Source organism: Rhizobium sp. P38BS-XIX, assembly GCF_012641435.1.
GTDB lineage: Bacteria > Pseudomonadota > Alphaproteobacteria > Rhizobiales > Rhizobiaceae > Rhizobium.
Map to the genome: position 1 here is coordinate 1,473,585 of NZ_JABAIJ010000001.1, position 53,310 is coordinate 1,526,894.

Below are 53,310 nucleotides of genomic sequence, written 5' to 3' on the forward strand. Positions count from 1 at the left end.
TGGAGCGTGATTGCTCAATCCTTTATCGATCACGCCAATGGTGGCTGGCACGAAGAACTGACTGAAAACCTTATTCCAGCGCACACGCTATTTCCCGGAAAGGGCGATATCTACCACGCCCTTCAGGCCTGCCTGATCCCCCTCTTCCCGGCAACCGGCAGCTTGACGAAGGTGATCGCCGAGGCAGGCGGTAACATCTAGAAATGCATTCGGCGTCAGGCTCATTGCCTGACGCCGCTGTCTCTTCTTATGAAAGACTAAGGTTGTGAAGTTCGTGGCCAAGCGTCAGTGCCAAGGCCTCGACAACGAGATTATGGTCTTCACGCTGAGGAAGCCCGGAAACCGTAACCGCACCGATACAACCTGTTCCATTGACAAAGATCGGGAAGCTTCCGCCGGACGCGGCATAATCGGCGCTGGAAAGTCCGTTATCCTCGATCGTCTTTCCTTGCTGCTGCAGCCGCAAGGTACTGGCATAGCTGCTCCGGAAATACCGCAGAACCATGTTGCGCTTTCTGCGTATCCAGTTGGAATTATCGGGTGTGGAACCCGGCAGCGCTATATAAAATACCGGCATCGAGTGCAGCGTGATATCGATTGCAACGCCAAGATTTCGTTCGCTCGCCAAATCACGCAGCAGCTTGCCGAGGACCCAGGCGGTCGAAAGATCGAAAGCATCGAAGCGTAACGTGTCTTCTTGTTGTGCGATGCGATTGAGGTCCTGGTCGGTCGTCATGAAAAGCCTTCCTAAACATGGATTGACTTATCAAACGTGCAGAAGGGGATTTGTCCACCTATCTCTTTGGTATTTCAAAACCAAGTTGCCACTTTTGACCAATCAGGAGATCATATTCTGGTGGTTCAAAGGCTTCAAAGCCACCGCCCGGATAAAACGTCAGCTCGCCGACGCGAACCCAATCTGCCGATGCGTAAAGATCGACACGGACGAAATCGATGTCGCGCGCCACCGTTTCGGCAATGTGGATCATGTGGTCGAGTTGTGGCGGACGCGCAACATCGCCCGGATAAAGGCCGAGATAGTCACGATCATAGAACGGCAGTTTCTGCCAGTTCGGAGTATAATTGCAGGAATAACCCCGGCCGTTCTCACGTATGTCGATTTCGATATGCGAGACCTTCCCGTTGAAGGTAAATAGTCGATAGTCCCACGGCACTCGTCCCTCGACGAGCAGCATGCTCTCGATCAAAATACGAGGCTCGATCTGGCTGTAAGCCCACTCCCGGTTATAGGAAGCGTGATCGATGGCCAGCCATTCCGCCGACGGATTGTTCTTGATAAGCCGATCCACATCAGCTTCGGTATATAGAAAGCGCCCTACTCCGCTGGCATGCGTGGGCTTGACGACAACGGGGAGAGCTATCTTGGACCAATCGACATCGGCCAGGTCTGTGCCGACCCAGAGTGTCGGAATGATATGCTCGCTTCCGACCCGTTCCGCGATCAGCATCTTCGCGTCTGCTTTATCAATGAAGCGCGAAAACAGGGGATTGCGGTCATAAAGCTTTCTAGCCTGAAGCTTTTCCGTAAAACTGCGAGGCGATGCCAAATTGGGAAACTTGCCACAGATGACACGATATTTCAGTGCGCAGTAAGGTCCATCAGGAAGCGGCGATAAAATTCGCCATAAAAGATTGTGCATCCGCTCGCGCAATCCTTTTTGGAGGTATCCTGGAATGAGAAAACCATCCTGATCGGCGGTCCTATCTGTCATGGCGGCCATCTTGAACTTCAGCTTAAGCATGTCGCGCAACAGCGCTAAGCGGTTTTGCTATAACGACATGCGCAACATCAAAGACTTAAAACGCAGGAAGCGAACTTGAGGGATCGCGACGCGCTTTAGAACGCACGCGAAAATTATCAGCCGGCCTTTAACACAAGGTTATGCGGCGGCCTTCAAGATGGATTGCATGAGCGAGTCTGAATCAAATCTTCTCAAAAGCTCCCTGATCAGTCTGGCGGCAACGGCAATTTCGTTGGCGGCCGGCTTTGTAAGCAGCGTTATTGCCGCTCGCTTGCTTGGCCCGGCGGGATCCGGCAAGGTCGCCTATGCTTTATGGGTAGCAACCTCGGCAGCAACGTTGGCAGATATGGGCCTTCCTCAGACGCTGCTCCGAAACGCCGGGACGCTCTCAGGCAATGGGGAAGCATGGAAGGTACTGGTTCGTACCGCACTCCGCAGCTTCATCATTTCACTTGGTATGGTGGGCGCAGCCATCTTGGTCTTTGCCGCCATCACCTATATCCAACGCGACGCCCGCCATGCCTGGTTCTGGATCATCACCGGCCTTCTATTCGTCAGTTATGCGTTTTATGTGTTTTCTACAGCAATCGCGCGAGCGCGAAACCGCTTTGCTGAGACGGCAAGAACCACGGCCATCGGAGGGCTCTTACAGATTCCTTTCGTCTTTTTGGGCGCGTGGTTATTCGGCCCAACGGGCGCACTGATTGGGTATATCGCTCGCTATCTGCCCCAAGCACTGCGACTACGTGGTTATATCGATCGCGATACGAAATCCTCACAGCAAGCTTTGACACCGGAAATGCACCGCTATGGTCGCTACATCTGGCTCAGCGACCTTATTGAGATTCTCGTCCTTTCGCGCATCGAATTCCTCTTTCTTGGATTCTTTCTATCGCCAACGAGTATCGGATATTTTGCCGCCGGGCTCGGTCTCGCAGGATTGATCGAACAGGTGATGCTGCAGATCTCACCGGCCTTGATTGTCAGTTTCACCGAAGCGCACGCAAGAAATGATCAGCGAATGCTAAATGCCGCGTATAGCCGTGTCATTCGCATCGTCGCCCTTATTATGCTCCCCATCAGCTTTGGCGGCGCTGCCATTATGCCTGATCTCATGCCGCTCATCTTTGGCGAGGCTTTTGAGCCTGCGATACCGGCTGCGGCAACCCTGCTCGCCTTCGTCTGGATCGCCGGCTTATCCGTGATCGCTTGGGGCATCATCGGCGCGTCCGGTCGTAGCATCCTTCTGCTCCGTGTGCAGATTATATGCGGCGTCACGATGATACTGTTGCTCACCGCCTTTGTGCCCTCTATGGGCCTGGAGGGCGCCGCTCTCGCCCGTGCGGCGATTATAACGTTGACATTTATTCTGCTGAGCTTGACCGCCTGGAAACATGTCCAGGTATCGGTGCCAGTCTTACCGTTGGCGAAAACGATACTTGCGGCGGCAACTTGTGCGGCAGCGGCTGGAGGCTGCATCTACGCTCTTGATGGAGTTCCAGCAATCGCAACCGCCATTCCCGCTGGCGCGATGGCATATATGTTGGCCGTACGCCTGCTGCGCCTGATAAATTCTGAAGACGTGCAGATACTGATGGATACGGCGGGCGGACGTCTGACTGATCGTTCACGTCTTTATACGAGCAAGCTACTCGTATTTCTTGCTCCAGACTGACGTATCACAACTGACCGAAGGCGGCGGCCATCGTCCGCCGGGCGACCTCATCCCAGGTCAGGATACCATGACGAAAAGCCAACGACCGCCGCATATTCAGCGCGGCATCGACCTTTCCTCGCCACTCGCTCTCTCCATCCAGCCGATAACCAATGCCATTCGGCCGCGCAAAAGGAACGAGATCCGGCAACAAGATCGGTAAACCACAATAGCTGTATTGAGCCAACTTCAAGCTCGACTCTGCCAAGTAAACTTCATCTGCAGTTAGGCGGTATGGAGCGATGCCAAAATCGGCATGCTGCAGATAAGGAACTATGCTTTCGAAATCTCTCTCGCCATAGATCATGACATTCGGCGGCGCCCACCCGCTCCACGCTGCCCCGAAAACATGGAAGTTTACCTCCGGTGCCGCAGTCGCCATAGCGTGGACGGCACCCTGGTCAAAAAGCATATTACCGATCGAAATGGCATTCTTGCTGCCGGCTTCATAAGGAGAGGGCTGCTTGCGATCGAACAATAAAGCGTCGACACCCTGCGGAACTACTTTTACGTCTCCACCGGGAGGAAGAAGAACTCCGAGCCGTTCTGAGGGGACACACACGGCATCAAAGCGGTTGATTTCAGTCGCCTGTATGTTCTGCAGGACTGGGGCAGCCCCGACGCTTTTTAGCAGGTCGCGACAAAAATAGAGGGTCCTTGCTTTGGGATTGAGCTTTTTGATCTGGCCGAAAAACGCCAGAGCAGACCCGCTTTCCACCAGGACAAGATCTGCATCCGCAATCACATCGCGCGCAAACCGTGGGATGTAACGACCATAGAGACGAAACAGGATCGTATTCGCCGCATTGAGAAAACGGTTGCTCGAGCTGAATGCATGCAGCGGGGGAAGATAAGCGCCTGCACTTAAATTAGCACCGTCAACTGCTTGAAATCGATTTGCCTGAACTTTCGATAACGAGCGAAAGCGCGCGCGATCCTTAAGCATCGTCAGCCAGCTGTGACCGATCGTCAGAAAATGAACGTCATGCCCCTGCCCGGCCCAACAGGACGCAACAAAATGGATCGACGCCTTGCGATATCCGCGCAGGAACACATGCGATGTTAAGATAACGATCTTTCGCCGTGGCTGGGCCACATCAAAGGCCAACGTTGCTTCCTGATTTGCCAAAGGCGTTCCTCAACAGCGCCCCTCTGCCGGTTTCCGCATGGCCGACATCAAAACGTCGAAAGGCTGCAACAGCGGACCGTCATGTCCGGGGCACTGATAGCCGCAACCGAGACCCAATCTTTGGGGGATAAGAACCGGAAAGCGTCTAACGCGCGGTTAAAATGAGCCGCCGAGGATGCATAAATTGAGTAAAAAACTCAAAGTAGCGGCCATAGCTCTTGTTTACGATAAGGCATGACAACGCTATGTGCCCATCGCTTGCCTGTAAGAGGCGAAAAGGTCATTGATAGTATCATGTATCCCGCCGAAGGAATGTTCCCAGCATGAATGCAAAATACGCGCTGCCTGCTATCTTGGCCTGCACTTGCGCCGCCACGCCAGCCATGGCTGACGATCCCGCTCAATTGGTTTTACATGATGGATTTGACGGCCAGGACTTTGCACCCTCGGGCCATCTTTATTATCGCGAAAATTTCGAACAGAAAGCGGGAACTGTCGAATTCCAATCAGATGTGAAGCGTTCTGGCACAGGCGCTTTGAAGCTCAGCGTCAAGCCTTTGTGCCCGCCCGACAAGAAGAACTGCAGCGAGCGAGCCGAGATATGGGAGCGCACAAAGTATCGCGTTCCGTACAATGAGGGCGTTTGGTATGGCTTCGCCGTAAAGTTCGCCGATCCCATTCCATCAGGTGATCACCGCTATCTCATCGCACAATGGAAACGAGAAATTGGTCCTGAGGCCAAGGGGGATTTCAGCCCCTTCCTCGCGTTGAGGCTGAACAACGGAAAGCTGTTTGCAACAGTGGAGACCAACTATGTTGCTCCAACTGCCGAGGCGGGCAAATCCAAGCGTGATGACGAATCTTGCAACGAAAACGAAACGCCAGTTTGGTTCCGCCCGGACACGAACCAGATGCGTGCCCTGGTCGCAACTGATGGCAATTGGAATGCGGGAGACGGTGCGGAGTTCAAAAGCTGCACCAGTGCCATCAAAGTCGTAGATCGCGGCAATAAAATGCCGACACCGGACTCTGGATGGATAGACTTTGCCATCTATAGCAAACCCGGACCCGACGGTTCCGGACATATTGAGATATTTGCCAACAATAAATGGATTGTCTCAGTGACAGGTCATATCGGTCATGCAGATCACGGACTTGGAAAAAATCAATACTTCAAATTCGGACCATATCGCGCCGCCGATACTACCGTATGGACGCTATACTATGACGATTTTCGTCGTTCACCCCGATGCGCCGATGTATTGGGCGACCCCAAACTTTGCCCAATGAAATGAAATCGCAGGACACGTACCCATGCATAAGAGGTCAAATGTGGCCTTGCTTAAATGCCGGGCGACTTTTTAATGAAACGTGAATGAACTTTTTTGTGCTTCCGAGGTTATTTCTTCTCCTGAAGGAGGCCACCGAAATGCTTACTACCCATCGCGACTGCAAGCATCACGTAAAGAGAAATGCGATTCCCTCGCTCGGTGAGATAGAGGGGCGCGTAGCGGTTCTGGAAATTGTTGCCCAGTCCGCACTTACACATGTCTTTGACGAAGGCGAAGTTGACGTCGACGCAGCCTTTTTGTCTCAAATTCGCAAGGCCATGCATCGCAAATGTAAAGAACTCAAGCTTGACGGCGAAGATACTGCATCTGCGCTTTCATATGCAGAAGAATTGATCGATGCCGCGGTGAATTCGTCACACCATCCGACGCATCAATAAGACTGATTCTATGCACCGAGCTATGACGGCGCTGAAGTTGAAGTTCAGCGCCCTTTGACTCGCGCAGAAATTAAATAAATCCCAGAATGCGTCCATACCGATGTGTCAAAGTGTTTCATATTGAGAACGTGTCACATTAAGAGACATGATCTGTCCCGTCTCAGCTGCGTATTAACGTCAAGAGATGGACATGATTGCAAATTTTCAAAATCAAAGCAGTCTTCACCACATCGCCCCGGCTCCAGCCCTAACCATGAATGGTGTAGTGAATGTCTATGATGGTCAACGCGGCCTTGTATTCTGATGATATCGACGTCCTTGCGAGTGCCCTTTTCGCCTGGTGTGCCGAGCGTAGTATTCGACTGCATAGTCAAGAAGGCTTATCGGCGGCAAACATCGCTATAAATCTCTACGATGCCGGCTACCAAACGCAGGACCAGCTGCTTGGCGCACTGCATGAGTATGAATTTCACTAAGTATTGCGGCGTGGCCGGCGCGGATTTATGCACCGGCCAGCCTTTTCAACTCTCCTGCGATGCAGTCACGCTCCTCGAGGATTCCTTGCCATTCGTCCTGGTAATAGGTGGAGTCATAAATGAGCGTGAAAGGCCCGCGATAGCCGGCAACAACGGAAAGCTCAACGCAGCGGGTGTAATCTGCACGGTCCAGCCCGTCCCCTGAGTAGCGACCCTTTGCGTGGCAAAGTTCAGCACGACTCATGATTTTTGCGAGATCCTCGTATTTTCCAGCCCGATCCCAATTACCGAAATCGCCATTGAGACCGACCTTACCCTCCAGCGCGTCGAGCAACCAGTTCACCTCGGCCGGTCCCGGCAACAAATCGAACCAGTTTTCCACGACAAGACGGATGCCGGCCGCAGACGTTGCATCCGCAAGCTTACGCAAATGCTTTTCTGCCAAGGCGAGGGCCTTATCGCTTGATCGAGCCTTCCCGGCGATGACCCGAATGTTTTGAGCGCCAAGAGCTGCGCCAACGTCAATCCAACCCGCCATCCAATCGGCGTCACGCTGAGCAGTGTCCGGGTTGCTCAGGTCTCCATCTTCGACCAGCAATGTTTGCACTGTCACACCGGCACTCTCCGTCGCACCGCGGAGATCCGCGAGATAGCCAGCCGAAAGACTGGGCAAATGGAAGGAGCATATCTCCAATCGATGAATGCCTCGCTCGGCACTTTGCTGAGGCAAGTCGATCAGTGTGACGACTCCCTCCCCGTATTTCGCTTCACGAGCCGGTTGGGCGTGATCAGCTGGCGTATACGGATAAGTGCCTCCCAATGCGCGATGCAGCGACCACGTTGAAACAGCGAAACGATCAGCGAACTCAATAGCGTGGTTCATTTGGACGCCTCCTCCTTACGCACCGCACTCATAAGGATGGAAAAATCCAAGGGATCGCAAGTGCTATAATTTGAAAGCAGGGCATCGGGCACTTTGCTGCATCGAATGGTCGCGCGCATTAAGAGTGTCAGGATATGCCACGCCCACCTTTGACCCAGCGAGAAATGGCGTCGAAAACCAGGTCCGCGATCCACATGGCACAGACGCCGACAACAAAGGCGGTAGCGTTCATGGCTGCGACATTCTCTTCAGGTAGAGGCCAATTGATAGCTCGCAAATATACGAGCGCCGGCTCCGTTAGATAAGTTGCGGCCAATGCACCGCAGATCGGTGAGGCAATAATTTCTCGCGTTGTGTAACGGCGCCTCGAAAGACCGCGCAGAATGCCGCCGGAAAGGCCGGCAATGACGACTCCGACCTTGATGCCTAAAGCATCCAAAAACTCGTGCATCGTCATTGTTTGTCTTCACCAATTCTTTTGAGGTATCGAAAACCCTGTGTCTCCATCGCTGCGGAAAATCCGCAAGCGCAGGAGCGTTAATTGCCCACGGGTGGCTGGGGCTTTATCAACCCGGACACACCATCCCGCATGATATTGACGGCGATCTTGACGGCACTCAAAACCGCAACCGCAGCGGCGGTGTAACTGGGTGCTACGAAAGATTGTGAGCACTCAAGGGCGCCATTAACGGACTGTGTACAACCAGTCGCCAGGAGAATTGCGACCACCAGCGCAGAAAGCGTGATCAGCACATTGAGAACATTGTGTAGTGTATTGGTATTGAACATTGATTTTCCTTCGAGTGTAGGATTTTTAATCGCTGCGACTGTGCGTCTCTCATGCTCTAAAAAGGCAGCAGGGAGAGCAAATTAGCGTCGAGAGACCGCCGGCAACTGTGGCTTCAGGACTGAGTGCAAACAGTACGAACTGCCCGGCGAACTAACGAGCAGCCTCGATCGCGGCAGCGAACTTCTTGGCATATTCGGCGATCACAGCGGCCCGATCGGTGCCATTGATGATTTTTCGAGCGCCGATCCAATCGGTCACCGTCGCGCTGAAATAATCGGCGAGCTTTTTACCGGTGAAGCTGCCATTGATCATGCCATCAAACAGAATCTGAACGGCCTTCACGGGATCAAGCGCCATATCCGGATCATCGGCGACACCGTATTTCACGTAGTTGTCACGCCCGGTTATCTGCACCAGGCCCCGACCGCGATAACGCCATCCATCGCCGCTCTTTTCGTCCCGATTGCCCATCCTGTTCGCATAAGCCCGCTCGGCTATTTTCTGCGCCTGCCGAGCGTAAACCGTCGCCTTTGCACCGGAAAAATATTTCGGGAACGTCTCGAGCAATCCGGCTGCCGAGTAGTTCAGGTTCTCCGAAACTGCGCACATGCTTCCATCGGTTTCATGATAGGTCGTGGCAAGCATGTAAGCCAACCAACGCACGTCGAACGGCTGCGCCGCCCAAGAGTGTAGGATTGCCTCCATGCCATTGACTTGATTAGTCGAAAGCCGCCCTGCAAATAGCGTCAGACGCACCGACGCGAAGAACTTTGCGTGGTCCATTCCGTTTCCTTTTGAATTGAAATTTAAGCCGCTGCCTCAGGCGTTACTCGCCGCCATTTGCTTCAATCCTGCATCGGATCTGCACTAACGCGAGGTATGGGAAAGCGTGCTGTGATCACAGACGTTGCGCCGGGCACTATCGAGAGTAAAGCTGGGATCGGGATCGAACTTGAGAGAGATTTAGATCGAAGAGTTGGACGGCCAATCGAAAGCATCGATCTCGGGCACAGTTGTAATCTCGCCGGCAATGATGCGGCTGGAGACTTCGCCTTCGGCGGTAAAGGCCGCCTGAACATGCACGCCGACAGCATCGGCAATTGCCGTCATCTGTGCAGCGGTCAGATCGACGAAACCCGCCGCCGTCTTGAATTTGACGGTTACATTGGGATTCGCCTGTACATAGTTATATGCGCCGGTGATCAGCGACTGGCTGCCACGATCGGTCATGACACGCATGTCATTTATTACGATGCCACCGGTCTCCACTGCGTAGCGCTTGGAGGCCGCATAGGCATACAGATCGACAGGAGCCGGCTCCGGAGACCAGCCGTCTACGACTGCCAGAAGGCTTGCCGGTGTTTCCGGCCAATCGGCCGTTGCGCTGACCTGCGCAGCTTCCTTGCTGCTCAGCTGGTCGAGGATGGCGCTCTTGTCGGCGTCAGGCAGCCCCGACGTGATCTTGGCCGCCAGGGCGAACCAGTAATCAGGGACATTGTAAATCTGCTGTCGGCCGAGCCAGAAGGCAACGCAGGCCATCCAGCGATCGGCCTTGTTTTCCGATCGGGCGGCGAGCAGCGCCTCGACCATCGGTTCATACATACTGTCTATACGGTACATGGGCAGTTCCTTTCCGTTAGGTGCGGGCGAACTGGCAGACTTCACGCCAGTCGATGTCGTAGGCGGCGCGGATCTCGGGAGCGGTTTGGGCAGTCTTGAGGGTAGTCGTCGCCGATCGGCGAATAGCTTCGATCATCTGTGATCCGACCTTCCAGCGCTGATCACGCGTTAGAATTTCAACGGCTTTTTCAAAGCGGCTAACGCCGTGCTCGGCCGCCTCGGCTGTGATATGTGGCGTCTCGCCATTTGGCACCTTGTCACCGCGATCGCGATCGGCAGCAATCAGCTGCGCTTCTGTGAGCTTCAGCGCGTAGACAGCCTCTTGGCCGGGTACGAGCGTGATGAATAGCGAGCGAGCATCGCCGATCTGTTTGTCGATACTGGTCTGCGCCTCGATGCGCGCGCGGATGAGATCCGCGGGAATGTTAAACAGCATGGATGGTGACCTCGAAGTTGCGGAAGGCTGCGGGTGCGATGAAGGAAAACCGATGCTCGCCCACGACATCAGTCGTAAACTCGAAGACGTTGTCGTCGATGGCGACGATCGTGCCGGCGTGAACAACCGACGTGCCGGCCGGCAGAGGCAGGCTTACGCGATCGACGCCATCCGCCTTGATGGTGAGTTCGGTGTCACAGATGAACACACCCTTTGGCCAGATCGCACCGTCATGCACAAAGGCGATCGCGTCGATATCGCGGTGAAACTGCCCCTCTGGCACCTCCATGGTGGCGAAGCCTTCCCCGAAGTGGGCCGCATGAGCATCAAGCAGGCTGCGGGCGCACGCGCCACTTTGCCTGATCCGTCCGCTTACGTCGAACACGACGCAATGAACGATCGGATCAGCGTTTACATGTTGCTGCTCGGACAAAGGATCACGTTCCATGTCTTACCTCTTGTAGGCCGTGGCCGTAATGTTGCTCTCGACCCAATTAACGGTGTTTCGCGGGTTGTTGATCTGCATGACGTAGGTATGTGCGCCTGGACCCGGTTGGTCGAAGAAGCCTGAAATCATGATATGGCCAGCGGTATAGGCCGTTTGAGTGGTTGAGCCATTGCTGCCGCCGTTCGAGGTCACCACCGTCAGTATGTTCGGAAGATAAAATACCTGCTGGAAGATGAGGTTGCCGTCGCGGAGAATATTGACGCCGACGTCCTGTGCGTTTGCAGGGCTACCATTCTGGTTCTTTTGCGCGATCGCCATGGCGTCGAGGGTGACACGGCCGTCCCCGTCGACCACAACCGAGCAGGCCACCAGATTGACGATGGCATTCGGCCCGACCGCCTGAGCCCATGTGACCTTGCCCCAGCCCACTGCCGTGCAGGCCCCGGCAGCGATATTCGACGTTCCGACTTGCAACGAACCGATCACGGCCGAGCTGATGTTCACGGCGCCGAGGTTGGCGGTGATGGCATCCAGGCTGTTGACGGCGATCTTATTGGCGGTGATCGCGCCATCCACGATCAGCTCGGCCGAAACAGCACGGCGCATGACCGGCTTCGACCAATAGGTTGCGCTGCCCGTTCCGCCTGTCCTGTCGGTAAACAGGTCCATGCAGATCTTATTATAGCCGGAGGGGACGGTAATTCGGCCTTGCAGGCGCACCCACTGATTCTTGAGATCGGTGGACGCTGCAAACGGATAAGCATAGGCACCCGCAGGCGTTAGCAGCCGGCCAATGATGGCGGCTCTGGACGCATCGGTGTTATAAACCCAGACATCAAAGGCATAGGTTTCACCGAACGTGCAGGTAATCCAGTTGGACGCGGCCTGTTCGCGACCGATAGACTGATAGATCCAACCTGCCGCGTCACTGCTGCTGGTGTCGAGGTAGAAGGCTTGATTATAGCTCAGCGTCCAGCCGTCAAGGGTGCCTGTCTGCCAGCCATTATCGGCCATGTTTGAGAAGTCGGTCAGGACGAGTTGCTTCGCCATGATGGCATTTGCCGCGATCTGCCCCGCGCCGATTGTGTTGGCTGCGAGCTTGTCGCCGGTGATCGTCCCGCCCGAGATCGTCGCAGCGGTTACCGCGCCGGCCGCGATCGTGCCAGCAGTCACGGCGTTGGCGGCGATCTTACCAGCCGTCACCGCGTTAGCGGCGATCTTATCGGCCGTGATAGCGTTCGTCACGATATTGCCGGCGGCAATCATAGTGACGCCGCCGTCGCTCCATGGGCTAGGCTCGGTCTGATTGGCATTGGCCTCGCCGAAATACATCCGCGTCAGCCACAGATAGCTGTCGTTCTGTCCGGCCTGCGTACCTTTCATTCGGAAGAAGACGATGGCTATGGCGGCGTTCGCCGGCATCTGCACCTTGCCCCAGAAGCGCTGATAATTGCCGATGCTCTTCTGTGGATCGATGTTCTGTGCCGCAGGAAAGACGCCCCAGCTCGGATAGGAAATTAGAGTGCCCGTAGCGTCATATACCCCAAGATAAGGCTGCACTCCGTTGCAGCGATGACCGAGATAGTACACGGACAGTTCGTACCAGCCGTTCGGCTTGACGGCAAACTGCTGACCACTTCCATCGGCGTTGAGGGACTTTACGCCGTACTCGACGCCCTGAGTGCCATTGCCCTGATAGATCTGGATCGCGCCGGGAACAGGGGCAAAACTATCGGTGCGCAGGGATAGCGAGAAGTTGGCAAATCCGTTGGACCACTCATATCCCCATCCCGTGAGACCTGCGGATAAATTCGAGTTCGATAGATAGTTGCCGCCATTACCAGCAGCCAACGCCTGGGTGGAGACAGACCCGGCAGCAAGCTTGTCAGCCGTGATTGCACCCGCTGCGATCTGCGCTGCAGATACCGCGCCAGCCGCAATGGTTCCAGCGGTGACAGCATTCGCCGCGATCTTGCCGGCGGTCACGTTGTTGGCGGCGATCTTGTCGGTTGTAATCGCGCCATCGACAATCAGGTTGCCGCCGCTTTTACGCTGACATGAGACGAAGCCGAACTGATAACTGCCGGTGCCCGTGAAAGTGCTGGTTGGAACAAAATCGACCCATGCCCATACTGCCCCTGCAGGAACGACGATGGTGGTGTTATACTCCGTATAGATCGTTGGCGTCGTGGTCGGAACGATGACGCCGGAGGCGGTCAGCAATGTGATCTTGTCCGCGCCCATGAAGCGCATGCGGCAAGAGACGGTATCGGAAGGCGCTCCGGTGCGCTTGGCAAACGTCTGCAGGCAATATTGCTCGCCCGGAATAACCGGGAAGATGTTGGAATTCCTGCTAAAGCCAAAGCTCGCTGGCGCGGCGATATTCAGGTAGTTGTTGCCGGTATAGGCATTCCCAACGTCCGTTACGACGCTTAGACCTGTGGCAAGCGCCCAAGAGGTTGAACCAAACGCAAAGTTCGGATTCTCCACCCGATTGGTCATATCGGCAATGATGAGCTTGTCTGCCGTGATGGCATTAGCAGCAATGTTGACCGCAGCAATCGCATTAGCGGCAACCTTGGAAGCGGTGATCGCGCCGTCAACGATCAGCTCTGATCCGGACGCTCGCCTCATGTTTGGTTTGCCCCAGAAACAGGCGCTGCCGTTGGGCGCTGCTTTGGAGACACCGAACATCGGCTGTATCTGATAGACGCCGGCCGGAACGGTGAAGTTGCCGGCCATGTACGTCCAGGCGTTCTTGGCAGGATTTGAACTCCCGATCGGGATCCAAATGCCACCCGCGTTCGCGCCGGATTGGTCTTTGAGGTATGCGCCCATGAACGCGTCGTTTGCCGCATCGGTATTCCAGAACCAGACGGAAAGATTATAGCTCTCGCCTGGGGAAACTTTGAGCAATGGCGTGCCGAGCAGAAGTTGGTCGCGCGCATCGCACTGAACCAGCCATGTGCCCTGCATCACACTGGGACCGGTTTCCGGATAATAGCCTAGCTGGCCCTGTGTGCTCCAGCCGACAAGCGAGCCGGCGCTGAAGCCGAGATCGATAATGTTATCGAGGTTGCGGACGATCAGCTTATCGACGGTGATCGCCTTGGCGGCAATCTGAGCCGCGCCGATCGCGCCGGCAGCGATCTGGCCGGCCGTGATGCTGTTAGCGGCGATCTTGTCGGCTGTAACAGCACTAGCGGCGAGCTTGGGCGTCGAAATAACACCATCGGAGATCTGGGTTCCGACAATTTGGCCGGCGATATCACCGGCCGCCATCGCCGCCGTCCAGACGGTGCCGGTGTAGCGGTAAAGCTTGTCATCTGTTGTCAGATAAACGGTGCGGCCTTCGATATTGCCCGAAGTTGGTAGGCTAGAGACGATTTCGACCGGGCGGATGCCTGATGCAAACTTGGTGGCATCGACTGCATAGGCCGCGAGTTTGGCGGCGCTCACAGAGCCATCAGCAAGCTTACTTGCGTCTACGGCAAGCGCTGCCAGCTTCGTGTTCGTAATCGCGTTGTCGGCAATTTGAGCGCTGTTCAAAGTGCCATTAACGTCGCCCGCCGCGATCGCCGCTGTCCACGCGCCATTGTGGTAGCGATAAAGCTTGCCATCCGCCGTCAAGAACACTTGTCGGCCTTCAACGTTACCCGTCGTTGGCAAAGCAGAAACGACTTCGACGGCCTTGATGCTGCTAGCTAGCGCTGTCGCATCGACCGCTCCCTGAGCAAGCTTGGCAGCCGTAACCGAGGCGTCCGCCAGCTTTGTCGAAATCACCGCACCAGATGCCAGCACGTCGGCAGTAACGGCGGCCACCTGAAGCTTGGCAGTCGAGACCGCCTGATCGGCCAGTTTCAGGTTCGAAACGGCCTGATCCATGATCTTTGCAGCTGAAACGGCCGCATCGGCGATCTTGGATTGAATGATCGCGCCGTCGAGAACGTCGGCAGCTTGAATGAGGACATTTGGTGTCTTGACGGCCAACCAGGCCGACCAGTCCGTCGCCCGGTTTGACTTCGGTAAATACCGCCCGCGTGCTTCGTACTCAGTGTTGGAAAGCGTCCATTGGCCAGAAATCAGCCATGAGTAAGGTGAGGCATAGGGATTGCTGTCGCTATCGAAAACGATGTCGGCGGTTTCCTTGAGGCGCACCTGCACCCACACGCCAGTGACATCGTCGAGATCCGGCGCGCAGCTGATCTTGATCGCCGGACGACGATCGATGCCACCCGCATCCTTGATCGTCGCGGGCTCCACGGTCCAGCCGATCATCGGCTGTGACGGCGGCGTGATCGGGCCGAGCCAGCCGATGGCGGTCGGCAGTTGCAGACCTGGATGCCAGTCGTAGTCAGCCGGGTCGACTTCCTTCAGTGTGACGACGATCAGGAAATTCGGCTGCGGTTCGACTTTTACGACAAGGAATTTCTTCTCGCTGTAACCGTTGCGGTCCGACGACCAGGAAACGACGTCGTTCGGCTCCAGGGGATAGGCGTCGGGCGGCAATGAAACCTGATGAACGCGAAAGCGTCGATAATCCTGGATCATAGCCAAGCCAACGCGCTGCACCTGATTGGCAAACGGCACGGCAAGCAATTGCACTTGCGCCGGCAAACGCCGGTTGCCATCCTGAGCCTCCAGATCGGCATTGTAGCGGCCGGGGGCATCCTTCGTTGCCCACTTTTCTCCGGGTTCCGGATAAGTCGCTTCGATGGCGTTGTAAGTTGCGGAAAGCGAAGGAAACGGCTGGAAATCCTGCTCTTCCGTGACGACAATATCGTCGTCCGTGAATGAATAGACCGCGCCGCCTGGCATACCCACGAGCATCTTGAAAACACCGCCGACTTCGGCGATGCGGCCATTGCAGCCTTTCAGCAATTCGGAAATTGCGTCGAGCGGTTCCTGATCGCACTGAACATCATAGCCCGCACGAAAGGCTGGCTCGCTGCTGCCGTCGTCAAGCTGGACGGAAGCATCACAGGCATTGGCTGCGGCCATCCAGTTTGCTGCCGGCAGGCAGAAGGCGCCGATGTTTTGACCGCCATAGACCCACTCCGTCCCATAATAGACACCGCGAGCGAGATTGTACGCCATCACAGCAGGATTGCTGCTCGGCTCCCAGCTCGAAGGATCCGCCCAGCGATGTGCGCCATTGCCGCCGACTGAAGAATCCTTGCGAACGTCGTAAAGCGGCAGCGGATGTGGCTCGAAAAGACCGGAAGGCACGCCCTTGAAGAGATCGGTGTTGTAGCGCGACGTCAAAATGACGACCTGGCACCCGCGGCCGATCATCGTCGATTTCCAGGGCCGTTCGGCGTGAGTGCCGAACTTCGCGGTCAAGAAGGCATCGGGGCTCGTTTGCGTGCCGTCGAGGAACTTGATCCAGAGATAGTCCTTGTTCTTGACGCGATATTGCAGCACCGGGAAGCCGCGCCCGTCCGGATGCGGTTGATCCCAGAGCACACCGACCTTCTGGTCGTCGATCCAGACACTGGTCAGCCCGCGTTCGCCGGCTCGGTTCGGCAGGCTGCCGATTTCGATAACATCGGTGAAATAGGCATTCGGTGTCTTGCCGTCGTCCCCCCAGGTGCCGGCATACTTGCGCTTGCCGGCAGTCGCGTAGCTGCCGATGATGAAGGACATCGCATGGTCGTCCCCCATGCTGATCTCGAGCTTGGTCCCGTCCGGCTGCGGCTGATCCTTTTTCGCCAGAGCCTTTTCGATCAGTGACAGGCCTATATTGAGCGCGACAGTCAGAAACAATTTGCCGATAGCACCAATCGGCAGAAGTTGGGCAATAGCGCCGATCGCGGCAACAAGAGGGGCAGCATGCGCCGCATCCGCCATCAGCCAGAAGCTGAGGACGTTCAGAAGCAGGATAAGATATTTCATGGATCGGACGACCTCGATTGGCGCATGGAAAAGGGCCGTCGCAGGCAAGGCTGCGCCGACTAGTCACCGGCCGGAGATAAAATTGGGGTCGAAAGGCTGGCTAGCCGACCTTGAAGGCCCGCTTGGCGTCGAGCAGGTCGACGGTGCCGAGCCCGGTCTCGCGCAGCACGAAGATGCGTTCGCCATTGACGACGCCGAGCGCGTAGCCGAAGGGGCCTTCATGCGGGACGGCGGCGATATCGCCGATGCCGGCTTCGCTCGGATGAATCTCGGGCAACATGCTGGCGACGAGATCGGCGAGATTGTCGAAGCCCGCCGCCTTCATCGTCTTCAGCGCGCCGGCTGCGGTCGAGTATTCGCCGCGAAACTGGGCGGCGCAATCGACGCCGGTGATCGCCAGCACCAGATTGCCGGCGAGCCCCGGCCCGCAATCATGGCTGCCCCAGGCAAAGGGCGTCCGCTTCAGCCGATCGATCTCGGCGACGAAGCGGGCGCGCCAGTTCTTGACCCTGATGAGATCGCTGTTCATTTCTGCCCCCAGGGGATCTGCCAATTGGCGACGGTGCTGGAATAGAGGCCGAATTCATCGCCGCTGCGGCGCTTCTGGCCTTCATAGGAGGATTTGGCCGGGTTGGTACGCTCCAGCATGGCGATGGCGGCGGAGATGGCGGAGATCTCGATGTCGCCATCCTGCCCCACGGCCGGCGTCTTCACCGGCGCGCCATCGGCAACGCCGAGAAAGGCGATTTCCGGCGCCGCACTCGGCAGGCGCGTGCCTGTATCGAACGACATGTCATGGATTTCTATCGGCGCCAGCCGCAGATCGTAGCCGCGCACGAGCTGCTGCACGGCGGGCGCGATCTGGCCGATGGTGATGGTTACGGTCTGGATCGTCAGATCCGCCGTGCGCGGGATCGGGCTCACCTGCAAATTGAGGCCGCCATAATAGGTCCGCGGCTCCGGCAGACCGGTGACGCCGGAGGTAACGGTAATGTTGATGTCGTCATCGCCGGTCCACAGCCCGATCGAGGCCGGCGCGCCGGTGGCGAGATCCTTGCCGGTGATCCAGACGAAACGACGGGGCACGAGCCCCTTGTCGCGCGCGCCGGTCAGCGCCGCGAAGAAAGCGGAGGTGATGTTCTTCATCGTCTATTTCTTCTGGATGATCTTGAAGGTAGCGCCCGTGGTGATCGGGCCGCTCGCGGTGCCGGGATTGTGGCTGCCCGGCATGACCAGGCATTTGCAGGGCGGCAGCAGCAGCGTCACGCCGAGACCGGCGGCAAAGCCCGCCGGCAGATGCGGGAAGACGCCGAAGACGGGCGTGATGCCCTGCCCGCTGGCATCAACCGTTTCCGAGACTTCGAGAAAGGCGTAGCGGCCGCCATAGCCGACCTGCATCTTGTCGCCGACGGTCAGCCTATAACCAGCCGGCAACCCCTTGAGGCTGAGCGAGGCGTTATCGCCCCCGAGCGCCGCGACGCTGACCGCGGCGCTCCCGAGCTTCGTCCCGTCGGGGTCGGCCTGAGGATATTTCGACAGCGGATCATAAAGAAAAAGCGCCTCCTGGGCGCCGTGTAGCTTGCGGATGCGGGCGGCGATCTGTTTCGCCTCCGCATTGTACATGTCGGCCAGCGTCACCGTGCCGGTCCAGAGCGGCGGCGCCAGCTCCGCCTGCCAGACCCGGCCATCGCCGGAGCCGGAAAGCTCGTCGTTGCGCTGAATGTCCCAGACGATGCTGGAGATCTTCAGAAGATCGGCAAAGGCCGGCAGGCTGTAGGGATAGGAAACGGCCATCAGCGCCTCCGGGGATTGCGGTTGATCTGCGCGACGCGATCGGGAAGCTGCTGATTGAAATCATTCAGCCCCTGCCGCGTCGAACTCTGCGCTTCCGATTGCGCGACATTCTTCACATAGGCCTTGAGATTGCCGTCCTCATCGACGGAAACGCCGACCGTGACATGCACGCCGGAAGCGGAGCCGGAGGCATCGTTCTGGTTATCGGCCCGGAGGCGACGGACGGGAACGGCAGCATCCGGCTGCGCCCGCAACAATTGCGGCCCGCCCTCGCCGACCACGCCGCCATCGGCATAGCCACGCCGCCCAAGCCGCATCGCCTCGACGACGCCGACGCCGCCCGCCCGGGCGATATCCCTCTGGCTCCAGACGACCTCGCCGGCATGTACCAAACCCGCCGGATCATAGACGCCCCCAGGGCCAGTATAGCCGCCATCGGCCCATCCGGCGGATAGAGCACTGAAGGGATCGAAGCCGGAGGTGGGTACGGCTGCATTCGAGCCGATGTTGAAACCACCGCCGCCGCCAAATCCGAGCAAGTTTGAGAAGAAGCCGCCAATACCGCCGCCGCCTGCTGCACTGTTGACCTTGAACAGGCTATTGAGCACATCGTTCAGCAAAGTATCGGAAATCTTCGTAAGCACGCTTACTGCAGCTTTTCCAAAGGACTTCCAAAATCCTTCACCATTGCGCAAGCTCGTCATCAGCGTAGAAGCGAAATCACCGACGAGCTGGCGCGCATATTTCAATTGCTCATTCGTTCGCACTATCTCCGCGCTTTTGGAATCCATCTCAACGGGCAGACCACGATCTTTAAGCGTCTTTGCAACAGTCTGGTCGATGGTCGAACGGCCGATTTGAGCGCGTTCGAACGCCATATCATCAACCAGCTTCTTCTGTGCATTTGCAAGCTGTTCATTGGCGGCCGCTTGTTCTTTCGTCTTTTGGGTCAATTGTGGCATCTGCTGCAGACGTGCGGCGCAGCTCTTTTGGAGATTGTCTTGGCTTTGCGTTAGCTTGACAACCTTCGTTTTCTCTTCCTCGGTCGCAGCCGCAGCTTTAGCGGAAGTCTGTATCCCAACCTTCGCTTGCTCCGTGTTTACTTTGGAGGATTTCGTAAGAGCATCAGTAGCTTGCTGTATGCCTTGCAGTTCATCCTTTTGGCTGTTTTGAACACCAAAGCTACCGACAAGGGACTGTTTTGATGTCGTATCAATCGCGAGCGGGCTAACACGAGAGAAAGCGGCGATATTTGGAAGGAGCATATTCGCGCTAGGCCCGGCCTGGGTGAAAATGGCCTGCTTTGCTGGATCGACGGCGACGCTCTGAGGTCTATTAGACAGTTCATGTTGCGCTTTCAAACCATTCGCAACAGTCAAGTCCTGTATGATTGATCCGAGAGCACCTTTGAAATTCTTGGAAAACTCAGCAAGTTCAGGATTATCAGGCATTTGTGCCGCCGTCTTTGACAAAATTTTATCAAGGTTCAGCGCATCTGCTATTTGGGCAGTCCCCGCTTTAAGCTTATCATTGAAGTCAAAATAGCTATGTGCCAGCTCAAAAAACGGACTGTCAGCCCTGCCTTCAAAAAAAGAAAGGGATGCATCAAACCCATTCGCGGCATTTTCAAGCTTGCCAAGAGCTTGACTAAATGTGCGGTCCGCATTCTCACGAAATAGAACAGTTTGATTCAGAAGCTCCTCTCTTTGGATCTTCTCCGCCGCATTTATAGCGACCGCCGGATTGCTTTTTTGCCCCGGCAAGGATTGCATTTCCCTCGCGCTCTGAGCGTCTAACCTGATGTGCGCCGCTGACTTTTCACGCATTGCGGCCGGACCAAAGGACTCTATCAAATTTCCGATCGCATCGGCGGTTGGCCCGGCAAAAACAACACTGCCAACTACACTTTTCACCCCGAAGCTCAGAGTGTTCAGAAGAATATCTTTTATGCCTTTACCGGTATCGTTGGCGAAATCAGCCCGATGTGCCAGAAAATAGTCATAGTCCTTGTCCCCCGTAGGTTGCGAGTTTGCCGAAGCGGCGACTGCGCCGTGGGTATCCGCCATAGAAGCATGCGACAAGCGCGTGCCATTATTGGGCTGCGCTTCAAGGACCACCAGCCCTCCCCTCAACTTATCCTTAGCGAGAGCGTAACTGGTTCCAAACTTTAGCACATTTGCGGCAGCCTTATCGACGATTCCACCAGTCGTCTTCACCTCGCCATTCATGGTCTTGAACGCGCGTGATGTTGCGCCCGAGCTATTTGTCACACGCCCCATCGCTGCAACAAAACCATCAACGTCACCAGTCGCCTTCCGTACATTCGAGCTGTCAACGGAAATACTAAGAGTTGCAGCATCAGCCACTAGCGTACCTTTCGAATAGATGGCAGAAATCACCCAGCGCATTCGGGGGATTTCATGAAGTTGTTTTCAAATGTTGTGATCACGGCGTTTCCGTTGCTGTTGCTAAGCAGTTGTGGCGCCTTCGACCCGCCTATTGTGACGGCTTGTGAGGAAAATCTGAAGCCGGAACTCGTGGCACCGTCAAGCTATGAGCGTAATAGGTTCATCCCCGGAGAGAGGCCCGCCACCAGAGCCGAATTCGATGAGGAATTACGACATCCCGATCTGAAAAAATTCTACCTGAAGAAGTTTGATGCGGGAGCGCTGAAGCCAGTAATTTATACCGGAATCCTGAACTTCAGCGCGTTGAATAGGAATGCTGATCGCGTCACGACAACGGTTACTTGTCGATACTTCTCCACCGACGGCCGCACGTCCCAAATTGCGATTTGGTCGGTCGTCCCGTTGCCTGTCGATGTCTCCGCATTTTCTCAGATAATACGAGACATCACCAACGATCCGCCCCCGACACCGGAAGAAGAGTTGAGATACTCAAAGCCAATCGCCCCTTATGCTGGTCGGATTCGCGATACGCTTAGACGGCTCTTAGGATGAACATCAATATCAGAGCTTGTTTTTATCAACCTATGGAGGCAATATGCATCGACTATTTTCGCAACTTTTGTATGTGTAGTGACATGACTATGGGGCTAAAACTACTTCTGACTGCATTCTTCTCGTGCACAATCATCACCCAAGCCTTGGCTGACGATCAGCAAAAGCGTGTTCAATTGGTCGGTCGGGTTATCGATAATGTGCACGTGAGCTTCATGATTGCTTATCAATGCCGCGATGCTCTTGGCACCACATATTACAATGCAATTCGGACGTATGCCGAGAAAGCCCTCCAGAAAATCGGCTCGTCACCGGAAGTAGCGACACAGCGATTGAACAAGCTAGAAAAATCTTTCGAAAGCGACAAGAAACTCGGTCGGAAGGAGGGGCTCGAAGGATGCGTGTGAAATATCGCAACCGTAAACCACAACCTTCAAACGGCACAAAAAAACTATATCGATTTTGCGTACCCGGAAAATCGATAGGCCTGCGACTAAGCACATTGGCTGCCTATTTTAAGGCGAGAATAAATCGAAATAGGAGGTTTGATGAAGCTGCCCTCAGGCATCATCACATTGCTGGCTGCGTTGTTTTTTACCAGCGCAAATGCGACGGCCGAAAATAATCACAATACGAACGCTTCGTCACGCAGAATCGTCGACCAATCTTTACACAAACTGACCATAGCTTACGCATGCCGTGACGTATTCGGAGCCGACCTTTATCCCTTGGTCCGCGAGGAGGAGAAATCCAAATTGAAAGCGATCGGTGCTCCCTCTAAGGCCATTGCCGATATGCTAAACAATCTGGAGAAGATTCTTCAATCAACAGATGCAATCGGGAGGATTGACTCTGACGAATGCTTTACAGGACGATAAAGGGATCGAAACTGTTAGTTTTCGGGTGTTTTCCGGTGGTATTTTGCACATACGGTTAAGTACGCGAGATAGCTACCCCGCCTCCCGCACCCTGATCGCCTCCGTCTCCTCCTCCACCGTCTGGCAATAGCGCCCGTCCATCGCCTTCAGCACGGTGATGTCCTCACGGCGCAGGAGATTGCCGGTCAGGTGCACCCAGGCCAGCACTTCCTGATGAGAGAGCGGCGCCGGGCCGGAAAAGCCGGGAGCCTGCGCCGAGCGCAGGTCCCAAAACCAGTCCCAGAGCGCATGGCCGGCCGCCGGCACATCGGCCTCCGGGCTGATAAGCTCGAAGGCCTCGTTGCGTTCGCGCCGGGTCTCGCCGTTTGTATCGCGCACGCAATCATAGCGTGCAACGATCCCTACGGCTTCTGAGAGCCCTTCGGCAAGCTCTTCATAAAATTTGCGCGGTCCTCCGAGGCGCCAGCCACCTGATCGTAGATCCAGCCGGCGTCCTCGACGACTTCGCGAGCCTTCTCGAAGGAGAGCAGCGGCTGCTCGCCCTTCCACTGCTGCTCGCCCCAGCTCCAGGAGGCGATGGCGGCCGCCGCCTTGTCGAGATATTCGGCCTCGACCTTGCTGGTGGTCAGCTTCTTCTTGCGGCTGGCGAGGAAGCGGTCGCTATGCTGGCGAACGATCTTCTTCACCTCGTTGCTCTCGGCCGAGCGGATCATGAAGGAGATGCCGAGCGGCTCCTCGGTGGCCGGATGCAGGAGCTGCAGCTCGAAGAGATCTTCGGAATTGACGAGACTGGAGATATCCAAGGAAACACCTTATCGGTTGGGACATATTCGAGTGGCCGCACGCCGCAGGAGAGCGACGCGCGCAAGGTTCCGAAAGATCGCGCTTACGGCGTGGTGACGGGATCGATGCGGATCGGCAGCTGGTTGAGGCCGATCTTGAACTTCTCCAGATCGAAATCGTCGGAGCCGCCGCCGGGATAGAGCGGGCCGGAAACGACACCGCGCGAATAGAACACCGTGTTGGTCTTGCCCTGCGGCGCGTCGTTGCGCTCGACCTTGATCGCCATGTTGTTGATGTTAAGGGGATCGCCGAAGACGCGCAGAATGTCCTGGCCGGGATCGTCGGCGATGGAGGCGACTTCAAGCTCCGGGTCGCCGGCGTTGGAAACGCCCTTCTGTTTCTGCTGCACCGGCTCATCCAGCGTATTGTAGTTGTTGATGGTGGATTCCGAGCCGAAATCGCCGACTTTGCCGACCTTGCCCACCTGCACCCAGGTCAGCGCGGCATAGGCCGTGGCCGTCAGGTCGGTATTCTGGGGCGTCTCGCATACGTAGACTTTCGAGCCCTTCTTCGTGCTTTTATTCGCCATGGATCATGTCTCCGGTTCAAAGGCGGTGTAGGGAATGGTGACCGGTATCTGCACCCGGTCATCCTCTTGGATCGGGCCTGCGGCCCACGGCTCGCCACTGATCGTGATCTTCACGCCAGAGGCGAACAGCGTCTTGTTGTTGAAATGGCCGATGATCTGGCCGGCGGCATCGAGTGGCTTGATCAGCCCGCCGCCGGCCTTCCAATAGACGGAAACCTGCAGAAGCCCGAGCTTCTGCTGCGGATCGTCGCCAAGCGTCACCTGCCGGGGGCGGTTGGGCAGGTAGCTGACGGCCAGATAGTTATCCGGCTTAGCTTGCCCCCCCGGCGGAAAGGCAATGCCCGGCTGCGCCACCGGCAATGGCGGCTGAAATTGGAGTGCCGCCAGATGATCCAGCAGCGCAGCCAGAATGAGAGCGTCCGTTGCCGTCGCCATGCGTCACCTTGTGTAATGTTTGAAATTTCGAGCGATCAGTCCGTCGTGTCGCGCGCAACGCTCGCGACAATGTCAGGCCATGTCTGTGCCGCGAGCCGCACCATGCCCTGCCCCGCCTGACCATCCTTGCCATATTCGACTTCGGCGGCATGGGAGGCGGTGAAGCCCAGATGGATCAAACCGCCCAGCGGCACGCCGAGGCCGGCCAGATCGACCGATTGGCCCTCATCTGCACCCTCCGCATCCCCGCTTTGCAGCGGCGCGGCGGAAACCCGAAAGGAATTAGTAAGCTCGCCTGATACCGCAGGCGTCGCCTCGACGATCGCCTCGGCCAGCCGCTGCGCGGAGAGGTTCACCACCTCTTCCATGCGCGTCTTGGTCCGCTCGGCCCAGGCGGCGATATCAGCGGAGAAATTCGAAGAAGCCATGTCGATTGCCCCTTGATACGGTTATGCATCATCCGCGGCGTCACCCGGTGAAGAGCCACGCCGCTCGAAATTCAGAAGGGTGAGATGGCCGTAACGGGCGCGAACCGCAGGCCGGATAGCTTGGGATTCGGCCTTCGTCCCGCCGCTCTTTTCAATCCCCGGCAATGGTGAAACCCGGTTCAGCAGCAGGATGACCCGCGACAGCAGCCAAAGCGTCAGGATCGTCTTGAAACGAACAATCGCCGTCATCGCCGCACCTGTACCTGCCAAAACACGACAGTCCCACCCGGCGACAGCGGCTGGATATCGACGATCGCATGCTCGACGCCGCCGATGAGCAACCTGTCGGACAGCATCGGCGTAATCGATAGCCCCTCAGTCGAGAGATAAACCATCCGATCTCCGCGCTGGATCAGCGTATCGGCGACATGCGCCTGGCTCTGATCGAGATCGACGAGCGAACAGTCAAAATCCTCGCTCGTCTGCACTGGATCATAGTCCGGCCCCGTATTCGTGATGCGCCGCAGACTGCCTTTCTGGCCGAACCTGGCGATCAGCCGCGCCGCGGTCGCTCGAGTCCTGTCGTAATCGAAAGCAACCATCACACCACCAGAATGCCCGGCAGCACCGGGCGCAGGAGTGGGTAGAGCAGCCCGTCAAGCATGGTCAGCACCGGCCTTGCGGAGGCGATCATGTCGTCGCTGGTATCGGCGACGGCATATTCCGTCTCGAGCGGCCCCACCTTCTCGCGCTTGACCGTGCGAGCGGCAACGATAACCGGCGTCAGGCTGCCGGGTTCCGAAAGCTCCAATGCCGCCGCTTCATAAGCCGCATAGGTCACGGCGAGCGGCAATGTGTTCTCAGTGATCGGCTCGCCATTGACCGTCGTTGCGCCGCTGCGCGGCCAGGAGAGCACCTGATCGTAGCCGCCAGCCCGCCGGCCGGTGAATCTCGGCTCGTACAGAGCATCGATCGCCTGCGATCCGCGCACCAGCGCCGCCAGACGATCGCTATCGCTCGCAGTAGCCCAGCCCACCTTGCCGCGATCGGCACAATAGGCATCGGCGGCAGCAAGCGTGCCGTAAGAGGAAGCGAACATGAAAGCTCCGATGTCGATCGTTGGAAACAAAAACCCTCTCCCCGCATGAAACGGAGAGAGGGAGCTCGGCCTCAGGCAGTCGTGATCTCGTCACCGTAAGCCATGGCCGCCGGCAGGCGCACTTCGGTGCCGCCGGTGCGAGCGATGATGCCGGTCTCGAAGCTCATGATCGACTTCTGGCGCGGCTGCAGCACGCGGCGCGGCATCGGCAGATGGAAGCGCAGCACCTCCGGATCACGCCGATAGACGACCATACGGCCGCCGCCATCCTGCGATGCCGTCGCAAGCTCGCGTAGCGGCTGGATGTCGAGCGGCTGGCCGGTCTCGGCCGTGTAGACATTGCCGCGACGCAGGAATTCCAGCACCGTGATGTAGCCGTCACCGTCGGCAAGCCGCTTGGTGGCAATCAGGCGGAAGGCTTCCGGCGGCAGGCGCAGGCTGTCGATCCACTCGACTTCTCCCGTCCGCTGCCGAACGCCGCCGATAAGATCGTTGACATCGCGCAGGATCTGATCGGCCGTCTTAGCGGACCAGTGGGTCGTGCCGCCCGTACCATCGGCAGCGACATCGGCGCGCGACACCTTCGGATCGTTGACGAAACCGGTCCAACCCTTTTCCGTCGAGCCGATCATGGCGACGGAATTGAGCAGGCGCTCGATCTTATCGGCGGCGAAAATGGCGTTGGAGGCGTTGAGATCGAGATTGTAGAGCGCAGCCTGGTTGACCTCTTCGAGGTTCCACTCCCAACCGGAGCCGAGCATTGCGAAATCGTGGCTGGCGCTGTCGCGGGTCGACTGGTTGAACGGCATGTCCGTGCCGGCGGACGAGAGGAACTTGGCCTCGCCAGCGCTGTCGACGGTGAAGAAGGTCGTGCCGGAAGCCCATTCATTGCCTTCGGTGACGACCGGAACATGGAGGCCGTAATTGAAGGTCGGATAGCGGCGCTGGTAGATGCGCGTTTCGATATTGCGCCCCTGCGCAATGACAAAAGAATAAGCGGCCTGGGCGTCGGCAAACTGCTGTCGAACGAACTGATTCATAAATTAGGCGCTCCTGTGCTTGAGCGAGATCTCGACGATGTCGCCGTTGCTGCCGCTCGTGTCGAAGAAACAATCGGGAATGGGACCGACGATGCCGGCGCCGGCTGCGTTGAAGTAGGCGTCAGTCGTCGGGTTGTAATAGACGGCATCGCCATCCGAGACCGCGCCGCCGGCCCGCACATACATCTGACCCGAGGTCAGGAATGCGCCGGTGACGAACTGCGCATAGCCGCCGGCCGGAGCGACATCGGGCAGTACGTTCGGCGTCAGCACGGCGATACCGATGAACTTGCCACCCGTGGCAAAGGGCGCAACGCCATGATCGGCAACGCCGCGCTGAACAGGCTGGCCGAACTTGATGCCGGCGGTGGTTTCAACCGTGCGGCTGATCTTGTTGGCCTTTTCCTCAGAAGCGATCTGCCCGTGCAGGCCCTTCCGAGGAGCGTTTCCATAGGTGGTCTGATAAGTCGCCATTGAAGCGTCTCCTTTTCGTTGACCTGGTTAAGAGGGATTAGCGGCCAGATGCGCGCTCTCGAGATCGCGCACCATGGCGGCGTAAGCGGCAAAGGCTGGGGATGTGGACGGCCGCGTTGGATTGATGCCGTCCTTGATGGCCTCGGCAAAAAGATCCGGCTTCCTGCGTAGCCCTTCGGCCAGCATGTCGAAGCGCGCATCGATGTAAGCGCCCGAACGGCCCTCGACTGCGCCCTCGCCTACCTTGGCGATCACGACCGCCTTACGGATTGCAGAGTCCGAAAGGCCGGATGTCTGGACGTTCTCGGCAATCGCCTTGGCAAGACCGATCAGATCGGCGCGCGCCTCCGCGCGGCGCTCAACCTCCGACTCGTCGAGAAGAGCGGCTTTCATTGTATCGAGTTCGGCATCGCGGATCGCGATAGCCTTTTGATGGCCTGCCTCCGTATCGGCAAGGCGCTGCCGCAATGTCATGATGATTTCTGCGGCCTGATCGGAGACTTGGACCTCGATGCCGTCGATCATGATCGTCTTCGTGGACATCATTCCTTCCTTGCTTTGCTTGTCATTGGAAAGGGGGCGTGGGGCTGCGAGAGGAGAGCAGCCCCACGGTGCGGCTGCGTCGCCGATGCGGACTTTCGAGCCCGCACGGCCACGGCGCACAATGGCGATATGGTTGATGCGAATATTTCGCTGGATGGCGTCATAGGCTTCGCCTGAAGGCGTCATGCCGGCCGTAAAATCAACATCACAGACATAGCCGGCAGAAAGCTCCTGCTTGCCGCTTTCGATCGCCTGGATCGTGTCCTCGTCGCTGACCATCAGCGGCACGCGCAGAAAGATGCCCTCGCCGGCAATCTCGTCCCCGGTCTGGCCGACGGCATACTTCTTCCAGTTTTCCGAGGTGACCATTTCAGGGGGATGCTCATTTGTCACCGGTCGGTGAGCGGCACTCTTGAGCGTGTCTTCGGAAAAGACTTCGCCACCTGGCCGATAGATCCGAACTGTGGGCATCTCGGGCCTGCCGATCTCGGCGCCGGCATAGGTTTGAATACCGGTGCGGGCAATGCGCGCGTCAGCGACAAGATAGCCGTCCCCGGTCCGCCGCGTCCCCGCGACGGTGACAGTGTCTGTGAAATTCATGTTGGGATTTCTCCTGGCCGAAGCCGATCTGGTTCGGGTGAAAGCCGCTCCACCTTGGCGAAACGGATCTATTGGCGACTACACGGCAGCGGATCGTTGGCTCGCGTCAGAGCCCATCTTGGGATGCTCGAGATCCTCGTCCAGTTGATCCGTGGCCTTTGCCGCCGCTTCCAATCCCGGCAGCGACCCATCCTCCACAAAGGCGTTCAGTAGAGCTTCCGAGAGTGCCGGGCGAGGAATGATCTCCTCTCCCGATGCGGAGCCGAACAGGGCTCGCGCCGCCTCCGCTTTTGTCTTGAAAATATCGGCCCGCTCCTTCTCGCTCATCTGCTCCAGTGGCGCCCAGGTCGAATAGATCGCGGGATCGCGGCTACCTGTGGCGGAGCGGATGAGACATTCGTCGAGCCGGGACATTGCCGGCGTATAATCGAGTTCCTGGATCGCCTGGATACGGTCGTGATAGTTCTTCATGTCGGCCGTGCCGGTTGCATTCAGGCCGGCTGGCGATTGACCGAGCAGCCTGGTGACTGGAATGTCTGCCGCGCCGGCGACGATCTGCAGGAAAGCCATCAGAATATCGGTGAGACCGGAGAGCGGCGCGCTCTTGCTGTCATATTCCTCTTCGGCGTCGAGGATCAGCGTGCCGTTGACCCCCTTGATCGTGTTGGCGAGCGCATAGCGGCGCAGCACGGCATCTTCATAGGCCTGATTGCCGATATTGGCCGAGAACTGCGGGACCTTGATGATATCGATTTTCGCCTCGAAAACGAGGCTGGCGATATTGGCGGCGGTACTGTCGGCGTTCTTGATTGCATCGAATGTCGCGGCCAGCACGCTTTCACCCCAGGCATGATTGCCCAACCCGCCAAACTCTTCGACGGGCGTCATCGCGCCCTTGAAGATGACAAGCCGCGATGGATGGATGGTCACTTGGGACCCATTAGCGCCAGTCAGCGTGTAGAATTTCGGCTTGCCGTACCATTCCGAAGTCGGATCGCTGTCGATATCGCCAGCAGAGAGTTGGCGGCGTGTCAGCATCGTGAGGTGTCTGAGACCGCCCTTTCCAACCCGCTCCATTTCGAGCGGCAATGCCGGATCGGCGTCCTCAGATCCGATGAACAAGGCGGCGCCACCGAAGAGACGCGCCTTAGTCGATGCTTCCAGCACTTTGCCGCGCAGATTGAGCCGGCGCTCCTCGGCATCAATCAATCCGATCTGATCGCTCGCAGCCTGCCAGTTTCGCCATTTCCGGCAGCTATCCAGCGCCGGAATATCGACGATCTTGCGCGGCAGCCACGACCCGCGATAGGCGGCAATGATTTGCTCGTCCGTCAGGATCGGCTGCGTGTAAAAAACGGATGCTGCCTTGTCGCGTTCGGTGCCCATGCGGGATGCAAGGCTCACCAAGCCGTCGCGAACCATCGAGAATACCTGCCCCATGGATTGTCCTTTGATAGCGATTTGACGAAAGGACCCGCGTTCGCGAGTCTAGAAATTCTGGAAGCTGAAGGATGAGTTCAGCGCTAGCTCATTCAGGGCATCTGCAAAGGCATCAACCTGATCGTCGAACTGGGCGTTCGGAAAGGCGCAAACTTCATCCAGAAATGCTTCGTTCCAGTTTCCACGCAACAGCTTGACGTTGCCCGCCTCGGCCTGTGCCGAAGCAGGCTTTGCGCGCGTCGCCTTATCACCAGTTGGAGATATGGCTTTCACAGGAAAGCCCGCGAGCAGTTTGATTTTCGTTTCCGCATCGGCCTTCCCGGCCGCGCCGGGGTCCTGCGGCATACGGACCGTTACGGTTGGCCCATCTTGCGATGCCGCGGCTTTCAAATTGCGCTCCACCTCAGCCGGCGTCCAACGTCCGCGAATGATGGTCTCGACATAAAAAACGCCGCCCACCCATGCCAGGCGAAGACCCACGGTCCAGTCTGGCTGACGGCCCGGGCGTGCCCGTGAAGCCGCGAAATCCCATGCGCGGCAACGCTTTGCGCCCGACGGCACCGCCTCGATGATTTCGAAATCGCCACGCTGAAACAGGCCACCAGAACGCGGCGAAGGCCGCTGCTGAAACTGACCAGCCACGGCATAGGAACCGAGCGGTATCTTGTCCCGCTCCACGACCGCGCGAGGGAACCGCTGCGGAAAGAGCAGCTCTCCCTCTTCCGTCCTCGGATCGGCAAAGCCGATCGACGTTCGACAACGACGCTCCGGCTCGAATTCCATCGGCAGCATCAGGTGCTCGTAGCCGAGCCCAAGTGCCAGAATGGTGCCGGAGACATCGGCCTCGTGCAGACGCTGCATCACAACGACGATGGCCGAACGTTGCGGGTCGTTCAGGCGGGTCGGCACCGATTCACGAAATGTGCGAACCGTCGAGAGACGCTCCGCTTCCGATTCCGCCCCATCGACCGAATGCGGATCGTCAATGATGACGCGATCGCCGCGACCACCCGTCAGTCTCGAGAATGGAACGCCTTGCCTTGAGCCCGTGCGGGTATTCGCAAATGCCATTTCGCCGGTTCGCGTCAGCTTGACCCTGTCACCCCAAAGAGCCTGATACCATTCGGAGGCAACGAGATCGCGCATACGCCTGTTGTCACGTTTTGCGTAATGCTCAGAATAGGATGCGCCGAGATAGCGCATTTGCGGCCTGTCTTTTGGCCCCCACTCCCATGCCGGCCAGAAGACGCCGCAGAGAAGCGACTTCATCGTGCCGGGCGGCACATTGATCAGCAGTCGCGTGATTTCTCCCGATGTCACAGCCTCAAGATGGCGGCAGATTGCATCGATATGCCAGCCATGAACATAATCTGCGGAGGGCTCAACCACATGCCAGGCCTCGCGCACAAAACCGCTCAAGGATTGGCAATTGGCCCGTATGCGCTTGGCATTCGAAGCAATCTTTCGAGCCAGCTCGGCGCGTTCGCGATCAGCTGTCCGCTTCGCCTGCTCCTCCCGGATCGCCGCCATTATCGTCACCGGATCCGGCAAGCGGGCCGAAGAGGGATTCGAGTATGGCAAGCTGCTCATCCGTTGCATTGGTTAGATCGATCGCGAGGTCCCGGCCACTCTTGGCTCCGGCACCCTGCCGCTCGCTTGGCTTTTGATGAACGTAAGAGGCGGCGATCTTCGCCATCTCGTCGCGACGCTTCTGATCCGCCTCGTCATCCCGCATAACCTTCAACATATAATCGAGCGGCGTGTCGCCGTCTGGAACGACCTTACCTCGGCGCGCACGCGGCTTGCGCTGCGCGACCGGCTTGTCGGCATTGGACATGCTTGAAATTTCCGATGAGGTTTCGAAAGAATACAAGCCGCTCGAAACAGCGCTTGCGGTCAACAGTGCATCGCTGCAACTGTTCTTATCATGCCAAAATGAATACCCCATTCCGGCGCTTTTGGCGACACCCTTGATCGGCAAAGATGCTGCAAGGAATCGGGACCTTGACGAAATGGCCTGCTAATATATTGAAATGACTTCCAAATATGAAAACCTGGCGTCCGACGAAACGATCGATATTAGGTTCCGGCCGGCTCATGCTCCTTGATTTCGAAGGCTCAAACGCGCTTGGCAGGCTCAGGACTTCAAGCTGCTACATGCCATACTTTGGCAAGGCTTAAATTTCCGACGCTCTAATGGGTGGAAGACGTAAACAATGCGAAAGAAGATCGCGCGGATGAACAAAATCAACACCGTCGATCTCGACTGGGTGCAGCAGTTCATTGCAGCCAATCTTCCGGTGGAGAGACCTCCAGATGTTCCGGAGATTCTCCTGCATAAAGCAGGCCCCAAGAGCGGGCTGCGGCACCTTGCGGAGAGAGATCCACATTTCGGGTCGCCCTATTGGGCGCATTTCTGGGGAGGAGGCTTGGTGATGGCGCGCTATCTTTTCGACAGACCAGAGACCGTCAGCGGCCAGCGCGTACTCGATCTCGGTTCGGGTTCAGGCATAGTGGGAATTGCTGCAGCAAAGGCAGGCGCCGCTAAAGTCCTGGCGGCCGACATCGATCCCTATGCCATGGCTGCAATCGAGCTGAATGCGTGTCGCAATGCCGTCGAGATCGAGACTGTGCTCGGTGACCTGACCACGGATCAGCCACCCATGGTCGATATCATTTGCGTCGGTGATCTCTTCTATGAGGCCGATCTCGCAAACCAGGTTAGCGGTTTTCTGGATCGCTGCCTTGAAAAAGGCTTGACGGTTTTGATAGGCGATCCGTGGCGAACGCATCTGCCGACATCGAGACTTCGGCTATTGGCCGAGTATTCAATGGTCGACTTTGGCGAGGAACCGGGAAACACAAGGCAAAGCGGCGTCTTCGCCTTTGAAAGCCGCACATCCCCATACGGTGACGTTATCTAAAGCGAGAGTAGCGGCATGCGGGCTCGGACCACAATCGCTATCAATCTCAAACCTTCAGCTTGGCACGTCTGCGATTTGCCCGCTCCAGTCGTTTGGCGAGTTCGGCAAGGTCGGGATTTGCGGCATCGAAAACCGGCCGCGCATCTTCCGGCAGCCAGTACTTTTCATGTTTTGGCGTTTGCGGTTTTGTCCGTTCGAGGCTGGAGGCCGAATTCGGCATCATCGACGATATGCGCGACCAGTCAGGTTCCTGCGGAGACGGCGAGATTGCAAGCAGCACGCCAGCGAGGTTTTGAAATTCGCTTTTGATGCGCCGTTCTGCCGTGCGTCTCACGCGACCTGTCCGTCCACAAAAATCCCGAAAGGATCCGGCAACACGGGGAGCTGCCAAGCAAACAGACCATCGGGACAGCAGAATACGATGCTCCTCACACTTGACGTGAAGCCGCAGCCATTCCTGCAACACTTCTTCCGCACGACTGATGGCCGCAGCACTTGGCCGATAACGAACGCGAATATCCGCCTGATCCGTCGGCTCCGGCAGCGTATCCGGCCAGAGTGTACGCATCCTGTCCGGGCGCACCCCGCGAACATCGAGATGGACCATCGTGTCCGCCGCCTCCACGAAACGAGCGCGGACGAGCAAACTCAAATCGGCAACTTGTGCCGCGCGATGGGATAGACCGTCAAACTGCGAGGCGGGCCGTTGCATCAAGTCGTCTCTCCAATTCCCAGTAGATCATGGTCCGCAGCGTCGCGCGAACCGGCCAAGGCCGCCTCGCCACGGCATCAAGACGAAGCGAAGCGAGCGCGATATCATCGAAGGCACCGAGCAGATCGCCGGGGCGCTGAAGCGCCCAATCCTGTCGTTGCGCCAAAACGTCAGAGACAGCACCGATCGTATCCGACCAAAGTTCATCGCGGTTTTGTCCCGTCTGGCGAATGCAGCGCAGCACAAAGACCAGATGCCCATCGCCGTAACGCCCCCGTATTTCCTGCATGGTGCCACGCGCATGGCTCTGCGCCGGTGCACGCCGACGGTGCACGGGAACGAGCTTGATGCCGAGGCCATCGAGAAGAAGATCAAGCTTGCCTTTGGTCATGGATCTCTCAACTCCTTTCATGACAGCATGGGTTGGCCGGTCGCGTATCGATCAGGCACCGGTCCCGACCGTCAAAGCGGATCCGGGCTTGAAGAAAGCTTCGGCTTTGGAGATCGCCTCCACCCTCGCCCCATCACGCAGCATCGGCGTGTTGAGATAGGCAACCATCGCCTCGCCGGCGGCAGCCTTTGCCGCGTCCGGCGTTGCAAAGACGATCGGCTCGCCGTGGCCATCCTTGAGGATCTCGTTCGTTGCGCGATGTACCTTGCGAATCCACCCGAGGTGACCGCCAACTACTGCCTCTGTTCCGATTTGAAATTTGTTCATAGAATCTCCTCTGGCCGGGATGGCCAAGTCTGCTTGTTTGATCGTTGTTTGTTGCTTGATGGCACGATGCCAGTCGCCGTCAGCGATGCCTCGGCGGACGTATCGGCGTCATTTTTGGCCGGCGCTTTTTCCGACCATTTGAAAATGAATCTGGTCACCTTCCGGTGCCCCGGATTGTTCACCATCAACGGATGATACCCTCCGGAACATGGATTTCATCGCAGCCAGCATGACTGCGAAAAAGACCGCGGCCCCGATACAAGCCAGAAGGCCCTGAAGCATTTCGCTCATGCCGGCCTCTCCTGCGTAGACACATCATCGGCGAATTTGAGCTCCGTCATCTCCAAAGGCTGCACGGAAGAATCGCAGCCCTCACAATGGTTCTCGATGATTTCCGCGATGGACAAAGCACGCTGACAGGCCGGGCAGCCCCAGAAACGATCGAAATAGCCTGCGTTGGAATTTGATCTGCCACCTCTTCTGTTCGCGTCCATATCGTTATCTCCAAGCTCTCCACCCGGGTTCATCGCGAAATGAACGACAGGCACCTTGATAAACACTAATTATGTTGATAAAGATGAGTATGTCAACATGATTTATGTCATAAATTTTGCAAGGGTCGGAAAATGCAAAGATCCATGGGCGAACGATTGAAGGCGGCGCGCGAAGCCGCAAACTATTCATCAGCGACGAAGGCTGCAGAAGCGCTCGGGGTGAGCCTCTCAACTTATCGCGCTCACGAAAACGGTCAGAACGAATTCAACACGGAAATCGCGAACCGTTACGCCAAAAAGTTTGGCACAACCGCGGGCTACCTCCTCACGGGGGAAGGTCCAAACAAGATGCCCCGCACAACGCCGAACATCGTCACGTCCTTCGATCCGGACGAACAGGATCACGACGGTTTTGCCGAGACCGGTGAAGAACTCAGCTACAGCCGTGAGCATTGGCAGCCGCAGATTGCCGGGGCAACGCCGGAAGTGGACGTCAAGCTGGGCGCCGGCAGCGGCATAGTGGGCGAAGTTATTAATTTGCCAGTCGGATCAGGCAATGTTGCCGGTCACAAGATCGTCGCCGAATGGCTTATTCCGACGGGATATCTAAGGAACGAGGCGAAGGCATCACCGAGCCACACGATCATTATGGAAGTGATTGGCGACTCCATGCAGCCCACCTATATGCCGGGCGATCGTGTGATCGTCGATCTCTCGCAAAATCAGATGACCACGGACACCGTTTATGCCATCAGCGACGGATATTCGGAACCGCAGATCAAACGCCTTCAGCGCGTGCCTTTCTCACATCCAGGAGAAGTCAGGATCATCTCGGACAATCCTGCGCTAGAAACATTCACCGTCGAGCTCGAGCGCCTGACGATCATTGGCCGCATTTGCGGACACATTGCTCGCAAATAACCAGCCGATTCTGCCTAAACATGATCTGGGTTTAATCGCGACCATGAACAACATAAAAAATGTTGACATATATTATGTTTAATGAGATCCTCTCAAATAGAGCCGGTTGGCACTGAACGGAATGAGCCCGGACAAGACGAAAGCCTTGCGCGAAGTCAGCGAAACCGAACAGACGACCGATACTAAACGGAGAAGATCGCTGATGCCTGTAAAACAGATGTTGTTCCAAGGAAGCCAGCAACCGCTTGAAACACCACCAAACCTAGGGATGACGTTGCCTCACAATCGCTATCGCTTAGGGAGGTGAGAGGATGACGTTTTACAACACGGCTTTCTCCTGCGAATATTCATTCGATGAACTGCAAATTTCCGTCTGCGATCGATGGGAATCCGGCTTGCTGCTCTACGGACACGCGGAACTGACATCGGCAAGCCCGGACTACGAGGATGAGTTTTATGTGTCGGCCATTCGACTTGATGGTGGTGCGCGGCTGGTAAGACCAACGCAGAGCATCACAAGCTTCGAGTCCGAACTTTTTCGCCGCATAGCCGCCGTCATCGAAGATGACAAAACATTGTCCGGTCGTCACGCTGCCGAGCTATTCGCCAGCGAACTGGAACAATTCAAAGAGCTCGCCTGTGATCGGGCCTTTAAAATGCAGCGAGAGCAGGTTTTCATAGCTGTGGCATAGGCACGTGCCTTTGAAGGCGCGTGATACACGGAAAGCATCCAAATCAACGTAGACGGAGGCTGCAATCGCCATGGAAGTTTCCCAGGAAGAGCTAACGCAAATTCGGTTGCTGGAGGAAAGACTGCACCGTCCGGAAATCCGACAATCAAAGGAAACGGTCGAGAACCTTCTGGCCCATGGCTTTGTCGAATTCGGCAGCTCGGGCACGGTCTATGATGACAAGGACGATCTCATCGCACTTCTGGCGGCAGAAAGTCCGGACCCAGCCTCTCCGCCAGTGATTGCAAGCGATTATGCGTTCCGTGCGATTTCACCAGATGTCGTGCTCGTAACCTATCGCACCATTGATGAAAGTATTCCACGGCACGTTCTGCGCAGCTCGATTTGGCAGCGCATCGATGGCCGTTGGCAAATGATATTTCATCAGGGCACGCCGACGGCGCCACGGCCCTGATTGGTAAATGATAAATACGGGAGCGGCTCCGCTGTCAAACGACTGCAGTCTGGCTGTTGTTAATCGTCAGGGCTAACGTCGTGGGGATGCCGGCCCTGTCGCTTTGCCGCCGACAGCCATGTCAGACAAGCCAAGACTATCGGCCATCCTGATGAGATCGGCGGCCGTGTCCGCCTGCATCTTGCGCATGACCTGGCCGCGATGCACTTTGACCGTGATCTCGCTCAAACCGATGTCGGCGGCAATTTGCTTGTTCAGCAAACCACGAGCAACAAGCGCCATCACCTCGCGCTCGCGTGACGTCAGCGATGCGAAACGCTCTTGCAAATCGATTGATGCGGCTTCTTTCTGAAGACGCGAACGATCAATTTCGAGCGCCTGCCGGATCGCATCCAGGAGATCCTGCTCCCGAAAGGGCTTCAAGAGAAATTCAACCGCACCTGCTTTCATCGCTCTGACGGACATGGGCACATCTCCGTGGCCGGTGAGAAAGATGATCGGCATCACGTGGCCGCCTGCCCGCACAAGCTCGTCCTGAAAATCGAGACCGCTTGCGTCAGGCATTCTCACATCGAGGACAATGCAAGCGGGACCTTGTGAACGAGAATGTGCGAGGAAATCCCTCGGCGAGGCAAAACAGCGCGCGTCATATCCAACAGAGCGCAGCAGACTATCCAGCCCCTCGCGCACCGATAGATCATCGTCGATCACGTAAACCGCCGGTCTCGGTCCCTCCATCCCTTAACCTCGCGTCTCTCCCGTGATCGGCAACGTGAAGCCGAATACGGTTCCATGTGGAAAATTCGGTGCCGCGTAGACTTTACCACCATGCGCTTCGATGATCGATCGACTGATGGCAAGCCCCATGCCCATACCGTTAGGCTTGGTCGTGTAGAACGCCTCGAATATTCTCTCAATCATTGCTGGCGGCACGCCGACGCCACTGTCACGGACACTGACCGTGATCCGGTTTTCGGCGGCGGCCGCGCTGACCAGCAGCTCGCGCGTGCCAGCCTCCACATCCGCCAAAGCTTCTATGGCGTTCATGATGAAGTTGAGGATCACTTGCTGAAGCTGCACACGATCGCCTGAGACGAGCGGCAACTCGGTATCCAGTTCGGCACGAAGAAGGATTTGTCCTTTTCGAACCTCGCTGCGCACCAGTTCGAGGACATCGGTAATGACTTCAACAAGATCGCACATATCGCGCGAAGGGGAAGATTGCGCGACAAGCCTGCGAACACGGGTGATGACATCCCCTGCCCGCCCGGCATCCGTCACGATCCGCTCGATGGCGCGGCGCGCCTCATGCTGATCGGGTGGCGTCGCTGCCAGCCATCGAAGCGCAGCATTACCATTGGCCGCGATCGCGGTGATTGGTTGGCTGACCTCATGTGCAATCGATGTTCCAAGCTCGCCGACAATCATCAGGCGCGACATGCGCGCAAGCTCGGACTGTGCCTGCCTTGCCGTCGCATCCGATTTTTCGATTTTAATCGCAAGGTAAGTCGTCGCGCCGATCGCAATCAGACTGAGGATGCCGTTGAAGAGGCCGGCCTGCGAGGCGCCATGTCGCGTCAGAAAATAACTCAGTATCGTCAGGGCAGCGCAGGCGATGCCGACGACGGCTATGGCTCCCGTTCGCCCCGAGTAAACGGATAGCAAGATCACCGAGACATAGAGAACCGCGAAAGCGATCTCCAGATCCGTGATGGTGTCGCCGATGAAGATAAGCCCGGCAAGTACCGCAATGCCCAGCCAAAGCAGCGGCATTTCAAACAGATACTTCAGAAACTCACGCCTCATGCCGTCCGTCCTCGCATCGCGTTTCTGCACGCATCCAAGCCAAAGGCAAACTGCCTGAGCCCTAATCTGAAAACAACCGCAGTCTGCTTCAGCCTCGGACATACCACGCCGATTTCTATTCAACGACGGCCTCCACGCGCCAGCGCGCGGCGGTCACCAAAGGTTCGAGGCTGAGGCGCCCGACCATCTGTTCGAGAGCGGCATCTTGACGATGATCGGCAGTCACGATCGATGTGACTTCGACCCGATCGCTGTCCTCGATGTTGACGCTGTCGAGCTGCAGAAGGTGAAGCCTGGCGGCACCCAACCCCTGAAGCATCAACGCGCGAACATGCGCCTCACCCGCGTTTCGGCAAACCGCTGTCACCGTGTAGCGAACAATCAGCTCTGTGGTTGCGATGGACTGCCGGGCAATGAGCTGCATTAAAGGGCGAAGAGCCAGATTGACCAGAATGACGAATCCCGTCGCGATCAGACCGTGCAGAGGATAACCGGCTCCGGCTACAAGTCCGACAGCGGCGGAACACCAAAGCGTCGCGGCGGTGTTGAGACCACGAACGTTGAGCCCTTCCTTGAAGATGACGCCGGCGCCGAGAAAGCCAATTCCGGAAACTACCTGCGCCGCAACCCGCGTCGGGCTCCCATCCCCCGGAAAGAGGCTGGCGAAGCTCACATATATGGCCGCACCCAGCGCGACGAGCGTATTCGTCCTCAGACCAGCAAGCCGCTGTCGCCATTGCCGCTCAAAGCCGATAATGGCGCCAAACGCAAAAGCACTCCCCAGATTGAGCGCGATCTGATCAAGTCCTACGGTCATCGTTGTCGTTTCCGGCATAGTGATTGAAAAGACGGCGGCGTTGGCGCTCCCTGAGAACGGAGAGGCTTTTCCTGTTGAGCCAAGCTGCGCAGCGAAGGAGCCTTCGCGTATGATTGGCAGACAGGAAACCACGGAAAAAAAGGCGCGTAGCCAGGCGCATGAGCACATGGGCGCCCCAAAGCAAAACCAGCATGGCCAGCAGACCGGCGCGATCCTTCAAGCGCATCATTCGCGCCTTGGAATTCTTCTCCGGACCTCGAAAACGGAACGTCTCGGCACTACGCCTGTTTCGATTGCTCTTGCTGCGGGCCTCCAGGAGGCGGCCGCGTTCTTCATTGTCTCTGGGCATCATGATCCGTCCCGCAGCCATGCAGGCTGCGCGAGCGCAGATCGTCACAATGACGATCTGCGGGAACTCATGCGCTAGGTCCTGCCGTGGCTGGCTATCAAATCTGAAAATATGAGGGGGTCGATTGCCGCCTCAGCGGGCGGCAATCTTGGAGCGTCCATTGCTAGGTCGCGTTTCAACTTGGATTCTCCAGCGTGAAAAGATCGGCACTTTCATCATAGGCGAAGTACTCGGCATAACGCGCCCAGTTCGTCACCGCCTTGATGGTGGTGTCGGCATAATCCTCCGACATGTAGTCTTCGAGTTCGTCTCGAAAACGACGCGCAGGAGCACGATGCGTCGGGCGCTCGTCGAGAACGCGCCGGATATGGGCAGCCAACGGAACATAGCTTGCCAGATGCTGCTCGAAGAGCCGTTTGCGTTCATCGACATCGCTGTCGAAGAAGCGCAGTCCGGGAGCCGTCAACTTGATATCGCCTCCCTCGAGATCGGCGAAACGCATAAGCTGAAGCGTTTCGGCGATCGGAAAGAGATCATCGACATCAAGATGCAGATGTGCTGCCAATGGCGGCAGATCGGCCTGGCCGCGATAGGGCTCCCCGGCAACGGCCTCGATGAGACCGGACATCAGGTTGGTCGAGACACGCGGCAAAGCCATGGCGATGCCTGTACCTGGAAACATACCTTCGCGGGTCGGCGCTCCTGCTCTGACCGTCATCCGCGCATAGATGTCCTCGACCAGCATGCGGAATGCCGGATCGAGACGGTTACGCGGCTGCGGCAGATCCACATGGATTTCCGCGATCACCCGGCCGGGATTCGATCCGGAAATCAGGATCCGATCGCACATGAGAACGGCCTCCTCGATGTTGTGCGTGACCATCAGCACGGAATCGATCGGCATCCGCCCTTCGCACCACAGGTCGAGCAGGTCGGTGCGGAGCGTTTCGGCCGTCAGCACGTCAAGGGCCGAGAAAGGCTCGTCCATCAGCAAAACTTTCGGCCGAACGACAAGCGCGCGCGCAAGACCGACACGCTGGCGCATGCCGCCGGACAGTTCCTTCGGATATGCGCTCTCGAAACCATCGAGGCCGATCAGGTCGATTGCGGCGAGCGCCCGCTTGCGCCGCTCCGAGGAAGCGACGCCCTGCGCTTCGAGACCAAGCTCGACATTCTGCAGCACCGTCAGCCAGGGAAACAAGGCAAAACTTTGAAAGACGACGGCAACATCGGAATTGGGACCGTTCACCGGCCGGCCTGCGAAAGTGATCTCGCCATTGCTCGGACGAATAAGCCCGGCAATCGCGCGCAGCAGCGTGGACTTGCCGGATCCGGAGCGGCCGAGCAATCCGACGATCTCGTTGGGATAGAGCTGCAGATCGACATTCTCAAGCACGACCAGCGAGCCGGAAGCGCCCTTGTCATAGGTTTGCCCTACCTTGTTGGCCAGCACCAGCGGTGCGTTCCGGGCAATATCGAGCTTCTTGGAGATGACAGCGTTTTCCATGTTCATGTCTCCGATAGGTGATTAATCGAGGCGCAAGCGACGTTCTGCAAAGACGTAGAGCGGTCGCCAGAGCGTTCTGTTGAAAAGAGTAACGAAAACCGACATGACGACGATGCCGAGGATGACGCGTGGAAAATCGCCTGCCTCCGTCGCCTTGGCGATGTAGGATCCCAGCCCGAAGGCTTCGAGTTTCGTGTTTCCCCAGCTGGCAAGTTCAGCGACGATGCTTGCATTCCAGGAGCCACCGGACGCTGTCAGCGCCCCCGTGACGTAGTACGGAAAGATCCCGGGCAGTATTGCGCGTCTCCACCAGGTCCACGACCCCAGCCGATACACCGCCGATGCCTCCCGCAGATCCGTCGGAAACGCACTTGCGCCGGCGATCACATTGAAGAGGATGTACCACTGCGTTCCCAGCACCATCAGTGGCGATAGCCAGATGTTGGGGCTTGCACCGGTGGCAACGATTGCGATCACCGCTACCGGAAACAGAACGTTGGCCGGAAACGCGGCAAGGAACTGAGCGAGAGGCTGAACCCGCTCTGCAACGGCTGGCCGAAGACCGATCCAGACGCCGAGTGGAACCCAGATCACGCTGGCAATCGCAATCAGAACCGCAACCCGAATGAGCGTCACGAAACCACCGGCAAAAGCGATCCGGACATCTCCCCAGGACAGCGTCTGGCTGAGATAAGACACGATATCCCAGATGCTCCAGACACCGACGGCTGCAATCAGAGCATACCAGCAATAGTCCATGACCCTGCTGACACCCCGCCCCTCGTTCCCCGTCGTTGCGACCGCCTTCGACACCGGAGACAGACGCACGAGCAGCAACCTGCCCCAAACTGCGGCAAAGGGTGCCATCGCATACTTCAGAAGGCGTGTGCGACGCACAAGCGAATAGACCCAGGAGCGCGGCTTCTGTTGGCCGGCCGTTTGCTCGAAGCGAAACTTGTCCGCCCAGGCGACGATCGGTCGGAACAGCAGTTGATCGTAGAGGAGGATGACCACGGCCATCGCAAGTACGGCCCAACCCACAGCCACAAAATCCTGTTTGTCGATGGCAACGGCCAGCCAAGAGCCCAGACCCGGAAGCTGCACGGTGGTATCGCCGACTGTAATCGCCTCCGAAGCGACCACGAAGAACCAGCCGCCGGACATCGACATCATCGTATTCCAGACGAGACCGGGCGCGGCAAAGGGAGCCTCCAGCCGCCAGAAACGCTGCCAGGCGGTCAATCCGAAACCACGGCTGACCTCATCGAGATCGCGCGGCACGGTCCGCAGCGATTGATAAAAGGAGAATGCCATGTTCCAGGCCTGGCTGGTGAAAATCGCAAAGATCGACGCACACTCCGCGCCAAGCTGGCTTCCTGGAAACAGCCCCATGAAGAAGGTCACGGTAAAGGTCAGGAAGCCGAGCACCGGCACCGATTGCAGGATGTCAAGTGCCGGGATGATGATCTTCTCGGCGCGGCGGCTCTTGGCGGCAAGTGTTGCCACCACGAAAGTGAAGATGAGGGATGCGACGATCGCTGCCATCATGCGCAGCGTTGTGCGCAGTGCATATTCAGGCAGATAGGCCGGATTGAGCGAGATCGGCGCCGTGGAAAGCCCTGACAGCGGCGCGCGCATCTCGCTCAACCCATGAAGAGTGAGATAGGCGACGGCCACGATGAAGGCGAAGGCGGCAAGATCGTAGCCGTTCGGCAGGATGCGTGCACCCGCCAACGCGGCTACGGCACTGCGCTCGCGTCGATCATTGGCAAGGAAAACCATGATAACTCCTTGAAAACAGGATGTTATGAATAACGGGTCGCCGGTTGACGAAGAGATCGGCAACCGGACGGCGCGTGCTTATAGGAGGAGCTCAGGCCGCCTGATGACTGTCGCCTTCATCGGAGACAGCGACACGTTCCGTGGTCCAGAAGCACTCCAGCTTCCCCGTCATCGGATTGGTGTGCCAGGCGCGAGCGCTGGGGGGATGCGGCGCGCACGAACGAAGGCGAAATGACCTTGGCCGGCAGAGCCTGCACTGCGGAAAACTTGATTGCGGACGAACGCCCGCGGAAAAGAACGATGTTGTTCATGACTCACCTCCACGGTCCGCCGATCGGCAGATCCGGAGGCGAGCCGGACAGGCTAGGCCCGACCGTCGCTCGCCCGGCAAGTGCCGATAGCGGTCCAGGTTATTGGGGTAACCATCCGGATGCAGCGCATAGCTACAGCCGGACAGCGACTAGGGTAACTGTCCATTGGTGTCTTGATCTGTTGTTTCGTTAGCCATCGCATCATGTTGCGCAGGCAAGGCCGTATTGTCACAGCCGCCGGAAGGGGTCAATCGAGCGATGGTGCAGTGCAATTATACCAAAGTATAGGTCAGGGGTTCTGGCGATCGCCGCGCCTGCAGCAAACCTTGAAAAATGAAGGCGCGGAAGGGTTTGGCAAAGATGCACGCTATGGAGACTTAGTTGACACAAGAAGACGGAAACGCCCGGCGCCATAAGCTCGTTGCCTCGAAGGCCCAATCAGGCTTGGTATCAACGCGACGATCCTCAGCGGCAACCACGGCATTGATCAGAAGCCGTGCATCGATAAGCTTTTGATTGACCGAATTTTCCCGCAATGTCCTCAACAGCTCGGCTGAGCGGCTTTCCTCCGGAAAGCATGACTGTACAATCTTCTTGTATGTTCGATCTTTGAAAAAGATCCCCCTCGCCGCTTCCAACAGACGATCATGCTCGGCTTTGGTGATCGCTTCGCGATGAAGGCATTCGGCAAGGGTGGCTCGAACATTGACCAAGGGCTCGCTCAACGGAAGAAACCCGAGCTCCGCCGGCCCATGCGACTGCGCGACATCGGCGTCATCCTCCAACACACCATTGGCGTAGTCGGCGTAAATCTTGCCAATGCCGATCATCCCGAAGGCTGCGCACTCGGCCGCTCGCAGGGCTCCCATGCTCGCAGCCCCGAAAACCTGCACCCCTCGCGCCAGACCGTCGAGGATCTCCTTGTGCCAGATCGCGGGCACATATTCGTAGACCCCATCGATCACACCAATGACATTGGCACCATCTTCGACGGCCTTGAAAAAATCGCCCTGCTTTGCGGGCGGCCGCAATTTGTAGCCGGCATCGAACGGCTGATTCGTCCCATGAAGGGTTGGACCCGCAAAAATCACTTTCATAATGACCTCGGAATCTTTCCCTCGACGCACGCGTCGAGCGTTGCCTTCGGATTCCGTTCAAATTTCATCGTGTCATTGAAATTTTACACAATAACATCTTCGAAAATACAGAACTGCGAATAGTCGAGTTGCAATTAATCACGCCTTGTCGCAAAAATATAGGACGAGTTTCATTCGCCATCCGGTCCCTGCCAGCCTCCAAATAGCCGAAACGCCCCAAGATGGCGGCCCTTACATATGTAAAACAATATAGAAGGTGCGATGCAATTTTTACTCAAAACATTTGGAGAGATCGCTCTTCTGGATGAAGAGGAACATTCGGTAGCATTCCCGGAAAAAGCACTATTGATACTGGCATATCTACTTACAGCTGAAAGAAAACATGCCAGCAGAACAAGCATTGCGCGATTTTTATGGAGTGAGGGCGACCTCGCAAACTCGCTGGCAAATTTACGAAAACTTATTTCCCGGATCAAAAGCAGACAATCGGATCTGAAAGCCGAATTTCTAACCTTCGACGACGCGGACATCCATCTGATCCAAGGCTCGCTATCCAGCGACATTGCTCCAATCCTCACGCCGATTGCGGCACCGGCGGAAAGCCTCGGCTACCTCACGACCCTGTTGCGATCGACGTTTCTCGAGAATGCGAATTGCCAAAGCCGCGTTTTCGTCGACTGGCGGGAAAATGAACGAAAGCGGCATTTTACGGCGCTGCGCCGCGCACTTGACGCAGTCATGCAGCCGCAACCGGCTGCCGAAATTGCCTTCATCAAAGAGGCAGCGTTGCTTCTTTTTGAAGCCGAGCCGCAAGATGAGAGCATTCACGCCATTTTGCTCAAGGTCTTCGACGCGGAAGACGGCAGGGATCAACTGAAGCGCCTGTTCGAGCGACGCAAGGATCTGGTTTCGTCCTGGCCTGCAAAATTGCCTGCGTCGCCACGCGCGCCGATGGCGAACGCTGCGGACCATTCACTCGGAAACGCAAGCCCGGAACACGAGACGGCGCACTCCGTGTTACGCATCCCGCGCGTCGCCTTGCTGCCGCCTGGCAATGACAGCTCCGATGCCGCCGCGGCCATGGTGGCCTCCTCGCTCATCGAGGATATCACTCTCGGCTTTTGCGCGTTGAACAGCCTTCGCGTCATCGCGCCCTATTCTGCCATGCAGATCAGCCGCCAAAGCGAAAACCAGCTGGCCCTTTTGCAGCGCTATGACATCAATTACGTCCTGGACACGCGGTTAAGCGGACATCAGGACGATCTCTCGCTGTTTTCGCAGCTTATCTATCTGTCGAACAGCGAGGTCGTCTGGGCGGAGCGTTTCAACTTTCGCAAGATGGACCTTGCGCGCAACAAGCGCGACATCTCCCGGCATATCGTTCTGGAAGTCGCCGGACAGGTGGAGCAGCATGAGCTGACGCGCACCTATTTCGAGCAAAATCCTGCGGCCTATCACCAATATCTGGTCGGCCAGCAGCATCTTCACCGGCTGACGTTGCCGAACATGCGCCGCGCCCGCAAGGAAATGAAAGCGGCACTACGCGAGAGCGCTGATTTTGCGCCGGCGCTCAGCGCCATCGCCCGCACCTATTCCAAGGAATGGCTGCTGACGGCACGCGGTGACATCGAACTTCTGAAGTCGGCCGAAGCCTTTGCTTCGCAGGCGATCGCCATCCGCGATGATCTGGCCGACGGCTATAGGGAGCTCGGCGTCGCCAAGGTGCTGCAGGGGGCCATCGACGAAAGCGTCGAGGCACTGGAACTCGCCGAAACCTTGAGCCCGCACTATGCTGATGTCATCGCCGACCACGCGGACACGCTAACGCACTGCTCACGCCCGCAGCTGGCGCTGGAAAAGATCACCCACGCCATGGAGCTGAACCCTCTAAGCCCGGATTCCTATCTTTGGACCGCCGCCGGCGCCAGCTACGCGCTCGGCCAGTTCGGCCAGACGGTGGACTATATTGAAAAGATGGCCGACAGCAGCTTGGCGGACAGGTTGTCCGCCGCCAGCTGGGCGATGCTCGGCGACAGCGAGAAAGCGCGCTTCTTCGTGCGCAGAACCCGCGAAACCAATCCTGACTTCGATGTCGACAGGTGGCTTGCCATCGTTCCCGTCAAGGAACAGTGGCATAAGGATATGTACAGAGAAGGTTTGAAGAAGGCAGGATTTTAACCAGCAAACCATTGGAAAAAAGGAAAAACGCATGGCACGCGTAGTTATTCTAGGAATTACCGGCGAAGAAGGCCTCTGGGTCGTCGATCTCGATGCCGGAACCGCAGCACCTCTCACCAATTCGGCCGACGCAAGCCTGCAGCCGATCGTCAACCTCCGCGCCGCAGGCGCCACCGTGACCAAAGGCGTCAACGTCGCCGTCACCGTAAAATCGGCAGACTCCGCATATTCCGGTCACTTCGACGGCTGATCTCGGACGATGCACGAGGAGGTGTCGAGATATTCGTCACCTCCTCATTGCCTGGTGACTCATGCAGCCAAGTCGCTGATGCCTACAGCAAAAAATCTCTATCGGGACGCATTTCGGACGGCCCAGGCGGACAGAAAATTGCCGATCGCCGCTGGCTTGATCAAGCTGTCTGAACCAACAATCTTGCTGTGGATGGAGAATGGTGGGCCCGGAGGGACTCGAACCCCCAACCAAGCGGTTATGAGCCGCCGGCTCTAACCATTGAGCTACAGGCCCCGGCACGAGAGAAAATCCCGCGCTCGCAGCTCCGAAGCAATGGTTCCCCGGAAGCCGACTTGGCTCTAACCCAATTTCTCTTTTCCGACAAGGGACTGCCGTAATACCTTCACAATCAATTAGCAAAAGCGAAGCCGAGGGATTATCAACCAAGGAACGAACCATGCTACTGACGAAAAACAGAGATTTTGCTCTTGCCGCTCTTGTCAGCACCACTTTCTTCGTGCCTGCGGCCGGAGCTTTCGCTGAAGACGCCAAGCCGCGCGAATCGGTTATCACGGTCACCGGTGAGGGACATGCGGCCATCGCGCCGGACATGGCCGTCGTGACACTCTCCGTCGTCCAGCAGGCGAAGACGGCTCAGGATGCGCTCGACCAGAACAACAAGGCCATGGGCGCCGTACTGGCGACGCTCAAGGACAGCGGCATAGCTCAGCGTGATTTGCAGACGTCGGGTTTCTCCATCCAGCCGCAATATACCTATCCCAACGACAAGGACGGCCACGGCCAGCCGCCGGTTCTGAACGGCTACCAGGTTTCGAATGGCCTCACCGTCCGCGTGCGCGATCTGACGAAGCTGGGCGGTCTGCTTGACCAGGCCATCAAGCTCGGCATCAATCAGGGCGGGGACATTCAGTTTACCAATGACAAGCCGGACGCGGTGCTGGAAGACGCACGCAAGAACGCCGTTGCCGATGCCGCCGCCAAGGCAAAGACGCTGACGGAAGCGGCAGGCGTCAAGCTTGGCCGCATCATCTCCATCCACGAAGGCAACGTCGCCGCTCCGCCGCAGCCCTATATGCGTGCCATGGCGGCAGCGGCGCCGATGGACAAGGCTGTTCCCGTCGCAACCGGTGAGAACGAATACAACGCCTCGGTCAGCATCACCTACGCCATCCAACAGTAGCCAAAAACAAAACCGCCCTTCGCTCAGATTCATGGAATCGAACAAAGGGCGGTTCCGCGGCCCCCGCCAAAGAAGGCTGGAAGGTCAGGAAGTGAACGGCGGGCGCTATATGCGCCCGCATTTCGTTCTAGCGGCCAAGCAATGGGCAGCCGCGAACATTCGCAAACATCATCGTATCGGGACCACGGCGGCCGAAACCATCGACGATAACACGGCGGGGCGTGACATCGACGACACGAGCGCGACGCAGGCCATAGCTGCGTGCAACATCCATAGCCTGACGCGGATCGCAGCCACGACGCTCGAAGCGCGGCGGCGGGGCGCGATAATCCGGCGGCGGCGGCCGATGATGACCGGGACCGACATAGATATCCAGCCCTTGAGCGGAAGCAAAATCCGCCGTGCCCGACAACGCAGTCATTGCGATAGCGGTGGCGACCCCCAATTTTGCCAGCAATTGTTTCATCTTAGTCTCCATGGAGCAAACAGGCTTCCCTCTCACGACACGGCAACGTGCGTTGGACGCGTGCTCGAGAGATAATGGCGCGATACTGAACGAGCTCAGAATCATCCATTCATCCGCTATTCAAGTACAATGAACGTCAAGGTGGTGCCAGATGACCGATAATAGCACAGCACAAAAATAAAGCCGCCTCGCAATTCCGAGGCGGCTTCGCATTCTATCGGATAGATGTGGAAAACCGGGGTGCCCCGTTCACACCATTAGCGGCGGATCAGCGGGCAACCGCGAACGTTGGCAAAGAAGACACGATCGGGGCCGCGGCGGCCAAAACCTTCGACGACGACGCGGCGCGGCGTGATATTGTCGATGCGAGCGCGGCGCAGACCCATCTCACGCGCTTTCTGAACAGCCAGAACCGGCGAGCACGAGCGGCCGCGATAATGATCGTAGCGCGCCTGCTGAATGCCCGGATGAAAATCATTCGCCGATGCCGTTACAGCTGTCGTGGAAATGGCGCCGAGCGCAATGAGAGCCGCAATACCTGCCTTGGCGAAAAGAGTGGTCATGGGTGTTTCTCCTTTGAATCCTTGCTTCGGGTTGTTGCAATCCCCGTTTATGGCGCATGCCTTTGGGATTGAGGGCACGTTAGGTCAGCCAAGCTGAACCGAACACGAACTTGCCATTCAGATTGTATTCATGGCGGTTAACAACCAGTTGACGAAACCGGCGCAAGGATCAGGCGGAAAGATGCAGGACGATTTCGCGCCGATGCGGACGGTCTCGATGTTCGAACAGATAGAGGCCTTGCCAGGTCCCCAGAGCCAGGCGGCCGTTCGTGACTGGAATGCCGATCGAGACCTGCGTCAGCGCCGCCTTGATATGCGCGGGCATGTCATCCGGCCCCTCCATGGTATGCACGATCCAGCGCATGGACGGATCGGAAGACGGAGGCACCAGCCGACTGAAAAATCCGTTGAGATCGGTCTTCACATCGGGATCGGCATTTTCCTGGATCAGCAGCGAGCAGGATGTGTGACGAACGAAGACGGTCAAAAGTCCCTCCCCGCCCTCCGCCTTCGCACGGACGAAATGCGCCGCCTGATCGGTAAACTCATAAAGTCCCTGCCCATGAGTGGACAGGGTGACGGTCGTCTGCGGCATGGCATCTCTCACATCTTGATATCGTCGTGATCCTCATGACCTCCGCTGCCGCGAACGGCTTGTCAAGCGCGCCCGCCGGCAGCCTCAAGCTTCGACGATCATGCTGAAACCACCATAGATCATCCGCTTGCCGTCGAAAGGCATGTCCTCCATGCTGCCGTCCAAGCGAGGATCCGCCATGACCTTCTTGACGATGTCATCCCTGCTTTCCCGGGACTCGTAGGTAATCCATGCAAACACCACGACCTCGTCCTCTGTCGCCTGCACAGCCCGTGGAAAGGACGTCAATTCGCCATAGGGTACGTCGTCTCCGACCGCCTCGACGTAGCTGAGCGCACCATGCTCCATCCAGACCTCGCAAGCCTTGCGGGCCAGAGCCTGATAGGCATCCAACTTCGCTTTGGGCACAGCGACGATAAAACCATCGACATAGGACATTTCCGCCTCCTCTGTTTTATACTGACATCTAAAACATGATCGACCACGGCGATGTCGGGCATAGGCCGTCGATCACCTTTGGCTGTGCATGGGGGCATGTCTGCGAGAATGAACACTAGCATAGAATATCGAGATGACCCACATCCGACGAACGCCAGCCTGAACACACTTGGGGCGCGTGCCTGGAACGACGATTCCTGGCGGGATTATTCGGCGATCCTGTCGCGCAGCCTTGCCCATGTGGGAGCCTTTGACGGCATGCGGCTCATAGGCTTCGTCAACGTTGCCTGGGATGGCGGCATTCACGCCTTCATTCTCGATACCTGCGTCGACCCCGATTTCCGTCGTCAGGGCATTGCGACCCACCTCGTCAAACGAGCAACATCTCTCGCTCGCGACCGCGGCGCCAAATGGCTGCATGTCGATTTCGAACCGCATCTTACGGGCTTCTATCGTAACCTCGGCTTCTCTCACACCGAGGCTGGATTGCTGCGCTTGCGCGACTGACCGATTGCGACCGTCCAGCTGGGATCACAAGGGTTCGCGCGCCTGCGAGAGCAGCCAGTTGCGAAACAACGCGGCCGCTGGATTTTGCAGGGCATTCGGAAGATAGAGCAAATTGTAGCTTACGGCTGCCGGCTGAACTTCGACGAAACAGCGCACCAGTCTTCCCTTGGCGATATCCCCGGCAACCAGCGAGCTGCGAACGAGGGCAAAGCCCCGCCCCTGTCGGCAAGCGTCCAGCATGTCCGTGAAGGAGCCGAATACCTCGCTATCCTCGACGGCCTGGACGATATCGAAATCTGGATCTCGCTCGCCTTCGACGGTGATTTGTTCGTACCAGCGCTGCCAATCCAGTATCGTATGCCGCATCCCTGCATAGCGCAGCAGGCGCGCCGCCTTTCTGGCGTTGCGCGGCGGTAGTTGTTTTGAAAGACCGGGCGAGCTGACGACGAACTCCTCATCGGTCAGCAGCTCCTCATGCACCAATCCCGCTTCGGCGCGCCCAAGCCAAATCGCCAGATCCGCCGACCCAGATTGGAAATCTGGACGATGGTAACCGACAGCCATCTTCAACTCGATATCGGGATACCGCTGACAGAAATCCGGCAGGCGCGACGCCAGCCATTGGCTTGAGAACTCTGGCGAGACGGACACCGCGACGTGCCGCGTCAAATTGCTTGCGCGCGCCTGATACAGAGCCGCCTCCAGCTCCGAAATCGTCCCGGAGATCGCAGGGTGGAGACGGGCTCCCAAGGCAGTCAGTCGTGCGCCGTGGCGGCCGCGATCGAACAGCCGGCCGCCGATCCAACCTTCCAGCTGTGCGAGCTGATGGCTGACTGCCGTCTGGGTCTGCCCGATCCGCTCGGCCGCGCGACCAAAGCCACCAGTCTCGGCGATGGCGCAGAATGCCTGCAATACCGACAGGGGTGGAAGCGGCCTCTTACCCATGAAAATCCTGCATGATGGATTGCGGGAAGCCTCATTATACACCGCATCTTTTCAGGCGCATCTGTCTTGTTTCGAAAGTTATGGGGGACCTGACAGATGAGAAAACATCATGCATGGAGCACGGCTTTCAGCTTTGCAATGCGGTTGATCGCATCGCTGCACTGCCATCACCGGAATACGGCGGCAAAGCAGGACAAGCTCAATCAGTTGGACGCGGCGAGCGAACATCTGCGGCGTGACATCGGATTGACCGATGACGCGGTAGCGAAGCGGCATTGCCGAAACGGCTAACCTTTCAGCGTCTTGACCTTGGTCAAATCAGGAAAGATCCGCATCCACAACAGCACGACCACGATAGTGCCGACACCGCCGACGATGCCGGTCAGGACCGGTCCGAGAAGACTCGCCAACATACCGGACTCGAACTCACCGAGTTGATTCGACGTGCCGATAAACAGCGAGTTCACGGCGTTGACACGGCCGCGCATCGCATCCGGCGTCAAGAGCTGCACAAGCGAGCTGCGCACCACCACGCTCACCGTATCCGACGCACCGACGACAAACAGAGCGGCCACGGAAAGGACAATGTTGCTGGAAAGCGCGAACACCACGGTGGCAATCCCGAAAATCAACACCGCAAACAGCATCTTCTTGCCGACACCGGTCTGCAAAGGTCGCCGCGCCAGCCAGATGGACATGACCAGTGCGCCGATGGCCGGTGCCGCGCGAAGCAGGCCGAGCCCCCAGGGACCCGCGTGCAGGATATCATGCGCAAAGATGGGCAGCAGTGCGGTTGCGCCGCCGAGCAGAACGGCAAAGAGATCGAGCGAGATGGTACCGAGCATGATCGGCCTGCTCCTGATGAAGGAAACACCGGCAAACACGGAACTCAGCGTCATCGGCTCGCGCGATGTCGGCTGCTGACGCTCGACGCGGATCGAGATGACGTTGATGCTCGCAATCACATAGAGCACGGCCGAGACGGCGAACGGCACGACCGGATCGAAACCATAGAGCAGGCCGCCAAGCGATGGGCCGATGATGAAGGCAGTCTGCATCATCGAAGTCGAGGTGGCGATGGCAACCTGCAGCAGCGATGAGGGCACGATGTTCGGCAGCAGTGCCGCCATTGTCGGGCGTTCGAATGCGGTTGCCGCCCCCATGACAGAGACCGCAACCAATATACCCGCCGGCCCAATCCACTGCCGCCATACGGCCACGGCGAGTACCAGGGCCGTCAGAGCCTCCACCAGTTGGCAGGCAAGACCGATGCGGCGTCGATCGAAACGATCCGCGACATGGCCGACGACGAAGGTCAGGATGACCATGGGCACGAACTGGAAGAGACCAACGAGCCCCAGATAGACGGCGCGGTGGCTTTGCTCGTAGATCATCCAGCCCATGGCGACGGTGACCGACTGAAAGCCTATCGAAGAGAAAACGCGCGATGCTACGAAGGACCGGTATCCGGGATGACCGAGCACGCTGGGCCGATCGAGATTCTGCAGGGTATCCATGGGCTTTCTTCGTCTTCCGGCGCGGGGCTGGAGACATGCTTTCTCAACGCTCTGAAACTCTATTGCCCCTGCTCTGCCTGAACACGACGGTTGTCAACCTCGTTTCTGCCTCCGCCAGACGTTCGCCCGGCACTAAAG

65 protein-coding genes and 1 tRNA gene (2 of these 66 running past the window's edge) are annotated in these 53,310 nt (G+C 57.5%); 19 read left to right on the forward strand and 47 right to left on the reverse strand.

Going from position 1 to position 53,310, the window contains the following annotated elements:
• A protein-coding gene (locus HGP17_RS07085; RefSeq protein WP_168807222.1) for an AGE family epimerase/isomerase crosses the window boundary here: on the forward strand, positions 1–201 show its final stretch. 1,056 nt of this gene lie to the left of the window's left edge; the window shows 201 of its 1,257 coding nt (coding positions 1,057–1,257); its start codon lies beyond the left edge, outside the window; it ends in the stop codon at positions 199–201.
• Positions 202–247: 46 nt separating this feature from the next.
• Here HGP17_RS07085 and HGP17_RS07090 read toward each other — a convergent pair whose 3' ends face one another.
• Together HGP17_RS07090 and HGP17_RS07095 are read right to left on the reverse strand one after the other, a co-directional pair.
• Positions 248–736, reverse strand: coding sequence for a heme-degrading domain-containing protein (locus HGP17_RS07090; protein ID WP_168807223.1), 489 nt, complete (start codon positions 734–736; stop codon positions 248–250).
• 58 nt (positions 737–794) lie between these two features.
• Positions 795–1,742: an ATP-grasp fold amidoligase family protein gene (locus HGP17_RS07095; RefSeq protein ID WP_246703960.1), complete on the reverse strand. Its 948-nt coding sequence runs from the start codon at positions 1,740–1,742 to the stop codon at positions 795–797.
• 187 nt (positions 1,743–1,929) lie between these two features.
• On the opposite strand from HGP17_RS07095, the gene HGP17_RS07100 reads away from it, so the two are divergent.
• Entirely contained in the window at positions 1,930–3,438 is a 1,509-nt protein-coding gene (locus HGP17_RS07100) for an oligosaccharide flippase family protein (protein ID WP_168807225.1), read from the forward strand.
• Positions 3,439–3,442: 4 nt separating this feature from the next.
• Here the strand turns inward: HGP17_RS07100 and HGP17_RS07105 are convergent, their stop codons facing one another.
• On the reverse strand, positions 3,443–4,606 hold the full coding sequence (locus HGP17_RS07105) for a polysaccharide biosynthesis protein GumK (protein WP_205925799.1): 1,164 nt from the start codon (positions 4,604–4,606) through the stop codon (positions 3,443–3,445).
• A gap of 383 nt (positions 4,607–4,989) precedes the next feature.
• Here HGP17_RS07105 and HGP17_RS07110 point away from each other — a divergent pair, with 383 nt between their 5' ends.
• The 3 genes from HGP17_RS07110 to HGP17_RS07120 all read left to right on the forward strand — a co-directional run bounded on the left by HGP17_RS07110 (position 4,990) and on the right by HGP17_RS07120 (position 6,811).
• Positions 4,990–5,901: a polysaccharide lyase gene (locus HGP17_RS07110; RefSeq protein WP_246703992.1), complete on the forward strand. Its 912-nt coding sequence runs from the start codon at positions 4,990–4,992 to the stop codon at positions 5,899–5,901.
• An 80-nt stretch (positions 5,902–5,981) separates the two neighbouring features.
• Positions 5,982–6,335 carry a hypothetical protein gene (locus tag HGP17_RS07115; RefSeq protein WP_246703961.1) on the forward strand — a complete coding sequence of 118 codons (354 nt, stop codon included), beginning with the start codon at positions 5,982–5,984 and terminating at the stop codon, positions 6,333–6,335.
• A gap of 269 nt (positions 6,336–6,604) precedes the next feature.
• Positions 6,605–6,811 (forward strand): hypothetical protein, encoded by a 207-nt coding sequence (locus tag HGP17_RS07120; RefSeq protein WP_168807229.1) that lies wholly within the window; start codon positions 6,605–6,607, stop codon positions 6,809–6,811.
• A gap of 25 nt (positions 6,812–6,836) precedes the next feature.
• Here HGP17_RS07120 and HGP17_RS07125 read toward each other — a convergent pair whose 3' ends face one another.
• From HGP17_RS07125 to HGP17_RS07180, 12 genes are all read right to left on the reverse strand, one after another.
• Positions 6,837–7,694, reverse strand: a complete 858-nt coding sequence (locus HGP17_RS07125; protein WP_168807231.1) for a TIM barrel protein — start codon at positions 7,692–7,694, stop codon at positions 6,837–6,839.
• Positions 7,695–7,821: 127 nt separating this feature from the next.
• On the reverse strand, positions 7,822–8,151 hold the full coding sequence (locus HGP17_RS07130; protein ID WP_168807234.1) for a hypothetical protein: 330 nt from the start codon (positions 8,149–8,151) through the stop codon (positions 7,822–7,824).
• 80 nt (positions 8,152–8,231) lie between these two features.
• A complete protein-coding gene (locus tag HGP17_RS07135; protein WP_168807236.1) occupies positions 8,232–8,483 on the reverse strand; it encodes a hypothetical protein in 252 nt (83 codons plus the stop codon).
• A 151-nt stretch (positions 8,484–8,634) separates the two neighbouring features.
• Complete coding sequence (locus tag HGP17_RS07140; RefSeq protein ID WP_168807238.1) at positions 8,635–9,267, reverse strand: hypothetical protein; 633 nt, start codon at positions 9,265–9,267, stop codon at positions 8,635–8,637.
• 180 nt (positions 9,268–9,447) lie between these two features.
• Positions 9,448–10,104: a DUF4376 domain-containing protein gene (locus HGP17_RS07145; RefSeq protein ID WP_168807240.1), complete on the reverse strand. Its 657-nt coding sequence runs from the start codon at positions 10,102–10,104 to the stop codon at positions 9,448–9,450.
• Between the two features lie 16 nt (positions 10,105–10,120).
• Complete coding sequence (locus HGP17_RS07150; protein ID WP_168807242.1) at positions 10,121–10,540, reverse strand: hypothetical protein; 420 nt, start codon at positions 10,538–10,540, stop codon at positions 10,121–10,123.
• A complete protein-coding gene (locus HGP17_RS07155) occupies positions 10,530–10,988 on the reverse strand; it encodes a hypothetical protein (RefSeq protein ID WP_168807244.1) in 459 nt (152 codons plus the stop codon). Before HGP17_RS07155 ends, HGP17_RS07150 begins: the two co-directional genes overlap by 11 nt.
• A gap of 3 nt (positions 10,989–10,991) precedes the next feature.
• Positions 10,992–16,883, reverse strand: a complete 5,892-nt coding sequence (locus HGP17_RS07160) for a phage tail protein (protein WP_168807247.1) — start codon at positions 16,881–16,883, stop codon at positions 10,992–10,994.
• Positions 16,884–16,983: 100 nt separating this feature from the next.
• Positions 16,984–17,412, reverse strand: a complete 429-nt coding sequence (locus tag HGP17_RS07165; protein WP_113405573.1) for a hypothetical protein — start codon at positions 17,410–17,412, stop codon at positions 16,984–16,986.
• Positions 17,409–18,029 carry a hypothetical protein gene (locus tag HGP17_RS07170; RefSeq protein WP_168807249.1) on the reverse strand — a complete coding sequence of 207 codons (621 nt, stop codon included), beginning with the start codon at positions 18,027–18,029 and terminating at the stop codon, positions 17,409–17,411. Before HGP17_RS07170 ends, HGP17_RS07165 begins: the two co-directional genes overlap by 4 nt.
• Before the next feature lie 3 nt (positions 18,030–18,032).
• Positions 18,033–18,677 (reverse strand): hypothetical protein, encoded by a 645-nt coding sequence (locus HGP17_RS07175; RefSeq protein WP_168807251.1) that lies wholly within the window; start codon positions 18,675–18,677, stop codon positions 18,033–18,035.
• On the reverse strand, positions 18,677–21,085 hold the full coding sequence (locus tag HGP17_RS07180; RefSeq protein WP_168807253.1) for a hypothetical protein: 2,409 nt from the start codon (positions 21,083–21,085) through the stop codon (positions 18,677–18,679). The genes HGP17_RS07175 and HGP17_RS07180 overlap by 1 nt, the downstream gene beginning before the upstream one ends.
• Before the next feature lie 12 nt (positions 21,086–21,097).
• Between HGP17_RS07180 and HGP17_RS07185 the strand changes: the two genes are divergently transcribed.
• The 3 genes from HGP17_RS07185 (at position 21,098) to HGP17_RS07195 (ending at position 22,515) form a co-directional block, all read left to right on the forward strand.
• On the forward strand, positions 21,098–21,637 hold the full coding sequence (locus tag HGP17_RS07185; RefSeq protein ID WP_168807255.1) for a hypothetical protein: 540 nt from the start codon (positions 21,098–21,100) through the stop codon (positions 21,635–21,637).
• The gene (locus HGP17_RS07190) at positions 21,634–22,044 is read left to right on the forward strand and encodes a hypothetical protein (protein WP_168807257.1); all 411 of its coding nucleotides are present in this window, start codon (positions 21,634–21,636) and stop codon (positions 22,042–22,044) included. Before HGP17_RS07185 ends, HGP17_RS07190 begins: the two co-directional genes overlap by 4 nt.
• Before the next feature lie 141 nt (positions 22,045–22,185).
• Positions 22,186–22,515, forward strand: a complete 330-nt coding sequence (locus HGP17_RS07195) for a hypothetical protein (protein ID WP_168807259.1) — start codon at positions 22,186–22,188, stop codon at positions 22,513–22,515.
• A 72-nt stretch (positions 22,516–22,587) separates the two neighbouring features.
• On the opposite strand, the gene HGP17_RS33515 is transcribed toward HGP17_RS07195, so the two are convergent.
• From HGP17_RS33515 to HGP17_RS07265, 14 genes are all read right to left on the reverse strand, one after another.
• Positions 22,588–22,893, reverse strand: coding sequence for a hypothetical protein (locus tag HGP17_RS33515; RefSeq protein WP_168807261.1), 306 nt, complete (start codon positions 22,891–22,893; stop codon positions 22,588–22,590).
• 23 nt (positions 22,894–22,916) lie between these two features.
• A complete protein-coding gene (locus HGP17_RS07205; RefSeq protein ID WP_168807263.1) occupies positions 22,917–23,318 on the reverse strand; it encodes a hypothetical protein in 402 nt (133 codons plus the stop codon).
• A gap of 83 nt (positions 23,319–23,401) precedes the next feature.
• On the reverse strand, positions 23,402–23,887 hold the full coding sequence (locus HGP17_RS07210; protein WP_168807265.1) for a hypothetical protein: 486 nt from the start codon (positions 23,885–23,887) through the stop codon (positions 23,402–23,404).
• 3 nt (positions 23,888–23,890) lie between these two features.
• Positions 23,891–24,322, reverse strand: a complete 432-nt coding sequence (locus HGP17_RS07215; protein WP_168807267.1) for a phage tail terminator-like protein — start codon at positions 24,320–24,322, stop codon at positions 23,891–23,893.
• 35 nt (positions 24,323–24,357) lie between these two features.
• Entirely contained in the window at positions 24,358–24,750 is a 393-nt protein-coding gene (locus HGP17_RS07220) for an HK97 gp10 family phage protein (RefSeq protein WP_168807269.1), read from the reverse strand.
• A gap of 21 nt (positions 24,751–24,771) precedes the next feature.
• On the reverse strand, positions 24,772–24,999 hold the full coding sequence (locus HGP17_RS07225) for a hypothetical protein (protein ID WP_168807270.1): 228 nt from the start codon (positions 24,997–24,999) through the stop codon (positions 24,772–24,774).
• Entirely contained in the window at positions 24,996–25,352 is a 357-nt protein-coding gene (locus HGP17_RS07230) for a hypothetical protein (RefSeq protein ID WP_168807272.1), read from the reverse strand. Before HGP17_RS07230 ends, HGP17_RS07225 begins: the two co-directional genes overlap by 4 nt.
• Complete coding sequence (locus tag HGP17_RS07235; protein WP_168807274.1) at positions 25,352–25,849, reverse strand: DnaT-like ssDNA-binding protein; 498 nt, start codon at positions 25,847–25,849, stop codon at positions 25,352–25,354. The genes HGP17_RS07230 and HGP17_RS07235 overlap by 1 nt, the downstream gene beginning before the upstream one ends.
• Positions 25,850–25,920: 71 nt before the next feature.
• Positions 25,921–26,889 (reverse strand): DUF2184 domain-containing protein, encoded by a 969-nt coding sequence (locus HGP17_RS07240; protein WP_168807276.1) that lies wholly within the window; start codon positions 26,887–26,889, stop codon positions 25,921–25,923.
• Positions 26,890–26,892: 3 nt separating this feature from the next.
• Entirely contained in the window at positions 26,893–27,363 is a 471-nt protein-coding gene (locus HGP17_RS07245) for a DUF2190 family protein (protein WP_168807278.1), read from the reverse strand.
• Between the two features lie 27 nt (positions 27,364–27,390).
• Positions 27,391–28,506, reverse strand: a complete 1,116-nt coding sequence (locus tag HGP17_RS07250; protein WP_168807279.1) for a DUF2213 domain-containing protein — start codon at positions 28,504–28,506, stop codon at positions 27,391–27,393.
• A 78-nt stretch (positions 28,507–28,584) separates the two neighbouring features.
• Positions 28,585–29,946, reverse strand: a complete 1,362-nt coding sequence (locus tag HGP17_RS07255; protein ID WP_168807281.1) for a phage portal protein — start codon at positions 29,944–29,946, stop codon at positions 28,585–28,587.
• 48 nt (positions 29,947–29,994) lie between these two features.
• Complete coding sequence (terL, locus tag HGP17_RS07260; protein WP_205925800.1) at positions 29,995–31,476, reverse strand: phage terminase large subunit; 1,482 nt, start codon at positions 31,474–31,476, stop codon at positions 29,995–29,997.
• Positions 31,436–31,783 (reverse strand): hypothetical protein, encoded by a 348-nt coding sequence (locus tag HGP17_RS07265; protein ID WP_168807283.1) that lies wholly within the window; start codon positions 31,781–31,783, stop codon positions 31,436–31,438. The genes terL and HGP17_RS07265 overlap by 41 nt, the downstream gene beginning before the upstream one ends.
• Here HGP17_RS07265 and HGP17_RS07270 point away from each other — a divergent pair.
• A complete protein-coding gene (locus HGP17_RS07270) occupies positions 31,782–31,970 on the forward strand; it encodes a hypothetical protein (protein WP_168807285.1) in 189 nt (62 codons plus the stop codon). The two genes, HGP17_RS07265 and HGP17_RS07270, sit on opposite strands and share 2 nt — an antisense overlap.
• Positions 31,971–32,183: 213 nt before the next feature.
• Positions 32,184–32,870, forward strand: a complete 687-nt coding sequence (locus HGP17_RS07275; RefSeq protein WP_168807287.1) for a 50S ribosomal protein L11 methyltransferase — start codon at positions 32,184–32,186, stop codon at positions 32,868–32,870.
• A gap of 46 nt (positions 32,871–32,916) precedes the next feature.
• Here HGP17_RS07275 and HGP17_RS07280 read toward each other — a convergent pair whose 3' ends face one another.
• The 4 genes from HGP17_RS07280 to HGP17_RS07295 all read right to left on the reverse strand — a co-directional run bounded on the left by HGP17_RS07280 (position 32,917) and on the right by HGP17_RS07295 (position 34,591).
• A complete protein-coding gene (locus HGP17_RS07280) occupies positions 32,917–33,582 on the reverse strand; it encodes a DUF6362 family protein (RefSeq protein ID WP_168808134.1) in 666 nt (221 codons plus the stop codon).
• Positions 33,557–33,973: a hypothetical protein gene (locus tag HGP17_RS07285; protein WP_168807289.1), complete on the reverse strand. Its 417-nt coding sequence runs from the start codon at positions 33,971–33,973 to the stop codon at positions 33,557–33,559. Before HGP17_RS07285 ends, HGP17_RS07280 begins: the two co-directional genes overlap by 26 nt.
• Before the next feature lie 51 nt (positions 33,974–34,024).
• Entirely contained in the window at positions 34,025–34,300 is a 276-nt protein-coding gene (locus HGP17_RS07290; protein WP_168807291.1) for a hypothetical protein, read from the reverse strand.
• Between the two features lie 108 nt (positions 34,301–34,408).
• Complete coding sequence (locus HGP17_RS07295; RefSeq protein WP_168807293.1) at positions 34,409–34,591, reverse strand: hypothetical protein; 183 nt, start codon at positions 34,589–34,591, stop codon at positions 34,409–34,411.
• 335 nt (positions 34,592–34,926) lie between these two features.
• On the opposite strand from HGP17_RS07295, the gene HGP17_RS07300 reads away from it, so the two are divergent.
• The 3 genes from HGP17_RS07300 (at position 34,927) to HGP17_RS07310 (ending at position 36,861) form a co-directional block, all read left to right on the forward strand.
• Positions 34,927–35,715, forward strand: a complete 789-nt coding sequence (locus HGP17_RS07300; RefSeq protein WP_168807295.1) for a LexA family transcriptional regulator — start codon at positions 34,927–34,929, stop codon at positions 35,713–35,715.
• Positions 35,716–36,026: 311 nt separating this feature from the next.
• Positions 36,027–36,407 (forward strand): hypothetical protein, encoded by a 381-nt coding sequence (locus tag HGP17_RS07305; RefSeq protein ID WP_168807297.1) that lies wholly within the window; start codon positions 36,027–36,029, stop codon positions 36,405–36,407.
• A 70-nt stretch (positions 36,408–36,477) separates the two neighbouring features.
• Positions 36,478–36,861, forward strand: coding sequence for a DUF4440 domain-containing protein (locus HGP17_RS07310; RefSeq protein ID WP_168807299.1), 384 nt, complete (start codon positions 36,478–36,480; stop codon positions 36,859–36,861).
• Positions 36,862–36,933: 72 nt separating this feature from the next.
• Here HGP17_RS07310 and HGP17_RS07315 read toward each other — a convergent pair whose 3' ends face one another.
• From HGP17_RS07315 to HGP17_RS07325, 3 genes are all read right to left on the reverse strand, one after another.
• On the reverse strand, positions 36,934–37,599 hold the full coding sequence (locus tag HGP17_RS07315; RefSeq protein WP_168807301.1) for a response regulator transcription factor: 666 nt from the start codon (positions 37,597–37,599) through the stop codon (positions 36,934–36,936).
• A gap of 3 nt (positions 37,600–37,602) precedes the next feature.
• Positions 37,603–38,667, reverse strand: coding sequence for an ATP-binding protein (locus HGP17_RS07320; RefSeq protein WP_168807303.1), 1,065 nt, complete (start codon positions 38,665–38,667; stop codon positions 37,603–37,605).
• A 115-nt stretch (positions 38,668–38,782) separates the two neighbouring features.
• Positions 38,783–39,484 (reverse strand): MgtC/SapB family protein, encoded by a 702-nt coding sequence (locus HGP17_RS07325; protein WP_168807305.1) that lies wholly within the window; start codon positions 39,482–39,484, stop codon positions 38,783–38,785.
• A 19-nt stretch (positions 39,485–39,503) separates the two neighbouring features.
• Between HGP17_RS07325 and HGP17_RS07330 the strand changes: the two genes are divergently transcribed.
• Positions 39,504–39,911 carry a hypothetical protein gene (locus tag HGP17_RS07330; RefSeq protein WP_168807307.1) on the forward strand — a complete coding sequence of 136 codons (408 nt, stop codon included), beginning with the start codon at positions 39,504–39,506 and terminating at the stop codon, positions 39,909–39,911.
• 97 nt (positions 39,912–40,008) lie between these two features.
• Here the strand turns inward: HGP17_RS07330 and HGP17_RS07335 are convergent, their stop codons facing one another.
• The 3 genes from HGP17_RS07335 to HGP17_RS07345 all read right to left on the reverse strand — a co-directional run bounded on the left by HGP17_RS07335 (position 40,009) and on the right by HGP17_RS07345 (position 44,530).
• Positions 40,009–41,340: a nitrate/sulfonate/bicarbonate ABC transporter ATP-binding protein gene (locus HGP17_RS07335; RefSeq protein WP_168807309.1), complete on the reverse strand. Its 1,332-nt coding sequence runs from the start codon at positions 41,338–41,340 to the stop codon at positions 40,009–40,011.
• A 21-nt stretch (positions 41,341–41,361) separates the two neighbouring features.
• Positions 41,362–43,122 (reverse strand): ABC transporter permease subunit, encoded by a 1,761-nt coding sequence (locus tag HGP17_RS07340; protein WP_168807311.1) that lies wholly within the window; start codon positions 43,120–43,122, stop codon positions 41,362–41,364.
• A gap of 688 nt (positions 43,123–43,810) precedes the next feature.
• On the reverse strand, positions 43,811–44,530 hold the full coding sequence (locus tag HGP17_RS07345; protein WP_168807313.1) for a TfuA-like protein: 720 nt from the start codon (positions 44,528–44,530) through the stop codon (positions 43,811–43,813).
• A 738-nt stretch (positions 44,531–45,268) separates the two neighbouring features.
• Between HGP17_RS07345 and HGP17_RS07350 the strand changes: the two genes are divergently transcribed.
• Both HGP17_RS07350 and HGP17_RS07355 read left to right on the forward strand, forming a co-directional pair.
• On the forward strand, positions 45,269–46,708 hold the full coding sequence (locus tag HGP17_RS07350) for a hypothetical protein (protein WP_348648892.1): 1,440 nt from the start codon (positions 45,269–45,271) through the stop codon (positions 46,706–46,708).
• Between the two features lie 31 nt (positions 46,709–46,739).
• Positions 46,740–46,958, forward strand: a complete 219-nt coding sequence (locus tag HGP17_RS07355; protein ID WP_168807317.1) for a hypothetical protein — start codon at positions 46,740–46,742, stop codon at positions 46,956–46,958.
• Between the two features lie 200 nt (positions 46,959–47,158).
• On the opposite strand, the gene HGP17_RS07360 is transcribed toward HGP17_RS07355, so the two are convergent.
• Positions 47,159–47,234: transfer RNA gene (locus HGP17_RS07360), tRNA-Ile, on the reverse strand.
• Positions 47,235–47,397: 163 nt separating this feature from the next.
• Between HGP17_RS07360 and HGP17_RS07365 the strand changes: the two genes are divergently transcribed.
• Positions 47,398–48,141, forward strand: a complete 744-nt coding sequence (locus HGP17_RS07365; RefSeq protein ID WP_168807318.1) for an SIMPL domain-containing protein — start codon at positions 47,398–47,400, stop codon at positions 48,139–48,141.
• 127 nt (positions 48,142–48,268) lie between these two features.
• On the opposite strand, the gene HGP17_RS07370 is transcribed toward HGP17_RS07365, so the two are convergent.
• The 4 genes from HGP17_RS07370 to HGP17_RS07385 all read right to left on the reverse strand — a co-directional run bounded on the left by HGP17_RS07370 (position 48,269) and on the right by HGP17_RS07385 (position 50,203).
• Complete coding sequence (locus HGP17_RS07370) at positions 48,269–48,607, reverse strand: hypothetical protein (RefSeq protein WP_168807320.1); 339 nt, start codon at positions 48,605–48,607, stop codon at positions 48,269–48,271.
• Positions 48,608–48,864: 257 nt separating this feature from the next.
• Positions 48,865–49,170, reverse strand: coding sequence for a hypothetical protein (locus HGP17_RS07375; RefSeq protein ID WP_168807322.1), 306 nt, complete (start codon positions 49,168–49,170; stop codon positions 48,865–48,867).
• A gap of 169 nt (positions 49,171–49,339) precedes the next feature.
• The gene (locus HGP17_RS07380) at positions 49,340–49,765 is read right to left on the reverse strand and encodes a secondary thiamine-phosphate synthase enzyme YjbQ (RefSeq protein ID WP_168807324.1); all 426 of its coding nucleotides are present in this window, start codon (positions 49,763–49,765) and stop codon (positions 49,340–49,342) included.
• 84 nt (positions 49,766–49,849) lie between these two features.
• Positions 49,850–50,203 (reverse strand): DUF1428 family protein, encoded by a 354-nt coding sequence (locus HGP17_RS07385; RefSeq protein WP_168807326.1) that lies wholly within the window; start codon positions 50,201–50,203, stop codon positions 49,850–49,852.
• 108 nt (positions 50,204–50,311) lie between these two features.
• On the opposite strand from HGP17_RS07385, the gene HGP17_RS07390 reads away from it, so the two are divergent.
• Entirely contained in the window at positions 50,312–50,710 is a 399-nt protein-coding gene (locus HGP17_RS07390; RefSeq protein WP_168807328.1) for a GNAT family N-acetyltransferase, read from the forward strand.
• 24 nt (positions 50,711–50,734) lie between these two features.
• Here the strand turns inward: HGP17_RS07390 and HGP17_RS07395 are convergent, their stop codons facing one another.
• Positions 50,735–51,655, reverse strand: coding sequence for a LysR substrate-binding domain-containing protein (locus tag HGP17_RS07395; protein WP_168807330.1), 921 nt, complete (start codon positions 51,653–51,655; stop codon positions 50,735–50,737).
• Between the two features lie 96 nt (positions 51,656–51,751).
• Here HGP17_RS07395 and HGP17_RS07400 point away from each other — a divergent pair, with 96 nt between their 5' ends.
• Positions 51,752–51,946 (forward strand): hypothetical protein, encoded by a 195-nt coding sequence (locus HGP17_RS07400; protein ID WP_168807332.1) that lies wholly within the window; start codon positions 51,752–51,754, stop codon positions 51,944–51,946.
• On the opposite strand, the gene HGP17_RS07405 is transcribed toward HGP17_RS07400, so the two are convergent.
• Together HGP17_RS07405 and HGP17_RS07410 are read right to left on the reverse strand one after the other, a co-directional pair.
• Positions 51,943–53,172, reverse strand: a complete 1,230-nt coding sequence (locus tag HGP17_RS07405) for an MFS transporter (protein ID WP_168807334.1) — start codon at positions 53,170–53,172, stop codon at positions 51,943–51,945. The genes HGP17_RS07400 and HGP17_RS07405 overlap by 4 nt on opposite strands.
• A 132-nt stretch (positions 53,173–53,304) precedes the next feature.
• Positions 53,305–53,310, reverse strand: partial view of a phenylalanine--tRNA ligase beta subunit-related protein gene (locus tag HGP17_RS07410; RefSeq protein ID WP_168807337.1) — the end only. The gene runs 687 nt beyond the window's last position; only the last 6 of its 693 coding nucleotides appear in the window; the start codon falls outside the window, past its right edge; it ends in the stop codon at positions 53,305–53,307.

What these genes read in the sequence shown, in the direction of transcription:
- HGP17_RS07390 (WP_168807328.1), top strand. Translation starts at nt 50,312, where the DNA reads ATGAACACTAGCATAGAATATCGAGATGACCCACATCCGACGAACGCC.
- HGP17_RS07215 (WP_168807267.1), bottom strand. Translation starts at nt 24,322, where the DNA reads ATGGCGACGGCAACGGACGCTCTCATTCTGGCTGCGCTGCTGGATCAT.
- HGP17_RS07180 (WP_168807253.1), bottom strand. Translation starts at nt 21,085, where the DNA reads ATGCGCTGGGTGATTTCTGCCATCTATTCGAAAGGTACGCTAGTGGCT.
- HGP17_RS07195 (WP_168807259.1), top strand. Translation starts at nt 22,186, where the DNA reads ATGAAGCTGCCCTCAGGCATCATCACATTGCTGGCTGCGTTGTTTTTT.
- HGP17_RS07275 (WP_168807287.1), top strand. Translation starts at nt 32,184, where the DNA reads ATGAACAAAATCAACACCGTCGATCTCGACTGGGTGCAGCAGTTCATT.
- HGP17_RS07400 (WP_168807332.1), top strand. Translation starts at nt 51,752, where the DNA reads ATGAGAAAACATCATGCATGGAGCACGGCTTTCAGCTTTGCAATGCGG.
- HGP17_RS07165 (WP_113405573.1), bottom strand. Translation starts at nt 17,412, where the DNA reads ATGAACAGCGATCTCATCAGGGTCAAGAACTGGCGCGCCCGCTTCGTC.
- HGP17_RS07405 (WP_168807334.1), bottom strand. Translation starts at nt 53,172, where the DNA reads ATGGATACCCTGCAGAATCTCGATCGGCCCAGCGTGCTCGGTCATCCC.
- HGP17_RS07140 (WP_168807238.1), bottom strand. Translation starts at nt 9,267, where the DNA reads ATGGACCACGCAAAGTTCTTCGCGTCGGTGCGTCTGACGCTATTTGCA.
- HGP17_RS07210 (WP_168807265.1), bottom strand. Translation starts at nt 23,887, where the DNA reads ATGGCGAATAAAAGCACGAAGAAGGGCTCGAAAGTCTACGTATGCGAG.
- HGP17_RS07305 (WP_168807297.1), top strand. Translation starts at nt 36,027, where the DNA reads ATGACGTTTTACAACACGGCTTTCTCCTGCGAATATTCATTCGATGAA.
- HGP17_RS07320 (WP_168807303.1), bottom strand. Translation starts at nt 38,667, where the DNA reads ATGAGGCGTGAGTTTCTGAAGTATCTGTTTGAAATGCCGCTGCTTTGG.
- HGP17_RS07295 (WP_168807293.1), bottom strand. Translation starts at nt 34,591, where the DNA reads ATGAGCGAAATGCTTCAGGGCCTTCTGGCTTGTATCGGGGCCGCGGTC.
- HGP17_RS07225 (WP_168807270.1), bottom strand. Translation starts at nt 24,999, where the DNA reads ATGACGGCGATTGTTCGTTTCAAGACGATCCTGACGCTTTGGCTGCTG.
- terL (WP_205925800.1), bottom strand. Translation starts at nt 31,476, where the DNA reads ATGGCGGCGATCCGGGAGGAGCAGGCGAAGCGGACAGCTGATCGCGAA.
- HGP17_RS07370 (WP_168807320.1), bottom strand. Translation starts at nt 48,607, where the DNA reads ATGAAACAATTGCTGGCAAAATTGGGGGTCGCCACCGCTATCGCAATG.
- HGP17_RS07185 (WP_168807255.1), top strand. Translation starts at nt 21,098, where the DNA reads ATGAAGTTGTTTTCAAATGTTGTGATCACGGCGTTTCCGTTGCTGTTG.
- HGP17_RS07240 (WP_168807276.1), bottom strand. Translation starts at nt 26,889, where the DNA reads ATGAATCAGTTCGTTCGACAGCAGTTTGCCGACGCCCAGGCCGCTTAT.
- HGP17_RS07270 (WP_168807285.1), top strand. Translation starts at nt 31,782, where the DNA reads ATGCTTGAAATTTCCGATGAGGTTTCGAAAGAATACAAGCCGCTCGAA.
- HGP17_RS07345 (WP_168807313.1), bottom strand. Translation starts at nt 44,530, where the DNA reads ATGAAAGTGATTTTTGCGGGTCCAACCCTTCATGGGACGAATCAGCCG.
- HGP17_RS07235 (WP_168807274.1), bottom strand. Translation starts at nt 25,849, where the DNA reads ATGTTCGCTTCCTCTTACGGCACGCTTGCTGCCGCCGATGCCTATTGT.
- HGP17_RS07290 (WP_168807291.1), bottom strand. Translation starts at nt 34,300, where the DNA reads ATGAACAAATTTCAAATCGGAACAGAGGCAGTAGTTGGCGGTCACCTC.
- HGP17_RS07355 (WP_168807317.1), top strand. Translation starts at nt 46,740, where the DNA reads ATGGCACGCGTAGTTATTCTAGGAATTACCGGCGAAGAAGGCCTCTGG.
- HGP17_RS07245 (WP_168807278.1), bottom strand. Translation starts at nt 27,363, where the DNA reads ATGGCGACTTATCAGACCACCTATGGAAACGCTCCTCGGAAGGGCCTG.
- HGP17_RS07175 (WP_168807251.1), bottom strand. Translation starts at nt 18,677, where the DNA reads ATGGCCGTTTCCTATCCCTACAGCCTGCCGGCCTTTGCCGATCTTCTG.
- HGP17_RS07160 (WP_168807247.1), bottom strand. Translation starts at nt 16,883, where the DNA reads ATGAAATATCTTATCCTGCTTCTGAACGTCCTCAGCTTCTGGCTGATG.
- HGP17_RS07325 (WP_168807305.1), bottom strand. Translation starts at nt 39,484, where the DNA reads ATGACCGTAGGACTTGATCAGATCGCGCTCAATCTGGGGAGTGCTTTT.
- HGP17_RS07255 (WP_168807281.1), bottom strand. Translation starts at nt 29,946, where the DNA reads ATGGGGCAGGTATTCTCGATGGTTCGCGACGGCTTGGTGAGCCTTGCA.
- HGP17_RS07265 (WP_168807283.1), bottom strand. Translation starts at nt 31,783, where the DNA reads ATGTCCAATGCCGACAAGCCGGTCGCGCAGCGCAAGCCGCGTGCGCGC.
- HGP17_RS07090 (WP_168807223.1), bottom strand. Translation starts at nt 736, where the DNA reads ATGACGACCGACCAGGACCTCAATCGCATCGCACAACAAGAAGACACG.
- HGP17_RS07125 (WP_168807231.1), bottom strand. Translation starts at nt 7,694, where the DNA reads ATGAACCACGCTATTGAGTTCGCTGATCGTTTCGCTGTTTCAACGTGG.
- HGP17_RS07170 (WP_168807249.1), bottom strand. Translation starts at nt 18,029, where the DNA reads ATGAAGAACATCACCTCCGCTTTCTTCGCGGCGCTGACCGGCGCGCGC.
- HGP17_RS07285 (WP_168807289.1), bottom strand. Translation starts at nt 33,973, where the DNA reads ATGACCAAAGGCAAGCTTGATCTTCTTCTCGATGGCCTCGGCATCAAG.
- HGP17_RS07150 (WP_168807242.1), bottom strand. Translation starts at nt 10,540, where the DNA reads ATGCTGTTTAACATTCCCGCGGATCTCATCCGCGCGCGCATCGAGGCG.
- HGP17_RS07340 (WP_168807311.1), bottom strand. Translation starts at nt 43,122, where the DNA reads ATGGTTTTCCTTGCCAATGATCGACGCGAGCGCAGTGCCGTAGCCGCG.
- HGP17_RS07380 (WP_168807324.1), bottom strand. Translation starts at nt 49,765, where the DNA reads ATGCCGCAGACGACCGTCACCCTGTCCACTCATGGGCAGGGACTTTAT.
- HGP17_RS07115 (WP_246703961.1), top strand. Translation starts at nt 5,982, where the DNA reads ATGAACTTTTTTGTGCTTCCGAGGTTATTTCTTCTCCTGAAGGAGGCC.
- HGP17_RS07280 (WP_168808134.1), bottom strand. Translation starts at nt 33,582, where the DNA reads ATGCAACGGCCCGCCTCGCAGTTTGACGGTCTATCCCATCGCGCGGCA.
- HGP17_RS07375 (WP_168807322.1), bottom strand. Translation starts at nt 49,170, where the DNA reads ATGACCACTCTTTTCGCCAAGGCAGGTATTGCGGCTCTCATTGCGCTC.
- HGP17_RS07145 (WP_168807240.1), bottom strand. Translation starts at nt 10,104, where the DNA reads ATGTACCGTATAGACAGTATGTATGAACCGATGGTCGAGGCGCTGCTC.
- HGP17_RS07130 (WP_168807234.1), bottom strand. Translation starts at nt 8,151, where the DNA reads ATGACGATGCACGAGTTTTTGGATGCTTTAGGCATCAAGGTCGGAGTC.
- HGP17_RS07190 (WP_168807257.1), top strand. Translation starts at nt 21,634, where the DNA reads ATGAACATCAATATCAGAGCTTGTTTTTATCAACCTATGGAGGCAATA.
- HGP17_RS07310 (WP_168807299.1), top strand. Translation starts at nt 36,478, where the DNA reads ATGGAAGTTTCCCAGGAAGAGCTAACGCAAATTCGGTTGCTGGAGGAA.
- HGP17_RS07365 (WP_168807318.1), top strand. Translation starts at nt 47,398, where the DNA reads ATGCTACTGACGAAAAACAGAGATTTTGCTCTTGCCGCTCTTGTCAGC.
- HGP17_RS07155 (WP_168807244.1), bottom strand. Translation starts at nt 10,988, where the DNA reads ATGGAACGTGATCCTTTGTCCGAGCAGCAACATGTAAACGCTGATCCG.
- HGP17_RS07395 (WP_168807330.1), bottom strand. Translation starts at nt 51,655, where the DNA reads ATGGGTAAGAGGCCGCTTCCACCCCTGTCGGTATTGCAGGCATTCTGC.
- HGP17_RS07230 (WP_168807272.1), bottom strand. Translation starts at nt 25,352, where the DNA reads ATGGTTGCTTTCGATTACGACAGGACTCGAGCGACCGCGGCGCGGCTG.
- HGP17_RS07385 (WP_168807326.1), bottom strand. Translation starts at nt 50,203, where the DNA reads ATGTCCTATGTCGATGGTTTTATCGTCGCTGTGCCCAAAGCGAAGTTG.
- HGP17_RS07120 (WP_168807229.1), top strand. Translation starts at nt 6,605, where the DNA reads ATGTCTATGATGGTCAACGCGGCCTTGTATTCTGATGATATCGACGTC.
- HGP17_RS07095 (WP_246703960.1), bottom strand. Translation starts at nt 1,742, where the DNA reads ATGGCCGCCATGACAGATAGGACCGCCGATCAGGATGGTTTTCTCATT.
- HGP17_RS07135 (WP_168807236.1), bottom strand. Translation starts at nt 8,483, where the DNA reads ATGTTCAATACCAATACACTACACAATGTTCTCAATGTGCTGATCACG.
- HGP17_RS07315 (WP_168807301.1), bottom strand. Translation starts at nt 37,599, where the DNA reads ATGGAGGGACCGAGACCGGCGGTTTACGTGATCGACGATGATCTATCG.
- HGP17_RS07300 (WP_168807295.1), top strand. Translation starts at nt 34,927, where the DNA reads ATGCAAAGATCCATGGGCGAACGATTGAAGGCGGCGCGCGAAGCCGCA.
- HGP17_RS07220 (WP_168807269.1), bottom strand. Translation starts at nt 24,750, where the DNA reads ATGGCTTCTTCGAATTTCTCCGCTGATATCGCCGCCTGGGCCGAGCGG.
- HGP17_RS07350 (WP_348648892.1), top strand. Translation starts at nt 45,269, where the DNA reads ATGCAGCCGCAACCGGCTGCCGAAATTGCCTTCATCAAAGAGGCAGCG.
- HGP17_RS07250 (WP_168807279.1), bottom strand. Translation starts at nt 28,506, where the DNA reads ATGAATTTCACAGACACTGTCACCGTCGCGGGGACGCGGCGGACCGGG.
- HGP17_RS07110 (WP_246703992.1), top strand. Translation starts at nt 4,990, where the DNA reads ATGGCTGACGATCCCGCTCAATTGGTTTTACATGATGGATTTGACGGC.
- HGP17_RS07335 (WP_168807309.1), bottom strand. Translation starts at nt 41,340, where the DNA reads ATGGAAAACGCTGTCATCTCCAAGAAGCTCGATATTGCCCGGAACGCA.
- HGP17_RS07100 (WP_168807225.1), top strand. Translation starts at nt 1,930, where the DNA reads ATGAGCGAGTCTGAATCAAATCTTCTCAAAAGCTCCCTGATCAGTCTG.